We start from the raw sequence: 57,671 nt of genomic DNA, 5'->3' as shown, positions 1-57,671 counted from the left end.
GCTCGTGGCCAGTACCTGACGCTTTTTACTACCAGGCTGTTCAAGAATAACTTCACCTGAAAGGTTACACAGAGCAATCACATCCTGCTCCGATTCAGTAGTAGCAATAAATAATGTTGGACTCTGTTTTAAGCGGCGCTTCATCACCAGATGGCCAATCAGATTCTCCTGCAAGCGGGTAAAGTCTGATTCGCTCCACACCTGTAACAAAGTAACCGGCTGCTGTTGAAAGGTCGCGGTCATATCACCGGCAAATTGCGAGGTGTAAAAGGCATTGATATCAGAGTGCAGCTGAATTTCCAGCGCTCGCTCGACGGCTTCCAGGGTCGCTGGCAAGGTAAACGGCTGTGGTTGCCACAGAACACGATCATCCAGCGTGCTGACAACACAGGGGGATGGCACACCCAGCAGATCCTCACTGGCGGGCAGATGTCCTGCCTGCTGCTGCCAATGTTGCACATAACGGGCGGTAAACTCACGCAGGGCATCTGCGGTTTGCTGCATCATTCATCTTCTCGCTTGTGATCGGTTACACTTAGCCACTTTGATGGAATTTAGTGGTAACCGATATGTCTTCTGAAAACCGCGATCAGGCGTTAAGCGGCCTGACGTTAGGTAAGCCCACGGCTTATGTTGATCACTACGATAACACGCTGCTGCAATCGGTGCCGCGCAGCCTGAATCGTGAACCGCTTGGGCTTTACCCAGATAACCTGCCGTTTCAGGGCGCAGATATCTGGACGCTGTACGAACTCTCCTGGCTAAACAGCAAAGGCGTGCCGCAAGTGGCGGTGGGCGAAGTGGTGCTGCGCGCGGACAGCGAAAACCTGATCGAGTCCAAGAGCTTTAAGCTCTATCTTAACAGTTTTAACCAGACGCGTTTCGCTGACTGGGGCGAAGTGCGACAGACACTCGAGCGTGATCTACGCGCCTGCGCCAATGGCGAGGTCAGCGTGGCGCTGTTCCGTCTGGGCGAAGTGGAAGGCCAGCCGATCGGCCATTTCAACGGCGATGTCATCGACGAACAGGATATCGAGATCCACGACTATGCTTTCAATGCCGATTATTTAGCGCAGGCTGCGGGCAGTGAAGTGGTTGAAGAAACGCTGGTGAGCCATTTGCTGAAATCCAACTGTCTGATCACTCATCAGCCCGATTGGGGTTCAGTGATGATTCGCTATAAAGGCCCGCGTATCGATCGCGAAGCCCTGCTGCGTTATCTGATCTCCTTCCGCCAGCACAATGAATTCCACGAACAGTGCGTTGAGCGTATTTTCAACGACATCCAACGCTTTTGCCAACCAGAGTCCCTGACCGTCTATGCACGCTATACGCGCCGTGGTGGGCTGGATATCAACCCGTGGCGCAGCAACGTTCCCTTCTCTCCAGGATTTTCCCGTCTGGTACGTCAGTAACAGATTGCGAGACGCCTCGCAGGCCGCAGCACGGATGCGCGGTTCCACTTGAGCATTCACTGCGGACAACGTTACTCTGTCAAAGGCGCTAAGGTTTAGACCTGCGTCCCGAAGGATTTTCGTCACTGCGTTCAGCAGGTTAAGCGCAGCGTCACCCGTCACGCATTTGCGTGTAAAGGAGTTCTCTTGATTACACATATCAGCCCGCTTGGCTCAATGGATCTGCTCTCCCAGTTGGAAGTCGACATGCTGAAGCAAACGGCCAGCAGCGACCTTTACCAGCTTTTTCGCAACTGCTCATTAGCGGTGCTCAACTCCGGCAGCCAGACCGACAGTAGTCAGGAACTGCTCTCCCGCTTTGAAAGCTTTGATATCAACGTGCTGCGCCGTGAGCGTGGCGTAAAGCTCGAACTGATTAATCCGCCTGAAGAAGCCTTTGTAGATGGCCGTATCATCCGCTCATTGCAGGCCAACCTGTTTGCCGTGCTGCGCGATATCCTGTTTGTGAATGGCCAGCTTGAGCGCAGCGATCAGCAGAACGCTGATGATTCCGCGCACATTACCAATCAGGTGTTCTCAATCCTGCGTAACGCGCGTGCGCTGCACATCGGCGAATATCCCAACACCGTGGTGTGCTGGGGTGGCCACTCGATTAACGCCGTGGAATATCAGTATTGCCGTAATGTCGGCACGCAAATGGGCCTGCGCGAGCTTAACATCTGTACTGGCTGCGGGCCTGGCGTAATGGAAGCGCCGATGAAAGGTGCAGCGGTGGGCCATGCTCAGCAGCGCTATCATGACAGCCGTTTCATTGGTCTGACTGAGCCGTCCATCATCGCGGCTGAGCCACCTAATCCGCTGGTGAATGAACTGATCATCATGCCGGATATCGAAAAACGCCTCGAAGCCTTTGTACGCATCGCCCATGGTATTGTGATTTTCCCTGGCGGCGTCGGCACGGCAGAAGAGTTGCTGTATTTGCTGGGCATTCTGATGAATCCGCACAACAGCGATCAGGTATTGCCGCTGATTCTGACCGGACCCAAAGAGAGTGCCGACTACTTCCGCGTACTGGATGATTTCATCGTCAACACGCTGGGCGAAACTGCACGTAAGCACTACAAAATCATCATTGATGATGCGGCTGAAGTGGCGCGTCTGATGAAGAAAGCGATGCCGCAGGTGAAAGAGTATCGTCGTGAAACTGGCGATGCCTACAGCTTTAACTGGTCGATTCGTATCGCGCCAGAGTTGCAGGTTCCCTTCCTGCCCACGCACGAAAATATGGCCAATCTGAAACTGTTCCCCAACCAGCCTGCGGAGAAACTGGCGGCAGATTTGCGTCGCGCCTTCTCTGGTATCGTTGCTGGAAACGTCAAGGAAGTGGGTATCCGCGAAATTCGTGAGAAAGGCCCCTACCAGCTTCAGGGTGACGCGGACATCATGCATCGCATGGATGAGCTACTGCAGGGCTTCGTCGCACAACAGCGTATGAAGCTGCCGGGCAGCGCCTACATCCCCTGCTACGAAATCATTAAATAACCCACCAGGAAGGCAGCCTGCGGGCTGCCGCTATCACTATGTCGTTTCATCTTCTGATTATTGATGCGCTGAACCTGATCCGCCGTTTGCATGCCGTTCAAGGCACACCCTGCCGCGAAGCCTGCGTCGCCGCGCTGCATCAGCTATTAGGCCACACGCAACCGACGCACGTCGTGGCGGTATTCGATAGCCACGATCGTCACCCTGGCTGGCGACATCAGCTACTGCCCGATTACAAAGCGGGCCGCCCACCAATGCCGGATGATTTGCAAATGGAGATGCCCGTTATCCAGCAGGCCTTTGAGGCTATCGGCGTGCCTTGCTGGGTCGCTGATTTGGATGAAGCCGACGATCTTGCCGCCACGCTGGCAGTGAAAATGGCCGATGCCGGACATCAGGCGACGATCGTCTCCACCGACAAAGGCTATTGCCAGTTGCTGGCACCCAATATCCGCATCCGCGATTATTTCCAGAAACGCTGGCTGGACGTGCCCTTTATTGAGCATGAATTTGGCGTCACGCCCGCACAATTACCCGATTACTGGGGGCTGTGCGGCATTAGCAGCAGCAAAATCCCCGGTGTTACCGGCATCGGCCCCAAAAGCGCCCGCGATTTACTCACGCAGTTCGGCACCCTGGAAGCCCTGTATCAGCAGTTCGACCAGGTCCCGGAAAAGTGGCAAAAGAAACTGCGCGATCACCAGCAGATAGCTGAGATTTGCCGCCAGGTCTCAACGTTAAAACGCGATTTGGTCCTGCAGGGGAATTTAAATACGTTGCGGTATAAGCCGTGAATGGCAGGTGCAGCACCCTCTGCCACATAAACACGCGAATATCTTGATAGGTGGTAGGTGCAAAAAATTGTTCTGCTATGAGTATAACTCGAGAGATCCTGCGAAATAATTTGTGCTACAGCAAGGCGGCAAGCGCGAGAGTCCCCGGGAGCATACGTCAGTATGTGACCGGGGCGAACAAGCGCAGCCAACGCTGCTGTAGTGCAAAGTATGAAGCAGGATCGGCAAGTGCGTGAGTCCCCGGGACCATACGTCAGTATGTGACCGGGGCGAACAAGCGCAGCCAACGCTGCTGTAGTGCAAAGTATGAAGCAGGATCGGCAAGTGCGTGAGTCCCCGGGACCATACATCAGTATGTGACCGGGGCGAGCAAGCGCAGCCAACGCGGCTGTAGTGCAAAGTATGAAGCAGGATTAGCGTTCGTCGCGACGGCCGCCCACAGCCGCCCAAAGCCGGCGCACATGCACGGTAATCTCTTCCCGGTCGTGATACAGCTGGCGTGCCTGGATCTGGGCATTGATGCCCTTTTCTTTCAACGCCTCATCGATCATAGCCAGATTTTGCGTCACTTCTTCATAACGCTTTTTCATTGGCAGTTTGAGGTTGAAGATCGCCTCACGGCACCAGCCGTTAACCAGCCACTCCGTCATCAAACTGGCCACACGCACCGGTTTTTCCACCATGTCACACACCAGCCAGCTGATGTTACTGCGCGACGGGCGGTATTTGAAACCGTCTTCACGACAGTGCGTGACTTGCCCGGTATCCATCAGGCTTGGCGCCATCGGACCGTTATCTACGGCGAACACCCACATGCTGCGCTTGACCAGCTGATAGGTCCAGCCGCCAGGGCAGGCTCCCAGATCCACGGCATACATGCCGCTGCCCAAACGTTCATCCCACTCATCAGCCGGGATGAAGACGTGAAACGCCTCTTCCAGCTTCAGCGTTGAACGGCTTGGCGCATCCGACGGGAACTTGAGGCGCGGGATACCCATATAGAACGGTGAGTTGTTCTCTGGCAACGAATAACCAACATAGCAGGTACCGGGTGCAATAAAGAACACATGCACCACCGGACGTTTCGGTGATTCGTAGTTGAGCAGAATTTTGCTCTCACGCAGGCTGGCACGCAGCGGCACGGTTAACTTACGGCAGAACTTGGTCAGTTCTTTCGCTTCATTGGTATCCGGCACTTCAACACGCAGCTCACCGCCCTTCTCCACCACACCGGTTAACATGCCGACAATCGGGGTAATACGATCTTCTGGCGGCAAGTCGCGCAGCAGTTCACCCACCACCAGCATCTGACGTGCAAAGATCAGCTCGGCAAACGGCAGCGTTTGAATCAGCTTTTCAGCATCTTCCTGCTGATAGCACTCATAAAGCACGTAGCCGGAATCATCTTTAACGCGCGCAAAACCGTAAACCTCACGCTCTGCGGCTTTGGCACTGATTTCTGCCGCGCACTCTTTCTCGAAGCCAGGACGGCAATAGAGCAAAACTTTATTCATGGCGATCCGCCTTTCGTTTAAGACGCAATGCGCCAATCAACATCAAGAACCAGCCAATCAGGAAGAACAATCCTCCTACTGGCGTAACAAAAACCCAAAACTTTAAGTGCGACAGCGCTAAGCAATATAGGCTGCCACTGAACAACACGGTGCCGAGCGCCAGCGCGGCGCTGCTCCAGTAAAACCAGATATTGGCGCGACGCAGCATCGCCGCACCCAGACCAATCACCGCCAATGTGTGATAGGCCTGATATTCCAGACCGGTATGGATCCACGCCATTTCGGCCGGGCCGAGCGATTTGCTCAGCACATGTGCTCCAAAAGCACCAAATGCCACCAGCAGGAATCCGCTAATGGCGGCAAACACAAACATGGCACGACTGGACATTCTTTCTTCCTCAAGATGAAACTGTACATCACTGTGCAGCATTCAACGCATTAGTGATCGTAGCGAAAGCGGAATTTTTCTTGTTCAGCTGCGGCTTTTTCCAGGATCCACTGACGAAAGGCGGCTATTTTACCCAGTTCTGCCTGGCTGTCATGACAAACCAGATAAAAAGCGTTTTTACTGACTAACACGTCATTAAATGGACAGACCAGCCGTCCGGCTTCAATTTCACTCTGCGCCATCACATTATTGGCCAGCGCCACGCCCTGTCCGTGAATCGCCGCCTGCAGCACCATCGCGCTGTGGCTGAAAATCGGCCCCTGCTGCACATTTATGTGCTGCAATCCTAACTGACGAATATAGGATTGCCAGTCGCGGCGCGAAGCATCATGCAGCAGCGTAAAGTGCGCAAGATCGGCTGGTGTCTTGAGCGGATTGTCGCCAGTCAGGCACATTGGCGAGCAGACCGGCAGCAAATATTCGGCGTACAGTTTCTCAACGCGCAAACCTGGCCAGTTGCCGCGACCATAGAAAATCGCCACGTCGACATCATCGGCCAGTTTCTCTTCATCACGGTCGACCGCCTGGATGCGCACATCAATGCCCGGATAAGCCATATTAAAGCTGGATAGACGTGGCACCAGCCACTGAATGGCAAAACTGGGCAGCAGGCTGACGGTTAAAGCACCCTTCGCGCTGCGCGCCTGGAGTTTACGCGTTGCATCATTGATAGCAGAGAAGATCTCTTTGATATCCAGATAGTAGCTTTGACCTTCTTCTGTCAGTAAAAGCGAACGATTCCTCCGTCGAAATAGCTTAAGACCGAGGAAATCTTCCAGAGATTTAATCTGGTGGCTAACAGCTGCCTGGGTGACAAACAGCTCTTCAGCGGCTTTAGTAAAGCTTAAATGGCGGGCTGCAGCATCGAAGACGCGTAAAGCATTAAGCGGTGGAAGGCGTTTTGACATGGTTTTCCATCTGCGGATTCACAAGGTAACAGTCCAACTTATACAAGGTCGTTACGTATTAGTTATTTTAATCCGAGACATTATAATTTGTCCGTTGAGGAAGCTCCAGCAAATACCTATAGTTGCCGCACTTCCTGAGCCGGAACGAAAAGATTTCTGGAAACGTGCGAGAGATCGCAGACTTTTGGAGAGCTTTTGGCTTGTGGTCGTGATGTTGTGTTTGCATTTTGATCTGACGATTGCAGATCAAGCTTTTAATTCCTGTAGATTTACCCTGTCTGTCCAAGTGATTTTAAGTAGCACCGCAAATTGCGGTGCTTTTTTTTGCTTGCTGCTTACTGACCCATCTCAACCATCTCTTTCACATCCGTACGATTGATCTGCTGCTCGTTGCCATTGGCATCTTTATAGCTGATCATACCGGTTTCATCGTCAACTTTCGGTTTCCCGTCCGCTACAATGGTGCGACCATCATTGGTATGCATGACATAATTGCTGGAACAAGCAGCCAGGGTAAAGGCCATGGTACAGACGGCCAGCACTGCGGCGAGTTTTTTCATCTTCTATCTCCTTGCAGATTGATTGCATTAAACCACCCGCAACGCTGACCAGAGGCAGCAAAAAGTGAAATCGACTGGTTAAGGTCGATTCGTTATGCGGGTTTCGGTTCAAACCTTGCAATAATTAGCATAACGCGCTTTTCCAGCTTTGCCAGCCAACCGGCCGGGTTTCAGCCTGGTCCTAAAATTGAATACAGTGGGTTTCGTATGACCATCTTCTCCCCAACTGCCTTCCGTGCGCAGTTTCCTGCGTTAAGCGATGCGGGCGTATATCTCGATAGCGCAGCCACTACGCTGAAGCCTCAGGCGGTGATTGATGCTACGGCGCAGTTTTACAGCTTGAGTGCAGGAACCGTGCATCGCAGCCAGTTCAAAGCGGCACGCGCGCTGACGGAGCAGTATGAGCAGGCGCGTGGCCGGGTTGCTGGATGGCTTCATGCCGGCGATGACCGTCAGATTGTCTGGACGCGTGGAACCACAGAAGCCATCAATCTGGTGGCTAACAGCTGGCTGGCTCCTCGCCTACAACCCGGCGATGAAATCGTGGTGAGCGAAGCCGAGCATCACGCCAATCTGGTGCCGTGGTTGATGGTGGCGAAAGCCGCAGGTGCGAAAGTAGTGAAATGGCCGATTGGCGCGGATCGTCTGCCCGATATGCGTTTACTGCCTGATTTACTCAACGCACGCACTAAGTTGCTCGCAATTGGGCAGATGTCGAATGTCACCGGTGGCTGTCCGGATCTGGCGCAGGCGATTGCACTGGCACACCATGTTGGCGCAAAGGTAATGGTAGATGGCGCACAAGGTGTGGTGCATGCGCCTCCCAATGTTCAGGCGCTGGATATCGACTTTTACGCCTTCTCCGCACACAAGCTGTATGGCCCGATGGGCATCGGCGCGCTGTATGGTAAAGCCGAGCTGCTGGAAGAGATGGATGCGTGGCAAGGCGGCGGCAAGATGTTATCGCACGTCGACTTTGATGGCTACACGCAGCAGGCAGTGCCGTGGCGATTTGAAGCCGGCACGCCTAATGTTGCGGGCGTGGTGGGCCTGGGCGCCGCGCTGGAGTGGCTATCGCATCATCACGCAGAAAAAGCCGAGATGTGGAGCCAGCAACTGGCCAGCCTGGCCGAAGAGCAATTAAGCGAAATTCCTGGCTTCCGCAGTTTTCGTTGTGGCAATGCCAGTCTGCTGGCGTTTGATATCGCGGGTATTCACCACAGCGATATTGTCACGCTGCTGGCAGAACAAGACATCGCACTGCGCGCCGGACAGCATTGTGCCCAGCCATTAATGGCGGCACTGGGTGTCAGCGGCACCTTGCGTGTGTCGTTCGCCCCCTATAATAATTTGCAGGACGTGGATGCGCTGGTGCGCGCCATGCATCATGCCGTAGACCTGTTGAGTGAATAACCCTATGACCACCCTGATCGGCCCGCATCCGTTTGGCGATGTGATTACTGAAGCCAGCCTGACCGAAAAATTTACTCATTTTCATCAGTGGGAGGATCGTTATCGCCAGCTGATCCAACTCAGCCGCCAGCTGCCTGCTCTGGAAGATGAGGTGAAGACGGCAGAGATCGAGCTGAGCGGTTGCGAGAATCGTGTCTGGCTGAGCAGCCAGCTGCTGCCAAATGGCACGCTGCACTTTTACGGTGACAGCGAAGGCCGCATCGTGCGCGGTTTGCTGGCAGTGCTGCTGACGGCGGTGGAAAGCAAAACGCCAGCCGATCTGTTAGCACAAGATCCGCTGGCGTTGTTTGATACCTTAGGCCTGCGTGCGCAGCTTAGCGCCTCACGCAGCAGTGGCTTAAAAGCGTTGGCAGATGCAGTGCAACGTGCGGCACAGGCGCATCAAGCAGCCTGACGCGCCGCGCGTGCGAGGAATTTCTTCAATGCATGCGACACCGCGATAAAACCAAAGGTGGCGGTCACCATGGTGGCCGCCCCGAAGCCCGCCGCACAATCCATACGTTTCGGGCCTTCAGCGGTGCTTTTGGACGTACAAACACTGCCATCCAGCTGCGGATACACCAGCGCCTCGGTGGAAAACACGCAATCAATCCCTAACTTGCCTTTGCTGTTCTTGATGACACCAAAATCACTCTTCAGGCGCTCACGCAGTTTTGCCGCCAGCGGATCCTGAATAGTTTTGGCTAAATCGCTGACCTGAATCTGCGTCGGATCGATTTGCCCGCCCGCGCCGCCGGTGGTGATCAGCGGGATCTTGTTACGACGACACCACGCAATCAGCGACGCTTTAGGACGCACACTGTCAATCGCATCAATCACGTAATCAAAACCGGCTGACAGCATTTCAGCGGTGTTATCCGGCGTGATGAAATCATCAATGCAGATCACTTCGCACTCCGGATTGATAGCGCGAATACGCTCCGCCATCACCTCGGTTTTCGCCTGTCCCACTTTGCCTTGCAGGGCATGGATCTGGCGATTGGTATTGGTAATACAGACGTCGTCCATATCGATCAGCGTGATTTTGCCAATCCCGGTGCGCGCTAACGCTTCAGCGGACCACGAACCGACGCCGCCAATACCAATCACACAAAAATGGGCGTCGGCAAAACGTTGCAGTGCCTCTTCCCCATACAGACGTGCCGTACCGCCAAAACGTTGCCGCCAGGCATCGCTGACTACTTTCATATCAAACCTTTTGATGCGGTGCGCATAAATGCGCACCCTACAGAAACAGTGATGGACGTATTGGATCGCGATGACTGGCGACCCATGGCAAATCAGCTGAATCATCCGGCTGATTTACCGCAGGGAAGAATATCAATTCGCCCCGATAATCAGTGAACCATTATTGCCATTTTGCGGATTACTGAACAGCGGCTGCCCAGCACCCGGCGCGGCTTTCAGCACCCAAACACGGCCATAGTGGTTATAGAATCCGGCCAGGTGCGCGGCATCGGGCCCCACACCTTGATAGATGTCGAAGTGCTGGCCTTTAATCGCGCCGCCAACATCCAGCGCTACCATCAGGCGCATCTCATACTTGCCGTTAAATTTGCCCTTCTCGTTCAACTGTGGCACTTCGGCTAACAGCGCCGTGCCTGCGGGAATCAATGAACGATCGGATGCGACAGACGCCTTGGCAATCAAAGGCACCGCGCTGGCACCGCGCACCGGCACATACTCTTCCGGCTTAAAGAACACGAAGGATTGGTTGGTCTCCAGTACATTACGTACCTGCTCCGGCGAATGCTCCTGCGCCCACTGACGGATCGCCTGCATCGACATATCTTCGCGCTTCACTTCGCCACGATCGATCAGTTCTTTACCAATACTGTGGTAGGCCCAGCCATTCTTGCCGCCGTAACCAAAGAAGCGCATCGGGCGGCCGTCACCGAAATCAACGTAGCCGCTGCCCTGCACGTCCATCATAAAGTTGTCGATCAACGAGTTGCTCCAGGCAATCACGTAACGATCGTCGAGTCCGCCACTATATATAGAAGCACGGCTCGGCAGTTTCTGACCGCGCGTGCGCGGCGGCATGCGGTAAATCGGATACTGGAACTCGCCCTGGCGGGTATAGCGAGCTTCCACCACGGGTGTGTAATAGCCGGTAAACTGCACGTTACCGTAATTATCGGTGCCTTCCATCTGATAAGCGTTAAGGCCGAACTGACTCAGCTGACGAGTATCGGCACCGGAGAGTAGCCAGTTCTGGATGGCGCTGTAAGTCCCGGTGTTGCGGCTATACAATCCGGATGAAGCACCCTGAATCTGTTGCACCTGCACGCCAAAATCGCGGCCGTTAACGGGACGCCCTTTAGCATTCGGTTCATTGACCAGCCCGAGCGGTTGCTCAAGCTTGCCATCTATATATTGCTGACCTCGGTCAGTCGGTTTCGAACTACAACCCGCTAACAGCGCGAGAAACGCGCCAGTAAGTGCATACTTCGCCCAATATCCTTTCATCACTTTCTCTTTTTCTCGGTTGTTTGCACCGCGACGATAGCAAAGGGGCAGAGAGAATGAAATCCGCCTCGGGCTACCGCGCTCACATCTGTACAATTAATCGCCCAATGGCACTATTATTCACCAACTGGCTGTAAATTTAAGGCTTTAACACAAAAAGGGGTTGCATCGCAGCGCGTCCAGAGTATAGTGCGCATCCACGGACGCGGGGTGGAGCAGCCTGGTAGCTCGTCGGGCTCATAACCCGAAGGTCGTCGGTTCGAATCCGGCCCCCGCAACCAATTCTTCTTAAGTGAAGAGACAATTTGAAAGTCGTGTAACGCGTCAGACGGACGCGGGGTGGAGCAGCCTGGTAGCTCGTCGGGCTCATAACCCGAAGGTCGTCGGTTCGAATCCGGCCCCCGCAACCAATTGTCTTAAGAAGAATACAATGTGAAAAGTCGCTTAATGCGGCAGACGGACGCGGGGTGGAGCAGCCTGGTAGCTCGTCGGGCTCATAACCCGAAGGTCGTCGGTTCGAATCCGGCCCCCGCAACCAATTACAGATAAGCACCTTAACGGGTGTTTTTTTGTTTTTTGCCTCCAGTAAAATAAAGCGGCACTGTGGCCGCCCTCCTCTTAGCGACGCGCCAGCACCGCACCTTTATCGAAATACGCTTTAATCCCATGCAGAATCGCCTCAGCCACCTGATGCTGATAACGCGGCGTGCGCAGCTTACGCTCCTCCTCCACATTACTGATAAACGCCGTTTCCACCAGAATCGATGGAATATCCGGGGCTTTTAGCACCGCAAAACCCGCCTGGTCCACCGTACGTTTATGCAGGTGATTGATGTGGCCCATGCGCGATAACACTTCTTTGCCAAATTTCAGGCTGTCGCTGATGGTCTGCCGCTGCACCATGTCGAACATGGTGTGATCCAGATAGCGGTCGCCACTCATGCTGACGCCTCCAATCAAATCCGATTCGTTCTGAGTCTGCGCCAGGAAGCGAGCTGCGGTTGAGGTTGCGCCGCTGGTCGAGAGCGCAAACACCGACGAACCGCGCGCCGCACGGCTGGTAAAGGCATCGGCGTGAATCGAGACAAACAGATCGGCACGCTGCTTACGCGCTTTTGCCACCCGCACGCGCAGCGGGATAAACACATCCTCGTTGCGCGTCATATAGGCTTTCATGTTGCGCTCTTTGTCGATCAGCGCCTTCAGGTAGCGGCCAATCTTCAACACGATGTCCTTCTCTCGCGTCTTATATTTACCGTGTGCACCGGGATCTTCGCCGCCGTGACCAGGATCGATCATGATGATAATCGGGCGATCGCGCCCCGCTTTGCCCGGTAAAGGGGCTTGCGCCGGTTGATCGCGCTCCAGGTCGCCCTGGTTGTAATCGTTCAGTAACGCCAGTAGCGGATCCTCTTCCCGCGAGGGCTGGCTCGGATAGAGATCGACCACTAAGCGATGTTTGATGCCCGCCACGGGTGCCAGTGTGAAGATCTTCGGCGCGACGTTGCGCTTCAGTTCCAGTACCACGCGCACCGTATTGGCATCAAACTGGCCAACACGCGCAGTTTTAATAAAGGGATCGTCAACGCGTACCTGCTTATCCACCCCTTTCAGGACCGGATTGATATGCAGGTTCTCAATATCGATCACCAGGCGGTCGGGGTTGCTCAGGGCGAACTGTTTATATTTGAGGGGAACATTCGACTCCAGCGTTACGCGGGAGTAAGTCGATGAGGGCCAGATGCGCACCGCCACAATATGCTGGCTGGCTGCCAGTCCGGTTCGCGTTACGCTCAGGAGGACTAACGCACCCGCACCCTGTAATAATCGTCGTCGTGTAAAAGCTTCGGACATGCCGCTCCAACTGCTGTGTAATGTCTAAAATATCGTCAATCGACGAGTGGAAGGCGAAAACTTTGCTTAGCAAGCCGTATCGTGTTTTGCCAGAAAAACCAGATAATGCAGGCTGTTAGCGAGGGTTGCATCAGGAAAATCGTAAAGTAACGTCAGGCCCGGCGCTTGCAATAGCGGCCAAAAGAGCATAAAAATACACAAATTACGAATAAACATTCACAGAGGGTTTGCCGTGAAGGAACGTAGTACTGAACTGGTTCAGGGTTTTCGCCATACCGTTCCCTATATAAATGCCCACCGTGACAAGACCTTTGTCATCATGCTGGGCGGTGAAGCCATCGAGCATGAGAACTTCTCCAGCATCGTTAATGACATCGGATTGTTGCATAGTCTTGGCATTCGCCTGGTGGTTGTTTACGGCGCCCGTCCGCAGATCGATGCCAGCATGGCCCAGCAACAGCTGGAACCGATTTACCATAAACATACGCGCGTTACCGATGCCCAATCACTGGAACTGGTGAAGCAGGCCGCCGGCCGTTTGCAGCTGGATATCACCGCACGTCTGTCGATGAGCCTGAATAACACCCCGCTGCAGGGCGCGCACATCAACGTGGTGAGCGGCAACTTTATTATTGCCCAACCGCTGGGCGTCGACGATGGTGTGGACTACTGCCACAGCGGCCGTATTCGTCGCATAGATGAAGAAGCGATCCATCGTCAGCTGGATAATGATGCCATTGTGCTGCTCGGCCCGGTCGCGGTGTCAGTGACCGGTGAAAGTTTTAACCTGACGTCAGAAGAAGTGGCCACGCAGTTGGCGATCAAGCTGAAAGCCGAGAAAATGATTGGCTTCTGCTCCGAACAAGGTGTCACCAACCGCGAAGGCACCATTATCTCTGAGCTGTTCCCCAACGAAGCGCAGACGCGTATCGATGAGATGGAAAACGACGGCGATTTCCTGTCGGGCACCGTGCGTTTCCTGCGTGGTGCGGTGAAAGCCTGCCGCAGCGGCGTGCGTCGTAGCCACCTGATTAGCTATCAGGAAGATGGCGCGCTGATTCAGGAGCTGTTCTCGCGTGACGGTATTGGTACCCAGATCGTGATGGAGTCCGCTGAGCAGATTCGTCGCGCCACCATCAACGATATTGGCGGCATTCTCGAACTGATTCGCCCGCTGGAGCAGCAAGGCATTCTGGTGCGTCGTTCACGTGAGCAGCTGGAAATGGAGATCGACAAATTCACCATTATTCAGCGTGATAGCCTGACCATCGCCTGTGCAGCCCTCTATCCTTTCCCGGATGAGCAGATTGGGGAAATGGCCTGCGTGGCGGTGCATCCTGACTACCGCAGTTCCTCACGCGGCGAGTTGCTGCTGGAGCGCGTGGCGCTGCAGGCACGCCAAATGGGGCTGAAGAAGCTGTTCGTACTGACCACCCGCAGCATTCACTGGTTCCAGGAACGTGGCTTTACGCCGGTGGATATTGAGTCACTGCCGGAGAGTAAGAAGCAGATGTATAACTATCAGCGCCGTTCTAAAGTGCTGATGGCGGATTTGCGCTAACGGCGGTGAATGCGGCAGAAGAGCAGCGAATGTCAGGCCGCGCTAAATGGCCTGGAATTGCCCAACGTATTTGACTGATAACGTTGTTAGGATGCGCATCCACGCGCATCCAATAAAACATCTGCATTGACCTGAGGTCGGTTTCTTTACCGACCTCAACTCTCGCTCAGAATGACTTCCCCGCCCAACCGATCCAGCAATCCACTGCGGCGCTGCGTGCGTAATTGCACCGCACGGCGAAAAACGCCTTCATCGCTGTACAGGGTTAATTGTTTTCGCGCTCGCGTAATGGCGGTGTAAATCAGTTCGCGGGTAAGCACCGGTAAAAACTGTGCCGGCATCACCAGCGCCGTATGATCGAACTCCGATCCCTGCGATTTATGCACCGTCATCGCCCATGCCGTATCATGCGCCGGTAGCCGGCTCGGCTGTACGGCTTTGATGCTGCCATCTGGCAACGGGAAGAAAACTTTCAGCAGCCCTTCGTCATCAAACAAAGTAATGCCGATATCGCCGTTAAATAGCCCGAGCGCGCTGTCATTGCGTGTCACCATCACCGGGCGGCCCTGATACCAGCGGCTGCCGCCCTGCGGACGACGTATCAGCTGCAGCTGCATCAGTTTTTGCTCAATACGCTGATTTAATCCCTGCACGCCGAACGGCCCTTCGCGCAATGCACACAGCAACTGATAACGCCCAAAGGCAGCAAGGATCTCTGCAGGCTGTGCACGCTGGTTCACCAGCCGTAGAAACGGACGATAGCCTTCTGCGATCTCAGTCAGCATTGCCTGATACGCCTCGCCATCATTGAGTGGCTGGCGAGAAATATCACTAAAGCCCGCGTTAAATGCCGCCTCGACTGCCTTTGGCTCGCCTGCATTGACCGCAGCCGCCAGCTTGCCGATGCCCGAGTTTGCATCGAAGCGGTAACTCTTGCGCAGTAAGCAAATGGCATCGCGCACGGCAGGCGCGCTGGCATCATCATGGCCTTTAACCTGGCAACCGGTTAATGCACTCAACTGTGCTGCACGCGCGACGCTGTATCCCGCTTCTGCGCAGCGACAAATATCGCCCAGTACCGCACCGGCTTCTACTGAGGCCAGTTGATCGCGGTCACCGAGAAAAATCACGCGCGCCTGAGGCGGCAATGCGGCGATCAGGTTGGCCATCATGCCGAGATCGACCATTGAGGCTTCATCCACCACCAGCACATCCAGGTGCAGTAAGTTACCGGCGTGGTAGCGCAGGCGCTGGGTTTCTGGCTGTGCACCGAGCAAACGGTGCAGCGTGGTGGCCTCCGCCGGGAAACGCTGGCGTTCAGTGTCGCTGACCGGCAGTTTTTGTAGCGCCTTGCCGAGCGATTCGGTTAAACGCGCCGCCGCTTTGCCGGTCGGTGCTGCCAGCTGAATGCGCAGCGTGCCATGACTCAGGCGAATCAAGGCCGCCAATAGTTTTGCCACCGTGGTGGTTTTCCCGGTGCCTGGACCGCCGGAAATGACTGCTGTTTTCTGCGTTAGCGCCACCGCCGCCGCGATTTTTTGCCAGTTATCCGGTTCAGTACCAAATAGGTTATCCAGCACTTCGCGCACTGTTTCACTGGCAAATTGCTGAGTTGCAGACTGCGCCTGAAAGAAATGTGCCACCTGCCCTTCATTGTGCCAGAGACGATGCAGATAAAGACGCCCATCGCTAAGAACTATCGGTGCTACCTTCTCGCTGCTGTTGCTGTTGCTGTTAATCAGAGCAGGCCAGCCAGCCATCACGTGCATCCAGTCCTGCGGTTCACCCGCCGCCAGCCAGATAGCCTGCGCCAGTTCAGGATAGCGGCCATTGAATAACCCTTCACGGCTCAGCTGTGACAGCGGTAAACAGACGTGCCCTTCACCCGCTTCCGCGCTGAGAAAAGCAGCTGCAAGGAGGCGCGCAGGCTGCGTGTCATCCGCCAGCAACAGGGCGAACTGAACATCCAATGAGCGCAGCAAACGCAGCTCAACCGCCTGTTGTAGTAGCGCTGTAATGCCACTCATGCCGAGGCTCCCTGCCCGCGAAACAGGCTATCCAGTTGTGAAACAAATTCCAGAGTGGGCCGTGTGTGGAACACACCGTTGGCCGGTGAAGTGCCATCCATGCCACGCAGGAACAGATAAAACACGCCACCGAAGTGCTGCTCGTAATCATAATCTGTCAGGCGATGTTGCAGATAGCGATGCAGCGCCAGGGTGTAGAGCTGATATTGCAGATCATAGCGGTGGTCGATCATCGCCTGTTTCATCGCCGCTGGCGTATAAGCTTCGTGGCTGTCACCGAGCCAGTTGGATTTATAATCCAGCAGGTAATATTTGCCCTGCCAGCGGAACACCAAATCGATAAAGCCTTTTAGCATGCCCTGCACCTGACGGAAATCGAGCGGCGGCGCATCGGACGATAAAGCATCCTGACGGATCAGCGCATCCAGAGCATTGGCGGTCAGCAAGCCGTCAATCGGCAAATAGAAGCCCATCTCCACCAGTCGATCGCTGGCCTGCACTTTACCCAGCTGTATCCCCTGATCGTTGAGCGGCGTGCTCACCACGCGTGCAATCCAATCCGTCAGCATCGGCTGCCAGTGCAACGGATAGCCATTCTGCTGCAGATGTTGCTCCAGCAATGCCCCCGTGGGGGGCTGAGGGAAATCGAGAGATTCGAACAGTTCATGCAGAAACGTTCCCGGCGCGGCACCGCGCGGGAAATGGTGCGGCGTGAGTGCGGCTTCAGCGAACTCTTCCTGCTGTTCTTCGCCCGCAGCTTCCAGGTCAAAACTCGGCATCACATCCAGCAGCCGCTGGCTGCCGTGTTGCTGCAAACCGGAGTAGCTGGTGACACGCCAGGGCTCGACCAGCGTGCGGCTCACGGTGCGGGCAGCCAGCGCGTCATGAGGCGCATCAGGCGCTTGCCAGCGTTCGGCATCCAGATCCTGTACGCGCATCACTTCGGTACCCGCAACAGTGACCTGATTGAGCAAAGCCGCCAGCTGTTCCGCTGTCGCCGGTTCCCCGCGCTGCAGAAGATGGCCCAGAGCGCTTTTATGCAGATCGCTCTCGCCCTCTTTTTTGCGCGTGCCGCGAAACAGCGGTGCCACACCTACGCTGCAGTGATACACCGAACGAGTGAGCGCCACGTACAGCAGGCGTAAATCTTCGGCTAAACGCTCCTGCTCGGCCATCGCCAGACTCGCGTCATCGGCCTGCAGATCCAGCACCGCCTCAAAGTTGTCACGATCGTGATACAGCGCCGTATCCGCCTCGCGGAATCCGGCAGCGAACGGCAGCCATACCAGTGGATATTGCAGCCCTTTGGACTTGTGGATGGTGACGATTTGCACCAAATGGCGATCGCTTTCCAGACGCAACTGTTGGCTGGACGACTGACTATCCGGGCTGGCAATCTGCTGCGCCAGATAGCGCACCAGCGCGTGCGGGCTGTCGAGCTGCGCCGCCGCTTCCTGCATCAGTTCACCCAGATGCAGCAAATCGGTCAGGCGGCGTTCCCCATTTTCTGAGGCGAGCAGGTTTTCCGCCAGTTGGCGTTCCTGAATCAGCTGGCGCAGCATCGGTAATACACCTCGCTGCTGCCACAATAATTGCCAGCGGGCAAAGGTGTCTACCAGCTCATCCCAGCCGCGTGCATCCTGATCCAGAGCATCCAGCTGTGCCGCATCAAAGGCAAACAGCGAGGTAGCCAGCGCCGTACGCAGCATGCGCTCCTGCTCAGGTGCCAGTACCGCTTGCAATAACCACAGCAACTCGCGCGCTTCTGGCGTGGTGTAGACGCTGTCGCGGTTCGATAAATAAACCGAGGGAATGCCAAGCTGGTTAAGTGCTTCACGGATCAGATTGGCTTCGTTACGGCTACGCACCAGCACCGTGATATCCGATGCCTGCACCGGGCGTTGCGCGGCCGCTCTACCCAGCAGCGCACGCTGTTGCTGACCCGCCTGTAACCAGTGGCTGATATCAGCGGCACACTGTCGCGCTAACGCCTGCTGATAATCGCCGACGCTGCACCCGTCGCCCGGCAGCAGCCAGAAACGTAATGCCGCCTGCTCCTGCTGATCGAGGGTGAGAGACAACGTCTGATTCGGCTCAGCGAAGTGCACCGGCAAGAAAGGGATGGCATCAAAGACAAAAGGTGCATCGAGCCGACTAAACAGCTGATTGACACTCTCCACCATCGCTGGCGAAGAGCGCCAGTTGGTATCGAGGGTGTAATGCGCACTCACTTCATTGCGCGCGCGGATATAGGTAAAAATGTCAGCGCCACGAAAGGCGTAGATCGCCTGCTTGGGATCGCCAATCAACAGCAATGCATGGTCAGGCTGATTGCCGTAGAGCGTGCGGAAAATTCGGTATTGCTGCGGATCGGTATCCTGGAACTCATCGATTAACGCCACCGGGAAACGCTGACGAATCGCCTGCGCCAGCATTTCCCCTGCAGGCTGCTGCAGGGCATCGTCCAGTCGGCTCAGGAGATCATCAAAACCCAGCAGCGCCTGCTGGCGTTTCTCTTTACGCACGGCAGCACGAACGTCCACCAGCGCGCGCGCAATCACCAAATCGCGCAGTGAAATCGGCTGAGCCAGGAACGAGTCAATGGCCGCAAACAGGGCATGGTGCGGAGGATTCCCTTTTTTGGTTTTCTCTTCCAGCACCTGTTGACCAAAACGCGCCAGCTCTGCGGGAACCTGATAATCCTGAGTTTCACTCTGTGCCCAAAGACTGACCTTATTCACCCACACCGGGAGGTTTTTACTGCTGTAGCTACGTTTGTCCACGTCGGACTGACCTACCAGCGTCAGCACCTCTTCACCCACTGCGCACCATTCGGCTTTGATCGCGTTGATACGCGCCAGGTTTTCGTTGTGGCGCGTCGTCAGTGTTTCGTCGTCAGCGGGCGGCAAACGCAGGTTGGGGGATTCACCCTGCAGCCACGGCCGCAGGGTGGCCAGCAACTGCTCTGGTCCACTCCACTCGCTGACAATCACGCGGGCGATGTCCAGCGAGAGGGGATAACAGTGACGACGCCAAAAATCAGCGGTCGCCTGACGCAGCAACTGATGTTCATCTTCAATCAGTTGCTGTTCAAATAGCATGCCTGATTCAAAGGCGTTGAGATTGAGCATGCGCTGACAGAAGCCGTGGATGGTAAAGATCGCCGCTTCATCCATCTGTCGCTCTGCCGCCAGCAGCAGCGATGCCGCCTCACCAGGATGCGGCATCTCCTGTAGCAATTGCTTCAGCATGGGATTGCGGCTGGTGCCGCGAATGCAGGCCAGCCGCAGCTCATGAATATTGGCGCGGATACGTCCGCGCAGCTCTGCGGTGGCTGCCTCGGTAAAGGTCACCACCAGAATTTCTTCGACTGAAAGTGGCCGGGTATAAGCATGTTGCCCGCCCAGCCCCAATAACAGCCGCAGATAAAGCAGACCAATGGTGAAGGTTTTGCCGGTTCCGGCAGACGCCTCAATCAGCCGCTCTCCACGCAACGGCAACGTGAGCGGATTGAGCGGTTCTGGCGGCTGGATCAGACTCATTGCGCGTCGCTCTTAACCGACAGGGATTGCTGTAGCTTCTCCACCTGATCCCAGGTCGTGAAGCCAGGCAGAGGCGCGTAATCATCTTTGGTAGCGCCATCGTGGCTGCCGCCAATCTGGGAAATCATCGCCATCCCCTGCTGTTCCAGCACCGCTTTATGGAAGAAATCGGCCAGCCCCTGCGGCGTGAGTTTCTGAATCTGCTCGATGGCCTTTTCACGGGTATCGAATGCAAAATTCTGTCGGTTGAAGTCACGGCTATAGCGATTCGCTTCTTCATCCAGGGTTTGCGGGCGCTGTTTTAAATCGTTGATCAGCGCCTGCTGATACTGGGCAAAATCTTCCGGCTTCATGTCACGCAGGCGTTGCTCAGCCTGCGGATAGAACGCCTCAAAGCGCTGCATCAGATACGCCGGCTGCTTGCTGTTACTTTGCAGCAGGAAACCAATTCCCCACTGGCGGCCAATCGGCATCTGATACGAGAACACCGCATAGCCCAGCTGTTCCTGGGTGCGCAGTTGGTTATAAAACCAGGGTTGGACGATCTGGCTCAACATGGTGCTGTTGGCCATGCTTTGATACTCGTCGTAACCCAGTGGCACGTACAGCGCTGCCAGTGCAGAATCGGTGCTGCTTCCTGCAGTTTGCAGGTTGGCCTTCATGGCTTTATCGATTACCACGTAATCGCTATGCCAGTAACTGTGACCATCGCTGTGCAACTGCTGCTGCAAATCTGTGCTCAGCTGTTTAACGCGATCGGCAGAGAGGTTGCCCACCACCATCATTTCCGGCGTGGCATTGCGCAATAGCGCATCACGGTAATCCGTCACGTCTTTCAGCGTCAGGTCTTTCACCAACTTACGACGTGTTTCACGCTGGGTGTATGGCAGTTGCGATAACATCTGCATCGGCTGAATTGCCTGCTCAAAAGCTTTGCCCTTCTCGGCCGCTTCCAGTCGATCCAGATACCAGGATTTTGCCTGTTCCAGTTGCTGTGCATCCGGTTGGAAGCTGGCATAGCCCTCAACCAGTTTTTTCAGCAGTTCCGGCAGACGCTGGGTAAAACCACTGGCGCTGAACACGATGCCGTCATCCTCACCGGTGGAGAAACTGATGCCGCCCACCGATGCCTGCGAGTTCAACTCATCCAGCGCCACGCTGGAGAGATAATCATTCAGACCAAACAGCACCTGCTGACGCGCATCATTGATGGCTGCTTTATTACGCAGCGCCAGGGTGATGGCGGCTTTAGGTTCGCTGGCGTAGAACTGGCTCGGCATCCAGTAAATGCGCATGCTGTCGCCACCGGTCAGCTCCACCGGATGCGTATAGGTTTTACCATCACCCGGGATAATGGAGAAATCGGAAGGGATATACGGATTCAGCGTCGGCATTGACAGGTGAATCTGTGTGCCTCGCTGCTGCCAGTCACTGAACTGCGCATCACTGATCTTATCAACCTGGTAAGGCGCATTCACAAAGTAGGCTTCTTTGTTGTGCGGCTCATTCGGGCTGATATACCAGATGCGGGCATTTTGCGGCGTCATCTCATCCAGACGAGATTTGATCGCCGCGGGATCGAAGTTATCCGCGAGGTACGGTGCATCCAATGTGTGATCCACCGGCACGCGCAGCATGGTATCCACTAACCATTCAATGTAATCCATGTCGCGGGTGATCGACGGATAGCGGAAATCCAGCGCCAGCACATGCGAAACCTCATCGAAATAGCCCTTATCGATGCCTTTATTACGCAGCATATCGAGATAGCTAAAGATCGCCGCCACCACTTCATCACGCTGAGCCAAACCTTTGTCAGTTAGCGAGACCGTGATGGCAAACACGCCGCTGTTGCGGTCCGTCATTGGGTCGGCACCGGCATTCACGCCATCGGCCAGCCCCTGCTTTTGCAGCCAGTCATTAAGGGTATTTTTACTGCGGTTGCCCAGGATGTAGCTGATTAACGTGTCGGTTTTGCTGCGGAACTGGTCGCTGTTGTTGGCGATGCGGAATTCAACTTTAAGCTGTTTACGCGGCTGGGCCGGTACGTAGTGAATGATGATGCCTTTTTGTGCATCGGTCACCACCGGCACTTCAATTTTCGGCACCATAGCCTGATGGTTAGCCACTCGTCCAAAAGTCTGGACCGCAATGTCGGCCATTTCCGGCAGCGATTTGTTGCTGTAAATCACCGCTTTCATCAGATTGGCGGAGTAGTGGCTGTGATAAAAATCGGTCAGCGCCTGATGCAGATTGCTGTCGGGCTTATCGCGCAGCGTATCGAGGTTGCCGCCCGAGTAGCGGGAAGCCGGATGCGCGGGATTCAGGGTCTCAGCCCCGACCTGCGCCATACGCAGCCCATCACGCGAACGCGCCATGGTCAGTTCGGCATTAACCGCATGACGTTCACGATCGGCATTGACCGGATCGAGTAAAGGCTCAGCAATGGCATCGGCCAGGCGATCCACCGCCGGTTGCAGCGCATCATTCTCCACTTCCAGATAGAAAGCGGTGCGATAAGACGCGGTGCTGGCATTGTGACTGCCACCGTGCTTTTTCAGAAACTCGGCCAGGTTATCCGGCTGCGGATAACGTTTTGAGCCCATCAACACCATATGTTCGGTGTAGTGTGCCAGCCCAAGCTGTTGATTGGGATCGTCCAGTGAGCCAATGGGCAACGTCAGTGCGGCCAGTGATTTCGGTGCTTCCTTATCAGACACCAATAACACCGTCATACCGTTGTTAAGCGTGATGGCCTGATAACTGCGCGGATCGTGATCGCTTTTTCGAATCGTTTCATTAATGGGCTGCCAGCCGCGATCGCTATCGGCAAAGGCATTCAGCGCCAGCATGCTCAGCAGCAGCGCTCCCATCCAGCGTGCGTAAATCCGCATTTAAACCCCTTTCTTTACCCTTTACCGCTGGCTGTGTGCCCAGCGGCGCAAAAACTTTTTATGTTTTTGGGAACATCCGCAAAGGCGGCGTTACCCGATGGCTATTCATCATCTTGATGCGCGAGGCGCACCGGTAAATACCACTGGCGAGCGGCGGCAATAATTAACTCTACCGCCTCATCATCCAGCGTACGACTCAGGCGTTGCAGATAAGGATCGCTGCCTTCGCCCTCCACCTGAAAACCACCCTGCCAGGCTTGCAGCAATTTGTTAAATGCCTTTTTCTGCGTGGCTTCATCGTCCAGCAGCTGGCGGGATTTGCGATCAAAACTGGCATCCAGCCAGGCGCCACCCGATTTGTTCAGCAACATCAACGGTTCCGCCATCCCAACCTGATAAGCCGTCACGTATTCGTTTAACAGTGTCAACGCGGGCTCGGCGTCGATGGCTTTAAAACGCCAGTGGCTCTGTTTGCGCCCATACATACGGCTTTCCCCCTTGCCGCCCCGCGCGCAATACACCAGATGCTCCAGCCACAATAGCAGGCCATCGTTCATATTCAGCACGCCCGGACGCCAGCGTAATAACCCATCAGCTTGTACCTGGGGCAACCAGCCGGTCAACTGCACCCCGTTAAGCGGCAGATTGATCTCCCAGCTCTCTGCGGACTGGCGCTGTCCACTCACTTCCGCGGCCACTTCCTGCATCTCTTCGGTCTGGCTCTGCCAGAAAAGTTCCCCAAAAGCACCATAGGGCAGATTGCCTGCAGCACGATGACGCGCATAAAGCTGTACGGGATCCTCACCGTTCACCAGGGTATTCAGTAGCTGCGCATTGATTTGATAACGTTCCAGACTATCCGGGGCAAAGGGCTCGCTGTCCGGCAGTTCGCTCTCTTCCATCCAGAAGGCAACGCCCAGCCGCTGCTGGAACCAGGCACGAACAGGATGGCGCCAGAAGCGCAGCAGTTGTTCAAGCGAGAGCGTCTCCAGCGGCAGCTCAGGCAGCCGTTGCACAAAATCTGGCTGCGCCATGCCGCTGCCGGTGGCGGCAGGCAACCACTCTGCGGCGAAGCTCTGGCCATAAGCATCAGGGCGGAAATTTTCTGCCGCAAACGGCATGCGGCTGTGCAGCTTCTGTAAATGCTCACGTACGCGCTGCTCGCTAACATCGGGTTCGCACACTTCGTCGCCCGGCAGGCAAAAACTTTGACCAAGATAATCCACCAATTCCGTCACCAGCACCGAGGGATAACGCTCGGTGTTGTCCTGGATCGCGCGGCCGATATAGCTGATATAGAGTTGATGCTGCGCCGAAATCAGTGCTTCAAGGAACAGATAGCGGTCATCATCACGGCGGCTGCGGTCGCCTTTGCGCGCCTGCTGCTGCATCAGGTCAAAGCCGAGCGGTGCCAGCGTGCGTGGATAGACGCCATCGTTCATCCCCAGCAAACAGACCACTTTGAACGGAATCGAACGCATGGGCATCAGGGTGCAGAAGTTTATCGGCCCGGCGAGGAAACGCTGACTGATACGCTGCTGATCGAGGCGTGAGCGTAGTTCATCACGCAGTAAGGTAACGGGAATCGGCTGTTGATAATCCGCCTGCATACCCTGCTCAATAATCTGTTTCCACTGCGTTTCAACCAGCAGTAACGCCGCGTCACTTTCGGCATCGCCCTTGAAGAAGCTGTCGATCAGCTCGCGGCACAGCGGCAGCCAATCCGGCAGCGTACGCTCGCCGGCCAGGCGGGTACGCCATGCTTCGAGACGAGAGAGTAATTCGGCCAGATGACCGGCCAGTTCGGCAATTAATCCGCTGGATTCGTCGTAGGGCAGAATGCCCTGCCAGTCACCATTGCGGCTTTCCAGCGCATAGCCCAATAGCATGCGCTGCAGGCCGAAGCGCCAGGTGTGTTGGCCGGTAGCGGGCAGCGCCAATGCTTCGACGCTGGCATCATCCAGCCCCCAGCGAATGCCGGATTCCATCACCCAGCGGCGCAGCAGGCGCAGACCGCTTTCATCCACCGAGAAGCGCTGCGCCAGCGCAGGCACCTCCAGCAGTGCCAGCACCTCCTCGGAAGCAAAGCGGCTCTCGGGCAATGCCAGCAAGCTCAACAGAGCCAGAATCGCCGGATGGGCCTGACTGGCGCGGCGATCCGAGATGGCAAACGGCAGATAACGATCCGCAGGCGCACTGGCGAACGCCGCCTGAATGAAAGGCGCGTAGCTGTCGATATCCGCCACCATCACGATGATGTCGCGCGGCTTCAGGTCGGGATCGGCCTCCATCAGCGCCAGCAGATGATCCTGTAACACTTCCACTTCACGCTGAGCGCTATGACACACCTGCAGCGTGATCGTGCGGTCGTCGGGATCGAGCAGACGCTTCTTGCTGCTGTTGCCCAATTCATCGGCGTGCAAACCGATCACTGCGTTGTCATCAAGGTTGAGAAGATCGGCTTGCAGGCTGTGCAGCAAGGTGTCCTGCGGCATTTCAACAAAAGCATCAATGTCGTTGGCGGCGGATTCCATCTGACTGAGAAGAAACAGGTTATCGCGCCCAAGTTTGCCCCAGGAGGCCAATAATGGATTGGTGAGTTGCTGCTCGCCGAGTTCGTTGAACAGTGCAGGGGCCGCTTCAGGATCGCGAAACAACGGCTGTGTCTCTTCAGACTGAATGCGGCGACGCTTGCGGCTCTGCAATTTGGCGAGGAAAGCGTAATCCTGGATATCGCCCCAATAGTGGCGGCAGGGATTGGTAAACAGCAGATGAATATCGATGTGACGACCGAGCGCTTCCAGCGCCTGCAAATACACGGGCGGCAGCGCGGAGATACCACAAATAAACACGCGCTGTGGCAATCCCGCCGGTGGCGTTTCGGCCTGCTCCAGCGCATGGATAAAGCGCGCATAGAGGTTGGCGCGGTGCCACATCGGCTGGCCCAATTGCTCGGTGAACGCGACCAGATCGCGCCACAGCGGCGCCTGCCACTGCTGGGCATCGCTCAGGCCGTCAATGAGTTCTCCGCGCTCCCAGCTGTTGAGCCAGTCAGATCGATACACCAGATACTGGTCAAACAGATCGGCAACACGTGCACTGAGCTGATAGAGCTTACGCTTGTCATCGTCATCATTGAGGTAATGACGCAATGGCTGAAACGCATCCTGCTCCAGCAAAGTGGGCAAGCGATGCATCAATTTCCAGCTCATGCTGGCTTTGGTGAAAGCGCTCTCCTCTGGAATACCGGGCAGCACTTTGACAAACATGTTCCAGATAAAGGTCGCAGGCAGTGGAAAGTCGATATTCGCTGCGATACCAAAACTGTTTGCCAGTTCCATCTGTAGCCACTGCGCCATACCGGGGCTCTGCACCAGCACCTGTTCGGCCGCGAGTGCATCGTTGAGCGGCTGGTTTTCAATCAGAATGCCTGCCAGATTTTTCAACAGATCGAGCTGATTGGAGTGGTAAACCCGGAACATAAATCTCCTTGAGAGGGAAAACAGCGCAGCCTGGTCACTCTACCCTGTATCGTTAACGATGCCTATCACCGAGGTCACCTTAGTGACAATTGAGCTGGACCAGACTGGCGCTGCGCTGTTGCGAGCCCGTCACCGTGACGCGCTCCAGCCTGCACCCTATGCCTACACTCTGTTGCTGGCGCTCAATCTGCCAGCCCGCCACCTCGCGTCCGAGTAATACCTGTCCTGCAACCTGCCACGCCTGGCGTTGCTGCCACTGTTGACTAAATCCCAGGGCCAGAGCCCGATGATATTGCAACAGCGTGCTGATGGTCATCGCCAGCAGCAGCATTGCCACCAGCGTTTCTGCCAGGCTAAAACCCTGTTGATTCCTCATGCGGCTGGCAGTGCTCCGGTTTTGCCAGCGGACAGTAGTCAATCCAGCCGTGCGCCTCGGGTTGCAGCCGCTGGCTACGTGGTGAGACCCATTGCCAGAGGCGGAGATCACTCTTTTCATCCTGACCCGATAACAGCGCATCGCCCTCCTCCATCTGCAGTAAGCAGCTTAACCACCGGTGCGCGGGCATTGGCTGACATTGCCAGCCGGACGCGGCCGGCCAACTCTGCATCAGCCCCCATTGCAGCGCAGCCTGTGCCTGCGCAAAATCTTTATGATGCTGCTGCGTATCGGACACCAGCACCATGCCCTGTGATAACTGCGTGCGCGTGGCATGCAGCGTCAGGCTACCGAGCAGCAGTAGCATCAACACCATGCCTAGCGTGCTGTTGCCGTGCTGGCTCATAAGTTCCGTCCTTCAATCCAGTGCTCAACCTGCAGGCTTTGTGCACCCGATCGCCCCGTCAGATGGAGCATTAACCGGGTGCCCTGCCGCACCACGCTAAAATTCTCGATGGTGAGGAAAGCGGGATCGGTAAGGCGTTCCCAACCGTTGCCATTGCAGTTATCCACCGCGCGCTGCATTTCCAGCTGCCCGCTGCGCAACCGATAACCGTAAAAGTCGCTGTCACTGCTACCCACGCCTTCCCAGCGCCCATTGCTGTTTTCATCCCAGCGCAGCAGCACACAACTGCCACTCGCAGCCAGAGTCAGCGCGGGGCCAGTACATTTCCCACGACAGTACCCCGCGCGCTGTAACGCCTTTTGCAGCGTATGGGAAAGCTGCTGTAGCTCCTGTTGCAACTGCACGCGCTGCTGCAAGCGCAGGTTTTGCTCCAGCAGCAGCGGCAAAAATCGCCCCACGCTGACCATTAATATCGCCCCCACCGCCAGCGCAATCAGCATTTCCAGCAGGCTAAAACCCGCCTCCGCTACTCGCACCCTTTGTCTCCCGTCTGGCAGGCGCGAATGCGTGCTCGCGCAGAGATAATCACTCGCCATCGACCGGCCGCGCTTTCAACCTCAATACTGCCAGGGCGCGCCACGTCACGCCGTCCAAAGAAACCCGGCTCGCCGATGATGGCACTGAAGCGCACCCCGGCATGCGGCGGTGCTAACCACCAACGTGAAGGCAGTTCACAGCCCTCCGCCGGCTTGACGCCCACTCCCAGGCAGCCGCGTTCGCCGGGAATCAGCCACAGATTGAGATCGCTGTTATGCCAGTTCGCATGGGCGCGCAGCCGTGACAGAAACCCCTGCAGCTGCTGCACGCTATCGCGCAGTTGTTGATGCTGCTGCCAGCGCTGCCAACTGTGCAGGGCGCCGAGGCTAAGTATGCCAGCGATTACCATCACCAATAGCAGCTCCGGCAAGGTGAAACCGAGGTTTGCGTGTTTGTTCATGGCAGCCAATGTGCGCTTCAAGCGAACAGGCAACAAGGTATCAAGCGGTGGGATGGAAAGCGTCGCGCAGGGTATTTTTGCGCGCTACAGCCCGATACAGATTTTTGCGAAGCGGATTCAGAAATAACGGGGATAAAAAAGAGATTTAAAAAAGCCCCGCACAGTGGCGGGGCTTCAGCGTTATGACGAGTGCGTTTACACTGCCACCGGCGCTTTAATGGCTGGGTGCGGGTCGTAGCCTTCAATCTCAAAATCTTCGAAGTTGTAATCGAAGATAGAAGCAGGCTTACGTTTGATCACCAGTTTCGGCAGCGGGCGCGGCTCGCGCGTCAGCTGCAGCTGTGCCTGTTCCAGGTGGTTGCTGTACAGATGCGTGTCGCCACCGGTCCAGACAAAATCACCCACTTCCAGATCGCACTGCTGCGCCACCATATGCACCAGCAATGCATAGCTGGCGATATTGAACGGCAGGCCAAGGAAGATATCGCACGAGCGCTGATAGAGCTGGCAAGAGAGCTTGCCGTTTGCCACGTAGAACTGGAAGAAGGCATGGCAAGGTGCCAGCGCCATCTGATCCAGCTCGCCCACGTTCCATGCCGATACAATGATGCGGCGTGAATCGGGATCGCGCTTCAACTGCTCAATCACTTTGCTAATCTGGTCGATCTCTTCGCCTGAGGCACTGCCCCAGCTGCGCCACTGCTTACCGTAGACCGGGCCTAAATCACCATTCTCATCCGCCCACTCGTCCCAAATCGTCACCTTGTTATCTTTCAGGTAGCTGATATTGGTTTCGCCTTTCAGGAACCACAGCAGCTCATGAATGATCGAGCGCAGGTGCACTTTCTTGGTGGTGACCAGCGGAAAACCGTCCTGCAAATTGAAACGCATCTGGTGGCCGAAAATGGACAGGGTGCCGGTGCCAGTTCGGTCGGCTTTCTCTGCGCCTTCGTTCAGCACATGTTGCATTAAATCCAGATACTGTTTCATTTTACCTCACGAGTTTGCTGCTGCGGACGACGACGAAACGCCCAGATCATCATAATCACACCGGCCAGAATCATCGGGATCGAGAGAATCTGCCCCATGCTGATGCCGCCTTCAAACAGGCCAAGTTGGGCATCCGGCTGACGGAAGAACTCCACGATGATGCGGAAAGCGCCATAGCCAATCAGGAACAGGCCAGAGACGCTGCCCATCGGACGCGGCTTACGAATAAACAGGTTGAGGATGATGAACAGCACGATACCTTCGAGGAACAGTTCATACAGCTGCGAAGGATGACGCGGCAACACACCGTAAGTGCTCAGCAGCTGCTGATACTGCGGGTTGTTCGCCGCCAGCGCGATATCTTCACTGCGCGAACCCGGGAACAGCATCGCGAATTTGAAGTTAGGATCGACACGGCCCCACAGCTCGCCGTTGATGAAGTTGCCGAGACGACCGGCTCCCAAACCAAACGGAATCAGCGGTGCAATGAAATCAGAGACCTGGAAGAACGTGCGTTTGGTACGGCGCGCAAACACCAGCATCACCACGATCACCCCGATCAAGCCACCGTGGAACGACATACCGCCATCCCAGACTTTGAACAGATAGAGCGGATTATCGAGGAACAGCGGCAAGTTATAGAACAGCACGTAGCCGATACGGCCACCGAGGAACACGCCGAGGAAGCCCGCATACAGCAGGTTTTCCACTTCTTCTTTTTTCCAGCCGCTGCCGGGTTTGTTGGCACGGCGTACCGCCAGCCACATGGCAAATACAAAGCCCACCAGATACATCAAACCGTACCAGTGAAGCGAAATCGGTCCGATGGAGAAAATTACCGGATCGAATTGGGGAAACGAAATGTAGCCGTTAGTCATCTTTCACCATCGTTTTTTCTGCCCTGAAACGGGTCTGGCTAAGGGGTCATGCCATAAAAGGCTGCGCATGATAGCACAGCCGCTTTTCACAATTGCCGTGGAAATGTAAACGCCGTTAACGGCCGCCGCGAATCAAACCGCCCAGGCCACGTCGCTCCATAAACGCGGACACCAGATGGCGCACTTCAGACGCGGTATGTGCCGCTGCGCCATGTTCACTGAGCTTCTGCGTTTCCTCGTGATCGAGGTGACGCAACAGATACTTCACGCGCGGAATGTTTTTGCCGTTCATGCTGAGGTGGTGATAACCCATGCCCACCAGCAGCGCCACGCACATTGGATCGCCCGCCATTTCACCACACAGGCAGAGTTCCAGTTTGGCCAGGCGGGCTTCATGAGCAATGCTTTGCAGCGCACGCAGCATCGCCGGATGCAGCGGATCGTACAGATTCGCGACTCGCGTGTTGTTGCGGTCTACCGCCAGCAGATACTGCGTCAGATCGTTGGTGCCCACCGAAATAAAGTCCACACGTTCCGCCAGATGCGGAATCATAAACAGCATGGAAGGCACTTCGATCATGACACCAATCCGCGGTTTCGGGATCACATAGCCCAGCATCTCCTCCACTTCACGACCGGCGCGATCGATCAGGCGACGTGCATCGTCGATCTCATCAATGTGGCTGATCATTGGCAGCAGAATACTGAGATTGCCGGAGGCTACGTTGGCGCGCAGCATGGCGCGCACCTGCACCAGGAAGATTTCTGGCTGGTCGAGCGTCAAACGGATGCCGCGCCAGCCGAGGCAAGGATTCTCTTCACTGATCGGCATATAAGGCAGCTGTTTATCGGCCCCGACATCCAGCGTACGGAGCGTCACCGGCTTGTTATAGAACAGTTGCAGCATGCCCTGATATTGCGCCACCTGCTCCTCTTCCGACGGGAAGCCGTTGTGTAGCATAAACGGGATTTCGGTGCGATACAGGCCAATGCCATCCACCCAGTTATCCAGCTTCTGTTCATGCTCAGGGCTCAGGCCCGCATTCAGCATCACCTGCACCCGTTCGCCGCTTTTCAGCTCACCGGGTTGCTCGACCACGCCTTCCGCCATTTTGCTCAGCGCGTTCTCTTCGGTGATTAAGCGTTGATACTCCTGCACCAGCACCGGTTCAGGATCGATCAGCACTTCACCGCGATAGCCATCGACAATCAGCAGGCGTTTGTTGAGCTGCGCAGGAATGATATCCGCACCCATGACGGTAGGAATGCCCATCGCGCGGGTCAGAATGGCAGCATGGGAATTGGCCGCACCGTCGCGTACCACCACACCGGCTAAACGCTCCGGTGGCAGCTCTGCCAGCGTGGTGGCGGTGAGTTCATCAGCCACCAGCACGAAGCGCTCGGGCCAGGCATTGGTGCCGACCAGCGTATCGTCGAGGTGAAACAGCAGACGTTGTCCGAGCACGCGCAAATCACCCGCGCGCTCGCGTAAATATTGATCCTGCAGACTGGCAAACTGTTCGGCGAACTTCTCGATCACCGTTTTCACCGCCCACTCAGCAACCGATCCGCGATCGATCTCGGCAAACAGATCTTTTTTCAGGCGGGCATCGGTTAACAGGTGCGAGTAAAGATCGAAGATCGCCGCACTCTCTTTTTGCACGCTGGCGGTAAAGCGTTTGCTGAAGCGGCGAAATTCATTGCCCGCCTCGCCCATCGCCAGCACCAGACGCTCGCGTTCACGCTGCACATCCAGCGTCGAGGCCGCAGAGACCTGATCCAGCAAGGGCTGCGTTTCATCGACCCAACCGGGCGCGACCGCCACGCCAGGCGCCGCCGCAATGGCTTTCACCCGCGTCTGACGGAACTGGCCAAACAGTTGACCGAGCTGCGACTGTGACAGCAAGCCCGCCATCTGCGTAGCAAGCGTCACCAGGAAAGATTCTTCGCTTTCGTCGAATTGACGATGTTCGCGCTGTTGTACCACCAGCACGCCAAGCAGTTGGCGACGGCTGATGATCGGCACGCCGAGGAAGGAGCGATAGCGCTCTTCTTTTACTGAGGGAATGTATTTGAAGCTGGGATGGCTTTGCGCGTCGGCAAGGTTGATCGGCTCGGCTAAACGTCCGACGAGCCCGACAATACCTTCATCAAATGCCAGCGTGACAGTACGACCGCGCGGCTTTTTCAGCCCGCGCGTCGCCATCAGGTAGTAGCAACGACGATCGTGATCTGCGAGATAAACCGAGCAGACCTCGGTATCCATCGCAAGGCAAATTTCGTTTACCAGAATGTCGAGTGCTTCATTCAGACGCGGAGCACTCGCCACTTTCTCTACTATTTCGCGCAACTGAGTGAGCATAAAGGGCGTGGCCTATCCTCTTTTACGTCGATGAGCGGCATTGTTATTACGCTGCCCCGCACTCTCCTGCATAGACATCACCACGCCAGCGAATTCTTTCATCACGCGGCGATAGACATCGCGCTTAAAAGAGACGACCTGACGTACCGGATACCAAAAGCTGACCCAGCGCCAACCATCAAATTCTGGCGTGCTGCTGTGTTGCACATTGATCTCCGCGTCACTACACATCAACTGCAGAAGAAACCACTTTTGTTTCTGGCCGATACACACCGGCTTTGTGTCCCAACGCACCAAACGTTTTGGCAATTTGTAACGTAACCAGTTACGGGTTGAAGCAAGTATTCGAACATCTTTGCGGTGTAAACCCACTTCTTCGAACAGTTCGCGATACATCGCCTGTTCAGCGGTTTCACCCGGATTGATGCCTCCCTGAGGAAATTGCCAGGAGTGCTGTCCAAAGCGCCTGGCCCATAACACTTGTCCTTGCCTGTTACAGATTACGATACCAACATTCGGGCGGTAGCCATCATCATCGATCACTGGACTACCTCAAAGCTAAATTTGAATAGCCTGATTGTTTCACACTCCTTACAGGCGGTAAACCACTGGATATAGGGGGTGATAGCAGAATAAAAACAGGATAACTCACAGAGAATACCCAAGTTATAAACAGCAGAGCGGTTTTCAGGACGATCTTATTCACCTTTTCTGTGGATAGCTTTGTGAAGAACACGGGAATGAGTTGAATAACCCCTTCAGAAAATTCTCATACACCTAACAATAAATGGCAATAAAAACACTATCTTTCATGATGATAGCGAAAAATGACAGTACTATTTCAGTGCGGATCATTTTATCAATATCCTGAAGTTTGATTATCTGCTCAAAGATCCACCACCGTCGCTTTTATCCACAGAGAATGCCCTAAACCTGGTCAAAGAAAGGAAAAAAAGCGTTCAAATCACTAAAGTCAAGGCTGTAAATGGAAACAGGGGTGCTCTGCAAGGGGGGTTATCCCACCTTTCTGTGGATAAGTAGGCTTGAGATCCTGTTCATTGTCGATAACAAACTGGGATAACCTTGCCATAGCATCCACAGGTGCCAGACAATGCGCATAAAAAAGCACGTTTAATCATGCTATTATCATTGTTATTCACGCCGTTTGCATGTGGAAAACTCGCATGCGCCCGTGCTGTACAACCTTTAACCAATATGAGCTTTACCATGAATTCCCCCGTTTTATTGCCGACACCGCCACATGATGAAGCGGAATTGCTGCAGCGTGCACAACAACTGGCAGGCCAGACTTTTGCGGCACTGGCAGCGCAGCTGGGCTTGCCGGTGCCTGCCGATTTACGACGGGATAAAGGCTGGGTTGGCATGCTGATTGAGCTGCACCTTGGCGCCAGCGCAGGCAGCAAGGCGGAGCAGGATTTCGCCCATCTCGGTATCGAACTCAAAACCATTCCCGTTGATGCCCAGGGCAAACCGCTGGAAACCACCTTCGTTTGTGTCGCACCCTTAACCGGTAACAGCGGCGTGACCTGGGAATCCAGCCATGTGCGCCATAAGCTGGCCCGCGTGTTGTGGATCCCGATTGAAGGCGATCGTGCCCTGCCGCTCGCGGATCGTCGTGTGGGATCACCGCTGTTATGGCAGCCCAGCGAGGAAGAAGATCGGCAACTGCGTGAAGATTGGGAAGAGTTGATGGATATGATCGTGCTGGGTCAGGTAGAACGCATCACTGCCCGTCACGGCGCCTGGCTGCAGATCCGCCCGAAAGCCGCCAACAGTAAAGCCCTGACCGAAGCCATCGGTGAGCATGGAGCGCCTATAATGACCTTACCGCGCGGTTTCTATCTCAAGAAAAGCTTCACCGGACCGCTGCTGGCACGCCATTTCTTACTGTAAATGACTGGACTCGTGACACGCTTAGCCCGGCTCCCTTATTCGGGCCGACGTTTGGTGCAGCAAGGCGGCAAGCACGCTCATCCTCCAGCCGCTGGCCCAAGTCAGTGGCTGAGGTAAATGAACGTGGCCAACGTACCTGAAACTTGACGCATCACGTGTATAATCGTCGTTTAATTTTCGTTTAGGATTGAATGATTCATGTTTGACTGGATTGCTGATCCCAATGCCTGGCTGGCACTGGGAACATTGACCATTCTGGAAGTGGTTTTGGGTATCGACAACATCATCTTCCTGTCGCTGGTTGTCGCTAAGTTGCCGAAACACCAACAAAACAAAGCACGCCGCCTCGGTTTAATGGGCGCTATGCTGATGCGACTGGGCCTGCTGGCGTCTATCGCCTGGGTTGTACGCCTCACAAATCCGCTGTTTACCCTAATGGATCACAGCTTCTCTGCGCGCGATCTGATTCTGCTGTTTGGTGGTCTGTTCTTGTTGTGGAAATCCAGCATGGAGATTCATGAAACCATTGAAGGCGCCGAAGGTGAGCACAAAACCAACGTCCACTCCTTCTTTGGCGCGATCGTGCAGATCATGTTGCTGGACATTATTTTCAGCCTCGATTCGGTGATCACCGCCGTCGGCTTGTCCGATCATCTGTTCATCATGATGGCAGCCGTGGTCATTGCGGTGCTGATGATGATGTTTGCTGCACGCGCCATTGGTGAGTTTGTTGAGCGTCATCCTTCGGTGAAAATGCTGGCATTGGCGTTCCTGATTCTGGTCGGCTTTACCCTGATTCTGGAGAGTTTCGGCATCCATGTACCAAAAGGTTACATTTATTTTGCCATGTTCTTCTCGATGGCGGTGGAGTGCCTGAACCTCATGCGCGGCAAGAAAAGCGCGGCTTAACGATGTCAAGGGCGAGCGCATCTCGCCCTTTAATTTTAGGAATGATGCGATTACGTCAGCCAGCAAAAGCATTTATTACTACACTTTTGCAGTTGAAGTAGGTTGAGGGAGATAAGAATGAAAGGGTTAGTGAGTGTCGTAGGTATTATGCTGGTCGCGCTGACGTTGAGCGGTTGCAGCAGTAATTATGTAATGGCGACCAAAGATGGCCGCATGATTCAGACGGATGGCAAACCGTCCATCGATAAAGAAACCGGTTTGGTGCAGTACACCGATGGCAAAGGTCATGTGATGCAGATCAATGGTGACGAGGTCTCCACCATCATTGAGCGTTAAGTGCCAAATTCGATTGCCTGCACGATTTTTTCCCCGGTGCAGGCGATTTCCCGAACTTTCCCCCCTTCCTTCCGCGCCGCTTCACAGGCTATAGTCCCAGAGGACACAACATTCCCTTTCATAATGAAAAAAGGAAGCCGGCAATGCATTATCACCGCATCCCCCACAGTACGCTGGAAGTCAGCCAACTGGGGTTAGGAACTATGACGTTTGGTGAGCAAAACAGCGAAGCCGACGCCCACGCGCAACTCGATTACGCGATTAGCAGTGGCATCAACCTGATTGATACCGCTGAAATGTATCCGGTGCCACCGCGCCCGGAAACCCAGGGATTAACCGAACAGTACATTGGCAGCTGGCTCAAAAAGCGCGGCAGCCGTGACAAGATCATTCTGGCCAGCAAAATTGCCGGCCCGGTGCGCGGCGCAGACGCGTCGATTCGTCCTCACCAGGCGCTGGATCGCAAAAACATTCGTGAAGCGCTGGATGCCAGCCTGAAGCGTCTGAATACCGATTATCTCGATCTCTATCAGCTGCACTGGCCGCAGCGTCAGACCAACTACTTTGGCAAACTCGGCTACCAGTACAGCGAAACCACCGCCAACGTGACGCTGCTGGAGACGCTGGAAGCGCTGAATGAGCAGGTGCGTGCAGGTAAGATTCGCTACATCGGCGTCTCGAATGAAACCGCCTGGGGCGTGATGCGCTATCTGCAGCTGGCTGAAAAGCACGAGCTGCCGCGTATTGTGACCATTCAGAACCCGTACAGCCTGCTGAACCGCAGCTTTGAAGTCGGCTTAGCCGAGATTAGCCAGCACGAAGGCGTTGAACTGCTGGCTTACTCCAGCCTGGCGTTTGGTACGCTGAGCGGCAAATATCTGAATGGCGCGAAACCCGCTGGTGCGCGTAACACGCTGTTCAGCCGCTTCACCCGCTACAGCGGTGAGCAGTCGAATCAGGCGATTGCCGCTTACGTGGATTTGGCGAAGAAGCACAATCTGGATCCGTCGCAGATGGCACTGGCTTACGTGCGTCAGCAGCCGTTTGTTGCCAGTACCCTGCTGGGCGCAACGACGATGGAACAGCTGAAGACAAACGTGGAGAGTTTCAACCTGACGCTGAATGCCGATGTGCTAGAAGAACTGGAAGCGATTCACCGTCAGTACACGTATCCAGCACCGTAATTGACCCATGCGGTTTTTATCCAGGTGCGCATAAATGCGCACCCTACAGATGTATGACGCGGTTTTTGTCCAGGTGCACATGAATGCGCACTTTACCGATGTAGGGTCGCCATTTATGGCGACCTGGTTTATCAACGCACAAACTTAACGACGCGATTTCCACCACAGCACCGCAATCGCCACGGCGAAAATCCCACCGAACCCGATACCCGTTGCCACTGCAGGCGCACCCAATCTAACGGCAAGGGTGTACAGCCCCAACATCACCAACATCGCGATGTTTTCACCGAAGTTCTGCACGGCAATCGCATTACCCGCGCCCACCGAATCCTTGCCACGCTCCTGCAGCAGCGCATTGAGCGGCACCACGAAGAAGCCGCCGAGTGCACCCAACACCATCAGCACCAGATAGGCATTCAGCAAGCTGGTTTGTAGGGAGAACACCACCACCATCACGCCAATCAAAATACCCGCTGGCATGCAACGGCGCACGGTTTGCAGCGTCACCAGTTTTGCCGCCGCCGCCGCACCTATCACAATGCCGATCGCCACCATGGCATTCAGCGTGGTCGGCGTTTTATTGTCAGTGATGCCGAGCGCCACGGGCACCCACAGCACCAGCAGGAAACGCAGCGTCACGCCCGCGCCCCAGAACATGCTGGTGCCGAGCAGGGAAAAACGCGTCTCGCCGTTACGCCACAACAGCAAAGCGGAATCTTTGAAACTGCGGAACATGGCGCCAAACTGCCAGCTTTGACCCGGTCGCGCCGCCAGCAGCTTAGGAATAAAGATATTCGCCACCACCGCCAGCGCGTAAGTCAGTGCACACACAATCAGCGCAGCCAGCAGATTCCAGTCTGCCAGAATGCCGCCCGCCACCGAGCCCAATAAAATCGCAGCAATAGTAGAGGATTCCATCAGACCGTTGGCCTTCACCAGTCGTTCACCGCTGGTGATCTCAGTAAGGATGCCGTACTTGGCCGGTGAATAGGATGCCGCGCCAATACCCACCAGCGTATAGCCGAGGAATGGATTGAAGCCAAAGCAGATAACCAGTGCGCCCAGCAGTTTTAGGCTGTTGGCAAACATCATCACCCGGCCTTTGGCAAAGCTGTCGGCCATCTGCCCGACAAACGGCGCCAGTAAGATGTAAGTGGCCACAAACATCATCTGCAGAATCGGCTGGCTCCAGTCGGGATAGAGCTGGTTTTTCAGCACCGCGAGGGTAGCAAACAGCAGCGCATTGTCGCCAAAGGCGGAGAAAAACTGCGCCACAATCACCGCCATCATATTGCGTGACATTAACGGTGCATCGGGATTAACCGTCTGACTCATGCCTGCTCCTCTTCGGCCAGCTGTTTCAGGCTGACGTAGTCTGGTTTACCGCTACCCAACAGCGGCAGTTGTTTCATCATGCGGATGTCACGCGGCACCGCCAGTTCTGGTGCACCGATTTCGCGCGCGGCTTTTTGCAACCGGTCACGGCTCAGTTCGCTGTCAGTAGTGAACAACACTAAAGCTTCACCACGATTACCGTCAGGGCGCAGTGACGCGGCATGCTGCTTCTCGCCCGAAGCTTTCAGCGCAATCTGCTCCACAATCTCCAGCGAGACCATCTCACCGGCGATTTTGGCGAATCGTTTGGCACGGCCCTGAATCTGACAGAAGCCCCCCTCATCGAAGCTGACGATATCACCGGTGTCGTACCAACCGGCTTCCATTTCGCCCTCGCCGTTATCGGCTACCGGCTTCTCCAGCACGCCGGGATTCTCAACGCGCAGGTAGCCGTTCATTACGTTCGGACCACGCAGTTGCAGACGACCGCCCTGCTCGATGCCTGGCACCGAAATCAGACGTGAATCCATGCCAGGCAGAATACGGCCCACCGTGTGGGTTTTCGCGGCCATCGGCACGTTGATCGCCACCACTGGCGCGCACTCTGTCACGCCGTAGCCTTCAAGAATACGGATGCCGTACTTCTCGGCGTAAATTTGACGCGTGCCTTCCTGTAATTTCTCCGCGCCCGCGACCACGTAACGCAGACGTGCGAAATCATACGGGCTGGCAAAGCGCGCGTAGTTACCAAGGAAGGTCGAGGTGCCAAACAGCACGGTGCAGTTACGGTCATACACCAGTTCCGGCACAATGCGGTAATGCAGCGGGCTCGGATAGAGGAAGACCTGCGCCCCGGTCAGCAGCGGCGTAAACAGGCCGACCGTCAGACCGAAAGCGTGGAACAGCGGCAGCGCCGACATAAAACGATCGCGCGGAGTGAAATCCGCCACGGTACGAATCTGCTCGACGTTCGCCAACAGGCTTTTATGCGAGTGCACCACGCCTTTCGGATTGCCTTCCGAACCGGAAGTGAACAGCACCATCGCGGCATCTTCCGGCTGCTGCATCACCTGGGCGCGACGCGGCATCAGCATGTGCGCCACAATCCACAGTTTGTCTTTGAGCGTGACGGTATCTTTCAGGTCTTCAAGATAGATCCACTGCACCTCGGTTAAACCCTGCGGCAAGTGCCACAGATTGCCCTTTTCCAGGAACTGGCGTGAGGTGAAAACGGTTTTGACCTGCGAAGCGGTAAGCGCCGCACGCATGCCGTTGACACCCGCGGTGTAGTTAAGCATCGCCGGGATACGACCGCGCAGTGAAGCACCAAGGATCGCCGCCGCCGTGACGGTGGCATTCGGCAGCAGCAGGCCAACGTATTCGCCCTGCTGGCTGTAGCGCTCAAGAATACGGCCCACGCCGAGTGATTTTTTCAGCAGCCCGGTGTAGCTGTCCGGCTTGAAGTTGATGTCTTCGATGCAAGGTTTGGTGATGCCATAACGCTGGCGTGCATTAAGGAAGGCTTCAAACAGGGTTTCACGCGGACGCACCGCCATACGCGCTTCCATCATCACATGATGTAAGTGCTCACCCGCCAGAATGCGGCGATCGCGCGCACGTTTGGCTTCCGGCATCGGAATAACGGTAGCCGGTAAGACACTTAAGGTGATGCGCGGGAACAGGCGGCGTTTGAACACGCCCGCCAGACGACCAAACGGCGTATATTCCGCCCCTTCGATGCGCATCGGGACCACGGTCGCACCCGATTTCGCCGCGACAAAACCCGCCCCGCTGTAAATCTTCATCAAGGATCCGGTGACGGTGATACGCCCTTCCGGGAAGATCACCACCGGGCGGCCCTGGTTGATCATGCGCACCAGATGTTTGATCGACATCGGTTTAGTGGGATCGAGCGGCACGAAATCGATGATCGGCTTCAGGAGCCGCATATACCATTGATCGCTAATCGAGGAATAAACAGCGAACACCGGTTTGATCGGCAGAAACAGCGCCACCAAAATGCCATCAAGGAATGACATATGGTTAGGGGTGATCAGCACTTTTTCTTTGTGCAGGGCGGTGAGATCGCCACGCAGTTCCACCCGCCATAACAGGCGAAACAGGAAACGCAGAACAGTGAATAGCATGCCAGCTCCTTAGCAGCGGTAAAATATGGCGCTTACCTTGCAGGATCTGGCGATTTTCGACAAGTGGCGTGGTGATTTATCGTGATGGATCTTGATGCGCATAAATGCGCACCCTACAAAAACGTGAGGTTGCCATTAATGGCAACCTCTCAGATTTAAAACATCACCCCTGCCAGCCCCCACCTAGCGCCGCAATCAACTCAACGCTGCTCACCCACTGCGTGCTTTGCAATGACAGCAAGCTTTGTTGCTCGCTCAGGCTGCTGTTTTCCGTGGTCGCCACATCGAGATAATCAATCATCCCGGCGTCATACTGGTTACGCGTCACCCGCGCTGACTCCTGCGCGGCACTGGTCGCCAGTTGCTGTGAAGCAATCTCGCCCTTCAGCGTATTCAGCTGCACCAGATAATCTTCCACTTCACCCATCGCCGTCAGCACCGACTGGCGATAATCCGCCACGCTGGCGTCATAGGCGGCGCGGGCCTGCTCCACTTTGGCTGAGGTGGCACCGAAATCCAGCAGCGTGCCGCTCAGCTCCGGCCCTAATGACCAGACGCGATTCGGCAGTGAGAACAGGCTGTTGATGGCCGATGAACTCACGCCGCCCGTGGCGCTTAACGTCAGATCGGGATAATAACCGGCAATCGCCACACCCACCGCCGCATTGGCCGATGCCACGTTACGTTCGGCATAAGCGATATCCGGACGGCGCTGCAGCAACGCAGAAGGCAGACTGTTGGGAATCGCGGGTAACGTGGCATCCAGCTTCGCCACTGGCAGCGAGAAATCAGCCGGTGCACGGCCCATCAGCAAGGCTATCGCGTGTTCCGACTGCGCGCGCTGCCACTGATAATCCTGCGCGGAGGCGCGTGCACTCTCCAGCTGCATTTGTGCCTGTGCCAGCGTGGCGCGAGATTCGCTGCCCGCCGAGTACTTGTTCTGAATCACCGTCATATAGCGCTGATAAGCATCAATACTGCGCTGATACAGAGCAATTTTCTCGTCGAGGATGCGTAGCTGGAAGTAATCCTGCGCCAGCTCCGATTGGGCACTTAGCGTAATGTTCGCCAGCTCGGCTTTACTCGCCTGCGCACTGGCCTTGTTCTCTTCCAGCGTGTGGCGCAGTTTGCCCCACAAATCCAGCTCCCAGCTGGCGCTGAGATCGGCGGCATGCGCATTGCTGACGCTACGCTGGCCAGTGGTGCTGGCGCGACTGCCGCTGCGCGTGCTGCTGGCGTCGTAGCTCACTGACGGGAACAATGCCGCGCGTGACTGCGAGGTCAGCGCCTGCGCTTCACGATACTGTGCGGCATAGCTCGCCACGTTCTGGTTGGAGATGCTTACCTGACGCAACAGGCTATCCAGCGTGGCATCGTGATACACCGACCACCAGTCGCCTTTGCTCTGCTCATCCTGCGGCGTGGCCTGCTGCCAGCCTTTGGCTTCTTTAAAATGGGTCGGCATCGCCATGGTCGGGCGCTGATAATCAGGACCCACTGCACAACCCGCCAGCAACAGTGCCACCACCATCGGGGTAAATTTCAGAATATTTTTCATCGATCAGGATTCCACATGACGCATGCGCTGCCACTGACGTTTGGTGGCGCGGCTTAAACTATCGAGCCAGAGATATACAACCGGCGTGGTAAACAGGGTTAACAACTGGCTGAGCGCCAGACCACCAGCAATCGCGATGCCGAGCGGACTACGCAAGTCCGCATCGCCGCCGCTGCCCAATGCCAGCGGCAAGGCACCGAAGAAGGCCGCCAGCGTGGTCATCATGATCGGACGGAAACGCATCAGACAGGCCTGCGTAATCGCCTGTTTCGGCGACATGCCCTGCGTGCGTTCGGCGTGAATGGCGAAATCGATCATCATGATGGCGTTCTTCTTCACGATGCCGATCAGCAAAATAATGCCGATCAAGGCGATCACCGTCAGCTGCGTATTGGTGAGCAGCAGCAGCAGTAGCGCGCCCACCCCCGCCGATGGCAGCGTGGAGAGAATGGTGATGGGATGGATATAACTCTCATACAGCACGCCCAGCACGATATACACCGCTGCCAGCGCGGCAATAATCAGCCACGGCATGGTGGCGGTGAGCTGCGCGAAGGCGGCTGCGGTACCGGCAAATCCGGCCTGAATAGTGGACGGCAAGCCGAGTTGCGCCATTGCTTGCTTGATCAGCGCCTGTGCCTGCTCCAGCGACACGCCATCATTCAGGTTAAACGCGACAGTGCTGGTGGCCGACTGCCCCTGATGCGCCACCGACAGCGGCGCATTACCGCCTTTGAAGCTGGCGAAAGCCGCCAGCGGCACACGATCGCCGCTGTCGTTGATCACATACAGCTCTTTGAGGATCTCAGGATCGCGGGTGTAGCTATCCTGCAACGACATCACCACGTGATACTGATTGAGCGTATGATACAGCGTCGCCACCTGGCGCTGGCTAAAGGCGTTATTCAGCATGGTATCCAGCATCTGCACGTTAACGCCGAGCCGTTGGGCGCGATCGCGATCGATATTGATCACCACTTCCTGGCCGCCGGTTTGTGAATCAGAGTCCACGCTGTTGAGCTGTGGGATCGCCGCCAGCGCCGCCTGCACTTTTGGCGTCCACTCGCGCAGCACATCCAGATCGTCCGCCTGCAAACTGTATTGATAGGTGGCGTTGGCGCTGCGCCCACCAATGTGCAGATCCTGCGCCGCCATCAGGAACATCTGCGCCCCGGCGATATGGCTGGTCTTCAGGCTCAGGCGGTTAGCCACTTCGGTAGCCGTGGCATCGCGGTCGCTGAAATCCTTCAGGCGCACAAAGAAGTTGGCGCTGTTACGCGAGCCAAACATGCCGCTGCCCATCGATGACATCACGCTGTCCACCGCCGGATCCGACTGGATGATCTTAGTGAACTCCAGCATCTTCGGCTTCATCGCCTGGAACGAGATGTTCTGGTCAGCACGCAGTGCGCCCATCAGCAGGCCGGTGTCCTGATTGGGGAAGAAGCCTTTCTGCACCACGGTGAACAGAAACAGATTGAGCAGCACCGTCAGCACCAGGCTGAACATGGTGATCTTCTGGTGCGCCATCACCCACGTCAGCCCACGCGAATAGGCTGCCAGCAAGCCATTCAGCTGATTTTCAATAAACTGATACAGCGGATGGGGGCGCTTGCTGACTTTCGGTTTCGGCTTCAACAGGCGAGCGCACAGCATCGGCGTCAGGCTGAGTGAAACAAACATCGAGATCAGCAGCGAGACGGTGAGCGTCACCGCAAACTCGCGGAACAAACGCCCGACAATGCTACCCATCAGCAGGATCGGGATAAACACCGCGATCAGTGACATGGTCATCGACAGCACGGTGAAACTCACTTCCTGCGCGCCTTTCAGCGCCGCGCGCAGCGGACTTAATCCCTCTTCGATATGGCGCGTGATGTTCTCCAGCACCACGATGGCATCATCGACGACAAATCCCGTGGCGATAATCAGCGCCATCAGCGACAGGTTATCGAGGCTGTAGCCCAGCAGATACATCACCGCACAGGTACCAATCAGTGACACCGGCAGCGCCAACGCCGGGATCACCACTGCCTGCACGTTGCGCAGGAAAACAAACACCACCGCGATCACCAGCAACATGGCGATCAGCAGCGTCTCTTCGGTGTCGTAAAGGGATTCACGCACTGTCGGCGAACGGTCCACCACCACTTTCAGCTGGGTATCCGCGGGCAGATCTTTTTCCAGAGCCGGCAGCTGCGCTTTGATAGCATCAATGGTGTCGAGCATATTGGCCCCGGCCTGGCGCTTAATGCCCACCATCACCGACGGCTGCGAATTGAGGAAACCGGCCTGGTACTGATCTTCTACCGAATCGTACACGGTAGCGACGTCATGCAGCCGCACCGCTTTGCCCTCTTTATAGCTGACGATCAGATCCTGATACTGCGCCGCTTTATCCAACTGCCCATTGCTGTCCACCACCCATGATTGCTGGCTACCCTGCAGAATGCCTTTGGGTTTGTTGGTGGTGCTATTGGCGATGGCTTCACGTACCTTATCCAGCGAGATGCCGTACTGCGCCAGCTTGAGCGGTTGCAGATCGATACGCACCGCTGGCAGCGCACTGCCCATCAGCGACACTTCACCGACACCTTTAACCTGCCCCATCGCCTGCTCGATTTTGCTCTCGGCGAGGTCGTAGAGTTCACCCGGCGTGCGCGTGGCGGAGGTCAGCGCCAGCATCACAATCGGCGCATCGGACGGGTTAGCTTTGCGATAGGTCGGCAGCGACTCCATGGCGCTCGGCAGCAGACTGCGCGCGGCATTGATCGCCGCCTGCACATCACGCGCCGCCCCGTTGATGTCGCGGTCGAGATCAAACTGCAAAATGACGCTGGTGGAGCCCTGCGAGCTGGTCGAGGTCATTTCGGTGACGCCCGCGATCTGCCCCAGCGAGCGCTCCAGCGGTGTCGCCACCGTGGCCGCCATGGTTTCCGGGCTGGCACCGGCTAAGCTGGCGCTGACCATGATGGTCGGGAAATCCACCTGCGGCAGCGGGGCCACCGGCAGCAGCCGATAACCCAGCAAACCCAGCAGCATGATCGACAACGTTAACAACAACGTGGTGACCGGACGGAAGATAAACAGCCTGGTTAAGTTCATTCCTCGCTCCGCGCCTGCTGCTGTTTACGCTGCATATAGCGCTTGCCGCGCTGCGCGATGCCATCAAACCACAGGTAAATCACCGGCGTGGAGAACAGCGTCAGCACCTGGCTGAAAATCAAGCCGCCAACGATCACCAGACCGAGCGGCTGACGCAGTTCCGCACCCGAACCCGACGCCAGCATCAGCGGCAGCGCACCGAGCAGCGCCGCCATGGTGGTCATCAGAATCGGACGGAAGCGCAGTAAACAAGCCTGATGAATCGCATCACGCGGGCTCATCCCCTGCTTGTTTTCGGCTTCCAGCGCGAAGTCGATCATCATAATGGCGTTCTTCTTCACGATGCCGATCAGCAGGATCACCCCGATCAGCGCAATCAAGCTGAACTCAGTGCCCGCCAGCAGCAGCGTCAGCAGTGCGCCCACCGCCGCCGATGGCAGCGTCGAGAGAATGGTCACCGGATGAATAAAGCTCTCATACAGGATGCCCAGCACCACATACATGGTGACCAGCGCCGCCAGAATCAGCCACAACGTGTTGCCGGTGGCGCTCTGGAACGCTGAGGTTTCCCCCTGATAGCGCAGCGTTATGCTGGACGGCAGATTCAGCTGTTGCGTCACTTCGGCAATCGCTTTCTGCCCATCCTCCAGCGAGTAACCGCTGTTGAGGTTGAACGACACCATCACCGCCGGGAACTGATTCAGACGCATATGCATCAGTGAACCGGTGCGCTGGTGAATGGTGGCAATCGAGGTCAGTTTCACCATGCCCGTGGTGGTGGTGTCGCTGTCCGAGCTGGTGGTCGAGCTGCTACCTGAGCTACTGGATGTGGTGCTCGAACTGCCGCTGGTTGAGGTGCTGGAACTGCTGCTCACCGGCAGATAGACATCATCAAACGACGCTGGAGACTGCTGATACTGCGGCGCGACTTCCAGCACCACGCGATACTGGTTGGCCTGGGTAAAGATGGTGGAAACCAGACGCTGGCCGAAACTGTTGTACAGCGCCGTATCCACATCCGATGCGGTGATACCGTAACGCGCGGCTTTGTCGCGGTTCAGTTCAACGTAAGCGACACGGCCCTGATCCTGCAGGTTACTCACCACACCGTTAAATTCCGGGCGTTGCTGCAAGGCGGCCACCATCTTCGGCGTCCAGCTCACCAGGTTTTCACTGTCAGCATCATCAAGCGTGAACTGATACTGGCTCGGCGTGACCTGATCGTTGACCGTCAAATCCTGCGCCGGCTGCAAGTAGAGCTGAATACCCGCTACCTGTGCCGCCGCCTGCTGCAACTGCTTGATCACCACATCGGCTTTGTCATCGCGCTCATCAAACGACTTAAGGTTGATTTGGATGCGACCACTGTTGAGGCTGGTGTTGCTGCCGTCGATACCAATGGTGGATGACAAGCTGTCCACTGACGGGTTCTGCAGAATCACTTTCGCCAGCGCTTGCTGACGCTTCGACATCTCGCTAAACGACACATCCTGCGACGCCACGGTAACGCCCTGAATCAGACCGGTATCCTGCGTCGGGAAGAAGCCTTTCGGGATAGCAATATACAGCAGCGCCGTCAGCGCGAAGGTCGCCAGCGCCACCAGCAGCGTCAGCTTCTGATGGTTCAGCACCACGGTCAGAAGACGGTCATAGCCACGCACCAGCTTATCGAATATTTGTCCGCCTTTACGCGAGAAGCGCGACTGCTTCTCTTCCGGGATATGCTGCAACAGATAGCCACACAGCATCGGCGTCAGCGTCAGTGACACCACCATCGACACCAGAATCGACACCGCCAGCGTGATGGCAAATTCGCGGAACAAGCGCCCCACGACATCGCCCATAAACAGCAGCGGGATCAGCACCGCAATCAGTGAAAACGTCAGCGAGATGATGGTGAAGCCGATCTGCTGCGACCCTTTCAGCGCCGCCTGCATCGGGGTTTCGCCCTCTTCCAGCCGACGTGAAATGTTCTCCACCACCACAATCGCATCATCGATGACGAAGCCAGTGGCGATGGTCAGCGCCATCAGCGACAGGTTGTTGAGGCTGAAATCGGCCAGATACATCACGCCAAAAGTGCCAATCAGCGACAGCGGCACCGCCACGCTCGGGATCAGCGTGGCCGCGACGTTGCGCAGGAACAAGAAGGTGACCATCACCACCAGCGCCACCGACAGCATCAGCTCAAACTGCACGTCGCTGATGGATGCACGGATGGTTTGGGTGCGATCCGACAAGATGCTCATCTTCACGCCATCGGGCAGCGCGGCCTGCAGGGTGGGCAACTGCGCCTTGATGCTGTCCACCACCTGAATCACGTTGGCACCGGGCTGGCGCTGTACGCTGATAACAATCGCCGGGCTGTTATTGGCCCACGCCGACTGGAAGCTGTTCTCCGGCCCCTGTTCAATGTGCGCGATATCTTTCAGACGCAGCGCGGCACCGTTCTGATAGGTGATGATCAGGTTGCCGTACTCATCGGCGGTGCGCAGCTGATCGTTGGCATCGATGGTGACCGAATGGTATTTGCCGTCGAAGCCACCTTTAGAGCCATTCACGTTGTTGTTGCTGATCAGCGTATTCACGTCTTCCAGCGACAGCTTGTGTGCCGCCAGCGCTTTCGGGTCCATCTGCACGCGGATAGCCGGCTGATGACCGCCCGCCAGCGTCACCATACCGACGCCGTTGATCTGCGACAGCTTCAGCGCCACGCGCGTATTCACTAGATCCTGCACCTGGGTCAGCGGCAGGTTGTCGGAACTGGCGGCCAGCGTAATCACCGCCGTGTCCGCCGGGTTGACCTTTTTATAGGTTGGCGGATTCGGCAGATCGCTCGGCAGCAGGTTGTTTGCGGCGTTGATCGCCGCCTGCACTTCCTGCTCGGCGACATCCAGCGACAGATCGAGGCTGAACTTCAGCGTGATGATCGACGAGCCACCGGAGCTGGTGGAGGTCATCTGGCTCAAACCGGCCATCTGTCCCAACTGGCGCTCCAGCGGAGAGGTCACTGACGACGCCATCACATCCGGACTGGCGCCGGGATACAGGGTGGTGACCTGAATGGTCGGGTAATCCACCTGCGGCAGCGCCGAGGTGGAAAGGAACTTGTAGGCAAAGATCCCGGAAATCAGCACGCCGACCATCAGCAGGATGGTGGCGACGGGACGCTGGATAAACAGACGAGACGGATTCATTTTTTGGCCGCTGTGGCAGTTTTGCTGTCATCGGCCAGAGAGACTTTACTGCCGTTGGTCAGACGATCGATACCCTCAGTGACCAGACGCTCGCCCGGCTCGACGCCTTTCAGGATCGACTGCTGATCTTCACCAAATGCCGGGCCGGTGGTCACGGCTTTGCGCGTCACCGTATTGTCTTTATTGATCACAAACACAAAGCTGCCGTCGCTGCTGAGTTGCAGCGCCTGCGCCGGGATCACCGTGGCGTTATTCAGGATGTTAGTTTGCAAACGCAGATTCACAAACTGATTGGCAAACAGTGATTCATCTTCATTCGGGAAGGTAGCTTTCAGCTCGATGGTGCCGGTAGTGGTATCGATCTGGTTGCTGATGAACTGCACCTTACCCTGAGCCAGTTGGGTGCTGTTGTCCTGATCAAAGGCCACGGCAGGCAAACTCTGCCCGCTGTGCAGCGCTTTCGTCAGCTGTGAGATGTTGCTCTGCGGCACGCTGAAGGTGACAGCAGCAGGCTGCATTTGCGTCACCACCACAATGCCGGTGGTATCGGTGGTTTGCACCATGTTGCCCGGATCGACCAGACGCAGGCCGACACGACCGCTGACTGGCGAAGTGATGCGCGCGTACTCAATGTCCAGCTTCGCGCTGGCGATCTGCGCCTGGTCGGCCGCCACGGCGCCTTTATACTGCCCAACGGTGGCGGTTTGCGTGTCGAGATCCTGGCGTGACAGCGAGTCCTGCGCCGCCAGCTTTTTGTAGCGAGCCAGCGTCAGTTCGGCGCTTTTCAGCAACGCCTGGTTCTGATTGAGATCGCCCTGATACTGCGCCAGCGTGGCCTGATAGCTGCGCGGATCGATTTGCGCCAGCAACTGACCGGCTGCCACTTTTTGCCCTTCGGTAAAGAACACTTTTTCCAGTTGGCCCGCTACGCGGCTGGTGACGGTAACACTGGCATTGGGGATCACCGTGCCCAGCGCATTGAGATACACCGGCACATTGGCTGTTGAAGCTATGCCGCTGTGCACCAGCGTGGCACTGCCGCCCGCCATCGCCATGCCCGGAGGTCCACCTGCGCCACCGCGATGACCGCCCTTTCCTCCACCTGGCGGCATGCCACCCGGCGCCCCGCCATGTCCGCCCACCACGCGCCAAATCACGCCAGCCACAATCAATACGACAAGTAAAATGAGTAGCCATTTCAGCCAGTGGAAACGCGATCTGCGAGGAGAATTAATTGTCATCGGACTCTTCAGATAAACAGGAAAAAGGAAAATCCCCTGCAATGGCAGGGGATTATTTCAAAGGAAATCATCACTGCTTGTATTATCAGCTGAAGTGCCATGGAATTTCCATGGAGAAACCGTAAGGGTAACGTTAAGGCAATCAGGCCTTCCAACCGCCTCCTAAGGCTTTATACAAGGTGATTTTTTCGCTCAACTGGCCCAGATGCGCACTGATCAGCGACTGCTGCGAACTGTAAAGCGATCGCTGGGCCACTAATACATTGAGATAATTGTCTACGCCTTGCTTAAAGCGCATTTCGGAATAGTCGTAATCGCGCTGATTGGCACCGACCTCCTGTTGCAGCGCTGTCAGCTGATCCTGCCAGGTATCCTGACCGGCCAGCGCATCATTCACCTCTTTGAACGCGGTTTGAATCGCTTTCTCATAGTCAGCAATTTCAATGCGTTTCTCGATATGCGCGATGTTGAGATTAGCCTCGTTTTTACCACCGTCAAAGATCGGCAGATTTATCGATGGTACGAACGACCAGGCACCGGTGCCGCCGCCCAGCAAACTGCCGAGCGAGCTGCTGGTCGATCCGCCGGAAGCCGTCAGCGTGATGCTCGGGAAGAACGCCGCACGCGCTGCGCCAATATTGGCATTCGCCGCTTTCAGCGTATGTTCCGCCGCCATGATATCCGGACGGCGCGTCAGCAGATCTGACGGCAAGCCCGCCGGCGTGGCCGGGAACTGCCAGTTAGCATCCAGCGTGGCGTGAGACAGCAAGGTGGCGGGCAGATCGGTGCCCACCAGCAGCCGCAGCGCATCCACATCCTGACGCACCTGACGCGTATAGCTCGCCACATCCGCCTGAGCGGCACGTACCGTGCTCTCTGCCTGTGCCAGATCCTGATCGCTGCTGGCGCCGCCGTTGTAGCTGAGTTGCGTCAGACGGTACGACTCTTGCTGGCTCTTAGCCGTGTTTTGCGCCAGGTGCAGCAGATCGTTATCCGAACTCAAGGTCAGCCAGGCGGTTGCCACTTCAGAAATCAGCGAGATGCGCGTGGCGCGTTCAGTGGCCGCCGTGGACAGGTAAGTCTCCTGCGCCTCATCACGCAGGCTCTGTAAGCGACCAAAGAAATCCAGCTCCCACGAGGTGACGCCCAGTCCGGCGTTGAGCTCGTGATAGCTCACCGCACCAGTGGTTTTGGTGTTGTAGAGATTGGCCGGCTCATGGGCCGAGGTCTGGCTGGCGGTGGCGTTAATCGACGGCATTAACGCGGCGCGCTGCACCGTGACGCTCTGCTGCGCTTCCTGCACATTCAATGCCGCGACGCGCAGGTCACGGTTATTGTCGAGCGACAGCTGAATCAGGTTGCGCATCGTGGCGTCGCTAAAGAAGTTCTGCCACGGCAGATCGGCCACGTTGCCCACTGGTGTGGGCTGATCGTATTTTGCGTCTACCGGCATCGCGGGGCGCTGATAGTGCGGTGCCAGCGTACAACCCGCCAGCGCCATGGCCAGCGGCAGCAGCGCCACACGGAAAATTTTAGTGTTCATGTTTATTCTCTGCGGTAATCGGCAAGGTGCGCATAAATGCGCACCCTACATGTAGGGTCGCCATTTATGGCGACCTATCAGCGACTTACGGTTTCTCTTCGGCGACTATCGCGCTTTTCTTCTTCCGCGCGAAAAACTGCGACACCACCACATAGAACATCGGGACGAAGAAGATGGCGAGGAAGGTGGCGGTGATCATACCGCCCGCCACCGCCGTACCAATCGAGTGCTGGCTACCCGCACCTGCGCCGTTGGAGATGGTGAGCGGCAGCACGCCGAGGATAAACGCCATCGAGGTCATGATAATCGGGCGGATACGCAGCCTCGCCGCTTCCACCGCCGCCTCGACCAGCGTTTTGCCTTCACGCTCGTGCAGCTCTTTGGCGAACTCGACGATCAGGATGGCGTTTTTCGCCGCCAGCCCGACCGTGGTGAGTAAGCCCACCTGGAAGAACACATCGTTCTGCAGGCCACGCAGCAATACCGCGCTGATAGTGCCGAGGATGCCGAGCGGCACCACCATGATCACCGAGAACGGAATTGACCAGCTCTCATACAGCGCCGCCAGACACAGGAACACCACCAGAATCGAGATCAGATACAGCTGGGTGGTCTGGTTGCCGGATGCCTGCTCTTCATACGAAATGCCGTACCACTGCACGCGGAAGCCTTTTGGCAACTGCTTCGCCAGCTGTTCCACCGCTTTCATCGCTTCACCGGTGCTCTGCCCTGCCGCTGGCGATCCGAGGATCTCTTCGGAAGTCAGGCCGTTGAAGCGTTCGAAGTGTGGCGAGCCGTAAACCCACTTGCCCGAGGCAAAGGCGGAGAATGGCACCATGGTGCCACTGGTGTTACGGAAGTACCACTTATCGAGATCGGACGGCGTGACGCGTGAATCGGCTTTCCCCATCAGGTACACCTCTTTCACACGGCCGTTATACATAAACTGATCGATATAGCTGGAACCCCACGCCACCGACAGCGTGTTGTTAATGTCGGTCATGCTCAGGCCCAAAGCGCTGGCCTTCTCGTCATTGATCTCCAGCTGGTACTGCGGCTCATCCTCCAGTCCGTTCATGCGCACCTGCGCCAGATGCGGGTCTTTGTTGGCCAGATCGATTAACTGGTGCGTGGCAGCCATCATCTGCTGATGGGTGTGCGCGCCCGTGTCTTGCAGATAGAGGTCGAAACCGGTGGCGTTACCCAACTCCATCACCGCTGGCGGCACCATGGCGAAAATTTTGGCGTTTTGGTAGTTAGCAAAGTGCGCCATCACCCGGTTCGCCAGATCCTGCACGCTCTGTCCGCTGTGAGTACGATCGCCCCAATCTTTCAGACGCACAAAGGCCATAGCGTTACTCTGGCCGCGACCGGCAAAGTTAAAGCCCGCTACGCCAAAGGTAGTGGTGACCACCGAGGCTTCGTTCTTCTGCAGATAGGCATTCAGGTCGTTGATCACCTGCTGGGTACGCTGTGATGAGGAGTTAACCGGCAGCGTCATCTGCACCATCATCAAGCCCTGATCTTCAGCGGGCAGGAAGGTGGTCGGGACTCGCGTGAACAAAAAGCCCGTCACGCCGACGATCACCAGGTAGATCACCAGGAACAGGCCGCGACGGGAAATGACTTTGCTGACGCCGCGCGTGTAGTGCATCGCGCCGCTATCAAACTTACGGTTAAACCAACCGGCAAAACCGGTGGTCTTGTGCTCCGCCGCGGCAGGTTTGAGCAGGGTGGCGCAGAGTGCAGGGGTGAAAATCAGCGCCATGATCACCGACAGCGCCATCGCCGAAACGATGGTGATCGAGAACTGGCGGTATATCACCCCGGTCGAGCCGGAGAAGAACGCCATGGGCAGCAGCACCGCCGACAGCACCAGCGCGATACCAAACAGTGCGCCCTGAATTTGCTGCATCGACTTAATGGTGGCGGTTTTCGGATCGAGATGTTCTTCGTGCATCACACGCTCGACGTTCTCCACCACCACAATGGCGTCATCCACCAATAGCCCTATCGCCAGCACCATGCCGAACATCGTCAGGGTATTGATGCTGTAACCGAAGGCCGACAGGATGCCGAACGTCCCGAGTAGCACCACCGGCACCACCAGCGTGGTAATCAAGGTGGCGCGCAGGTTTTGCAGGAAGATCAGCATCACAAAGAACACCAGCACTACCGCTTCAATCAGCGTTTTTACCACTTCTTCAATCGAAGCACTGACCACCGGTGAGGTGTCATACGGATACTGAATTTCGACGTTATCCGGCAGCGAATCTTTGAGATCGGCAATGGTCTGGCGCACCGCTTTGGCGGTATCCAGTTCGTTAGCGCCGGTGGCCAGACGCAGCGCGATACCTGCCGCCGGTTGACCATTCATGGTGGCGTCAATGCCATAGCTCTGCGGACCGAGCGCCACGCTGGCGACGTCTTTCAGGCGGATCTGGGAGCCGTCGCTGTTCACCTTGAGCAGCACATTCTCAAACTGCTGCACGGTGGTGAAACGCGTTTTCCCCAGCACCGTAGCCTGAGTTTTTGCGCCCTGAATAGTCGGTAACCCCCCGAGTGAACCGGATGACACCTGCACGTTCTGATTATCAATCGCGGTGGTGACATCGCTTGGCATCAGGTTGTACTTGTAGAGCTTGGCGGGATCGAGCCAGATGCGCATGGCATATTCCGAACCCAGCACCATGAAGTCACCAACGCCCGGCGTACGAGAAATCGGGTCTTCCAGTTTCGACACCAGCATGTCGGCCAGATCGCCGTTGGTCAGCTTGCCGTCTTTAGAGATCAGCCCGATGACCATCATGAAGTTCTTCTGGTACTTACGGATGCGGATACCTTGTTGCGTCACATCGGTCGGTAATTGCGACTCCGCCAGCGACACGCGGTCCTGCACCTGCACCTGAGCGATATCCGGATTGATGCCCTGGTTAAAGGTGGCGATGATCTGCGCACTGCCGTCCGAGGCGCTGCTCGACTCCAGATAGCGCAAACCATCCAGGCCGTTCAGCTGTTGCTCAATCACCTGCACCACGGTGTTCTGAGTGGTTTCGGCGCTGGCTCCTGGATAGGTGACTGAGATCGACACCGCCGGTGGAGAGATATTGGGATACTGATTAACGGGCAAGCTGATAGCGGCAATCCCGCCGACCAGCATCACGATAATCGCGATAACCCATGCAAAGATGGGACGTTCAATAAAAAACTTCGACATGCCGCCCCCTATTGCGCCGCTGCATCAGTCATCGACAGACTGACCGCGCTCGCTGATGGCGTGTCATGGGTATTCGCGGCGGTGGTGGTGACTTTCGCCCCATTGCGCACGCTTTGCAGATTGTTCACCACCACGTTTTCACCTTCGCTCAAGCCGGAGGTCACCAGCCACTCGCCTTTGATCATCTCGCCGGTGTGAATGCTGCGCTGCTCAATAGTGTTGTCAGTTTTCACCACATAGACATACGGCTGGCCTTTTGAGTCATGCATGATCGACTCCTGCGGCACCAGAATCCCCTGCTGCTGAATGCCCTGCGGGAAGCTGGCGTGCACATACATGCCCGGCAGCAGTTCGTCATGGGGATTTGGGAACACCGCTCGCAGTACCACGGTGCCGGTGGCGGTATCGACGTTCACTTCCGAAAACGCCAGTTTGCCCTGCTGGCCATACTGGCTGTTGTCTTCCAGAGAGAGCCCGACCGCAGCGGTGTTGTCATCCACTTTGGCGATCTTGCCGTCGGCCAGCGCACGGCGCAGACGCAGCAGATCGGTGGAGGATTCACTGACATCGACATAAATCGGATCGAGCTGGGTAATGGTGGCGAGATAGTCGGTCTGGCCGTTGGTCACCAGCGCACCAGCGGTATAGATTGAGCGGCTGATATGGCCAGAGATAGGCGCTTTGACCAGCGTGTAATCCAGATTGACCCTGGCGGTTTCCACATCGGCTTGCGCTTCGCGTTCTGCGGCCACGGCATCGTCATAGGTTTGCTGGCTGATGGCATGCGCGGATGCCAGCGGCTGATAGCGCTTCGCTACCATCGCATCGTTTTGCCAGGTGGCCATGGCTTTATCATAAGCGGCTTTATAGGTCGCCGGATCGATCTGATACAGCGGCTGGCCCGCTTTCACTTCGCCACCCTCGGTAAACAGAATTTTCTCGATCACGCCGCTGACCTGCGGACGCACCTGCGCGGTACGTACTGCCGTGGTGCGGCCGGGCAACTGCGTCACCAGCGTAACGGGCTCAGATTTTAGGGCGATGACACCCACCTGGGGTGTGGCGGATGCAGCGGGCTTGGCTCCACCCTGGTCACAGGCTGCCAGTAAAAACACCACGCTGGCAGAAAGAAGTTTCAGGCGCATAATTTTTCTCTGGATAGAAGGAGGGATAGTCACGGATGTGATGACACTCAAAAAATCATTGTAGGGAGGGAGTTATGTGGCGGTTGTTAAGGTTGCGTAAAATATATTTTCCAAAGGAAAATGGTAAACCTTTCGTGCCATAAATGGCTGTGAAATTTAGCTTTTTGCGGGTTTTTATCGATGGTGCACATCAAAGCGCACCCAACAAAAACGCAGGGTCGCCCTTTTATGGCGACAGGATTATCCTTTCGGTTCGATTCCCCGGCGACGCAGTTCGCGACGCGCCAGATCTTTCAGCCAGCAGGATAAGGTGATGTTTTCATCCTCGGTCACTTCACGCAGTTGATCGTGCAGCTCCGGATGAATACGCAACTGAAATGCCGAGGAGCGGCCCTCGCCTTTTGGCGTTCGGTCTTTGGTTTTTGGCATCGGGACAAACCTCAACGAAGGACAATAAAAAACGCCCCAAAGCCGCGCTACCAACACGGCAAGGGGCTGGCGAACCGAAATGGAATGCGGCATCGCGGTGCGTTACATACAGGTTACACGGCAAGATATTTTTATGTTGGCGGGGAAGTGTTAAGACTCAGACAAGAGGTGTGAGCGAGTTCGCTGAGAGCTGAATTTCAGGCAAAAAAAACCCACGCATCTGCGTGGGTCGGTGCAACCGAACAGGGTGAATACCTGAGAACAGGTATCGCTGCCGCAGCAGCCGATCTTCACACCAATCAATACCTCTGGGACTTTTATCCTCGCCGAAAGCCCGGCGAGAAAACAGCCGCAAATCGCAACGGAGTTCGGCGAAATGCAACGAGGTGTGAAAAGCACGACTGCACAGTTACATCCTGATTTTACTAAGATTTATCCGAAGGTGGCTTCGTGTAAATGGCGTCCGGCGCGATGTTCATATGCTTCAGCACCGGCCCCATGATATTACCGAATATCGGTGCCGCCACCGTACCCCCGAAGTGGTCGCCCGCGGTGGGATGGTTAACCAGCACCACCAGCGCCACTTCCGGGTGGCTGGCAGGCGCAACACCGGCGGTGTAGTTCACATAGCCGCCATCATATTTGCCGGTTGGCCCCATCTTTTCAGCGGTACCGGTTTTGGTGGCCAGACGGTAGCCCGGCACGTTGGCACGCAAGCCAGATCCCCCCGGCAGTACGTCACTCTCCATCATATGGACCACGGTTTCAGCTGTCACCGGATTCGCCACCTGGGTGCCCACCACCGGCGGTGTCACTTTGGTGATGGAGAGCGGACGGTAAACACCGAAGCTGCCCAATGTGGCGTATTCACGGGCGATCTGCAGCGGCGTCACACGCAAACCGTAGCCAAAGGCAAACGTCGCACGTTCAATATCCGCCCAGCGTTGACGGTGCAGCGGGAAATACCCCACGCTTTCACCGGTCAGCCCCAGTCCGGTCGGTTTGCCGAGGCCAAAAGCCTGATAGGTTTTCACCAGCGCATCGGCGGGCATGGCTAACGCAATGTGTGAAGCACCGGTATCACTCGATTTTTGCAGGATGCCGGTGACGGTCAGGCGCGGCCAGTGACCCACGTCGCGAATCAAATGACCATTAACCGTATAAGGCGAGGTATCCAGCACCGAGTCAGGACGGATCAAATGACGCTCCAATCCTTCCAGCACCACCAGCGGTTTAACGGTTGAGCCGGGTTCGTAGCTGTCATTGATCGCCGTGTTACGCATCTGGGCGGGTGTGGCGTTTTCGTAATTGTTCGGGTTGAACGAGGGATAAGACGCCATCGCCAAAATTTCACCAGTATCGATCTTGATCAGAACTGCCGCACCGGAATCCGCTTTATTCAGCAGTACGCCATCACGCAGCTTACTGTAGAGCGTGAATTGATCGAATTTATCGATACTTAACTGCACCGTTGGCGGCTGCTTCGGCGGATCGTAATCCAGCATCGCTACGATGTTGCCCTCTTTGTCCTGGCGGTAAACCTCTTTGCCCGGCTCGCCTTGCAGCACATGATCAAAACCTTTTTCCAGCCCGTTCAGACCATTGCTGTCCGCACCCACAATGCCGATCAACGGCGCAGCGGCTTCACTCATGGGGTAGAAGCGGCTGTCGTTGTACACCGAACTCACGCCCTTGAGGTGCAGTTCAGCAATGTCTTTGGCGATGCCCAGCTCGATTTTGCGCCCAAGGTAGAGGAAGCGTTTCTTCGGATTGGCAGTGATCTGCGCGCGCAGATCTTCCGGGCGCATATTCAGCGCCGAAGCGAGGTAAGTCCATTTCGCGTTAGTAAAGTCGGGATTGGCTTCCAGCACGCGCATTGGGTCCGCAATGATATCGCGCGCCGGTACGCTGAGCGCCAG

At 56.2% G+C, this 57,671-nt stretch carries 41 protein-coding genes and 3 tRNA genes (2 of these 44 running past the window's edge); 13 read left to right on the top strand and 31 right to left on the bottom strand.

The genetic code is table 11. The annotated features are described in order from the left end of the window. Positions 1 to 507 carry the 5' portion of a SecY-interacting protein gene (gene syd, locus LBW88_RS17760; RefSeq protein ID WP_224933409.1) on the bottom strand. The gene continues 42 nt to the left of window position 1, outside the view, so only the first 507 of its 549 coding nucleotides appear in the window; the start codon lies at positions 505 to 507; its stop codon lies beyond the left edge, outside the window. Positions 508 to 569: 62 nt separating this feature from the next. On the opposite strand from syd, the gene queF reads away from it, so the two are divergent. The 3 genes from queF to xni all read left to right on the top strand — a co-directional run bounded on the left by queF (position 570) and on the right by xni (position 3,751). After that, the gene (gene queF / locus LBW88_RS17755; RefSeq protein ID WP_224933410.1) at positions 570 to 1,415 is read left to right on the top strand and encodes an NADPH-dependent 7-cyano-7-deazaguanine reductase QueF; all 846 of its coding nucleotides are present in this window, start codon (positions 570 to 572) and stop codon (positions 1,413 to 1,415) included. A gap of 186 nt (positions 1,416 to 1,601) precedes the next feature. Then, complete coding sequence (gene ppnN / locus LBW88_RS17750; RefSeq protein WP_224933411.1) at positions 1,602 to 2,957, top strand: nucleotide 5'-monophosphate nucleosidase PpnN; 1,356 nt, start codon at positions 1,602 to 1,604, stop codon at positions 2,955 to 2,957. 38 nt (positions 2,958 to 2,995) lie between these two features. After that, positions 2,996 to 3,751: a flap endonuclease Xni gene (xni, locus tag LBW88_RS17745; protein ID WP_224933412.1), complete on the top strand. Its 756-nt coding sequence runs from the start codon at positions 2,996 to 2,998 to the stop codon at positions 3,749 to 3,751. Between the two features lie 413 nt (positions 3,752 to 4,164). Here xni and rlmM read toward each other — a convergent pair whose 3' ends face one another. From rlmM to LBW88_RS17725, 4 genes are all read right to left on the bottom strand, one after another. Next, entirely contained in the window at positions 4,165 to 5,265 is a 1,101-nt protein-coding gene (rlmM, locus tag LBW88_RS17740; protein ID WP_224933413.1) for a 23S rRNA (cytidine(2498)-2'-O)-methyltransferase RlmM, read from the bottom strand. After that, the gene (locus tag LBW88_RS17735; protein WP_034823080.1) at positions 5,258 to 5,653 is read right to left on the bottom strand and encodes a DUF423 domain-containing protein; all 396 of its coding nucleotides are present in this window, start codon (positions 5,651 to 5,653) and stop codon (positions 5,258 to 5,260) included. The genes rlmM and LBW88_RS17735 overlap by 8 nt, the downstream gene beginning before the upstream one ends. Before the next feature lie 50 nt (positions 5,654 to 5,703). Beyond that, positions 5,704 to 6,621: a transcriptional regulator GcvA gene (locus LBW88_RS17730; protein WP_224933414.1), complete on the bottom strand. Its 918-nt coding sequence runs from the start codon at positions 6,619 to 6,621 to the stop codon at positions 5,704 to 5,706. Positions 6,622 to 6,956: 335 nt separating this feature from the next. After that, positions 6,957 to 7,181, bottom strand: a complete 225-nt coding sequence (locus LBW88_RS17725) for a YgdI/YgdR family lipoprotein (protein ID WP_034823084.1) — start codon at positions 7,179 to 7,181, stop codon at positions 6,957 to 6,959. 207 nt (positions 7,182 to 7,388) lie between these two features. Here LBW88_RS17725 and csdA point away from each other — a divergent pair, with 207 nt between their 5' ends. Then, entirely contained in the window at positions 7,389 to 8,594 is a 1,206-nt protein-coding gene (gene csdA / locus LBW88_RS17720) for a cysteine desulfurase CsdA (protein ID WP_224933415.1), read from the top strand. Positions 8,595 to 8,598: 4 nt separating this feature from the next. After that, positions 8,599 to 9,048: a cysteine desulfurase sulfur acceptor subunit CsdE gene (gene csdE / locus LBW88_RS17715; RefSeq protein WP_224933416.1), complete on the top strand. Its 450-nt coding sequence runs from the start codon at positions 8,599 to 8,601 to the stop codon at positions 9,046 to 9,048. Here csdE and tcdA read toward each other — a convergent pair. Both tcdA and mltA read right to left on the bottom strand, forming a co-directional pair. Next, positions 9,036 to 9,842 carry a tRNA cyclic N6-threonylcarbamoyladenosine(37) synthase TcdA gene (gene tcdA, locus LBW88_RS17710; protein WP_224933417.1) on the bottom strand — a complete coding sequence of 269 codons (807 nt, stop codon included), beginning with the start codon at positions 9,840 to 9,842 and terminating at the stop codon, positions 9,036 to 9,038. The genes csdE and tcdA overlap by 13 nt on opposite strands. Positions 9,843 to 9,974: 132 nt before the next feature. Continuing rightward, positions 9,975 to 11,123 carry a murein transglycosylase A gene (gene mltA, locus LBW88_RS17705; RefSeq protein ID WP_224933418.1) on the bottom strand — a complete coding sequence of 383 codons (1,149 nt, stop codon included), beginning with the start codon at positions 11,121 to 11,123 and terminating at the stop codon, positions 9,975 to 9,977. Positions 11,124 to 11,327: 204 nt separating this feature from the next. Here mltA and LBW88_RS17700 point away from each other — a divergent pair. The 3 genes from LBW88_RS17700 (at position 11,328) to LBW88_RS17690 (ending at position 11,661) form a co-directional block, all read left to right on the top strand. Continuing rightward, a tRNA-Met gene (locus tag LBW88_RS17700) sits at positions 11,328 to 11,404 on the top strand. Positions 11,405 to 11,456: 52 nt separating this feature from the next. Further along, a tRNA-Met gene (locus LBW88_RS17695) sits at positions 11,457 to 11,533 on the top strand. A 51-nt stretch (positions 11,534 to 11,584) separates the two neighbouring features. Next, positions 11,585 to 11,661 (top strand) — tRNA-Met (locus tag LBW88_RS17690). Positions 11,662 to 11,741: 80 nt separating this feature from the next. Here LBW88_RS17690 and amiC read toward each other — a convergent pair. After that, complete coding sequence (gene amiC / locus LBW88_RS17685) at positions 11,742 to 12,977, bottom strand: N-acetylmuramoyl-L-alanine amidase AmiC (RefSeq protein ID WP_224933419.1); 1,236 nt, start codon at positions 12,975 to 12,977, stop codon at positions 11,742 to 11,744. A 232-nt stretch (positions 12,978 to 13,209) separates the two neighbouring features. Here amiC and argA point away from each other — a divergent pair, with 232 nt between their 5' ends. Beyond that, on the top strand, positions 13,210 to 14,538 hold the full coding sequence (gene argA, locus LBW88_RS17680) for an amino-acid N-acetyltransferase (RefSeq protein WP_224933420.1): 1,329 nt from the start codon (positions 13,210 to 13,212) through the stop codon (positions 14,536 to 14,538). 155 nt (positions 14,539 to 14,693) lie between these two features. Here the strand turns inward: argA and recD are convergent, their stop codons facing one another. From recD to rppH, 12 genes are all read right to left on the bottom strand, one after another. Beyond that, positions 14,694 to 16,565 (bottom strand): exodeoxyribonuclease V subunit alpha, encoded by a 1,872-nt coding sequence (gene recD, locus LBW88_RS17675; RefSeq protein ID WP_224933421.1) that lies wholly within the window; start codon positions 16,563 to 16,565, stop codon positions 14,694 to 14,696. Beyond that, complete coding sequence (gene recB / locus LBW88_RS17670) at positions 16,562 to 20,107, bottom strand: exodeoxyribonuclease V subunit beta (protein ID WP_224933422.1); 3,546 nt, start codon at positions 20,105 to 20,107, stop codon at positions 16,562 to 16,564. Before recB ends, recD begins: the two co-directional genes overlap by 4 nt. Next, on the bottom strand, positions 20,104 to 23,001 hold the full coding sequence (gene ptrA / locus LBW88_RS17665) for a pitrilysin (RefSeq protein ID WP_224933423.1): 2,898 nt from the start codon (positions 22,999 to 23,001) through the stop codon (positions 20,104 to 20,106). The genes recB and ptrA overlap by 4 nt, the downstream gene beginning before the upstream one ends. A gap of 101 nt (positions 23,002 to 23,102) precedes the next feature. After that, positions 23,103 to 26,483, bottom strand: a complete 3,381-nt coding sequence (gene recC / locus LBW88_RS17660; protein ID WP_224933424.1) for an exodeoxyribonuclease V subunit gamma — start codon at positions 26,481 to 26,483, stop codon at positions 23,103 to 23,105. A gap of 79 nt (positions 26,484 to 26,562) precedes the next feature. Further along, complete coding sequence (locus LBW88_RS17655; protein WP_224933425.1) at positions 26,563 to 26,859, bottom strand: prepilin-type N-terminal cleavage/methylation domain-containing protein; 297 nt, start codon at positions 26,857 to 26,859, stop codon at positions 26,563 to 26,565. After that, on the bottom strand, positions 26,837 to 27,265 hold the full coding sequence (locus LBW88_RS17650; protein ID WP_224933426.1) for a DUF2509 family protein: 429 nt from the start codon (positions 27,263 to 27,265) through the stop codon (positions 26,837 to 26,839). The genes LBW88_RS17655 and LBW88_RS17650 overlap by 23 nt, the downstream gene beginning before the upstream one ends. After that, positions 27,262 to 27,801: a prepilin peptidase-dependent protein gene (locus tag LBW88_RS17645; protein ID WP_224933427.1), complete on the bottom strand. Its 540-nt coding sequence runs from the start codon at positions 27,799 to 27,801 to the stop codon at positions 27,262 to 27,264. Before LBW88_RS17645 ends, LBW88_RS17650 begins: the two co-directional genes overlap by 4 nt. Beyond that, positions 27,792 to 28,262 (bottom strand): prepilin-type N-terminal cleavage/methylation domain-containing protein, encoded by a 471-nt coding sequence (locus tag LBW88_RS17640; RefSeq protein ID WP_224933428.1) that lies wholly within the window; start codon positions 28,260 to 28,262, stop codon positions 27,792 to 27,794. The genes LBW88_RS17645 and LBW88_RS17640 overlap by 10 nt, the downstream gene beginning before the upstream one ends. Positions 28,263 to 28,457: 195 nt before the next feature. Further along, entirely contained in the window at positions 28,458 to 29,252 is a 795-nt protein-coding gene (thyA, locus tag LBW88_RS17635; protein ID WP_045816400.1) for a thymidylate synthase, read from the bottom strand. Beyond that, positions 29,249 to 30,130: a prolipoprotein diacylglyceryl transferase gene (gene lgt / locus LBW88_RS17630; protein WP_034823111.1), complete on the bottom strand. Its 882-nt coding sequence runs from the start codon at positions 30,128 to 30,130 to the stop codon at positions 29,249 to 29,251. The genes thyA and lgt overlap by 4 nt, the downstream gene beginning before the upstream one ends. A 115-nt stretch (positions 30,131 to 30,245) precedes the next feature. Beyond that, a complete protein-coding gene (ptsP, locus tag LBW88_RS17625) occupies positions 30,246 to 32,492 on the bottom strand; it encodes a phosphoenolpyruvate--protein phosphotransferase (RefSeq protein ID WP_224933429.1) in 2,247 nt (748 codons plus the stop codon). A gap of 12 nt (positions 32,493 to 32,504) precedes the next feature. After that, positions 32,505 to 33,035 (bottom strand): RNA pyrophosphohydrolase, encoded by a 531-nt coding sequence (gene rppH / locus LBW88_RS17620; RefSeq protein ID WP_034823115.1) that lies wholly within the window; start codon positions 33,033 to 33,035, stop codon positions 32,505 to 32,507. A 684-nt stretch (positions 33,036 to 33,719) separates the two neighbouring features. Between rppH and mutH the strand changes: the two genes are divergently transcribed. From mutH to LBW88_RS17600, 4 genes are all read left to right on the top strand, one after another. Next, complete coding sequence (gene mutH, locus LBW88_RS17615; protein ID WP_224933430.1) at positions 33,720 to 34,406, top strand: DNA mismatch repair endonuclease MutH; 687 nt, start codon at positions 33,720 to 33,722, stop codon at positions 34,404 to 34,406. A gap of 198 nt (positions 34,407 to 34,604) precedes the next feature. After that, on the top strand, positions 34,605 to 35,315 hold the full coding sequence (locus tag LBW88_RS17610; protein WP_224933431.1) for a TerC family protein: 711 nt from the start codon (positions 34,605 to 34,607) through the stop codon (positions 35,313 to 35,315). A 117-nt stretch (positions 35,316 to 35,432) separates the two neighbouring features. Next, complete coding sequence (locus tag LBW88_RS17605) at positions 35,433 to 35,651, top strand: YgdI/YgdR family lipoprotein (RefSeq protein ID WP_224933432.1); 219 nt, start codon at positions 35,433 to 35,435, stop codon at positions 35,649 to 35,651. A 143-nt stretch (positions 35,652 to 35,794) separates the two neighbouring features. Next, positions 35,795 to 36,835, top strand: coding sequence for an NADP(H)-dependent aldo-keto reductase (locus LBW88_RS17600; protein WP_224933433.1), 1,041 nt, complete (start codon positions 35,795 to 35,797; stop codon positions 36,833 to 36,835). 144 nt (positions 36,836 to 36,979) lie between these two features. On the opposite strand, the gene lplT is transcribed toward LBW88_RS17600, so the two are convergent. The 11 genes from lplT to LBW88_RS17545 form a co-directional block, all read right to left on the bottom strand. Continuing rightward, the gene (gene lplT / locus LBW88_RS17595) at positions 36,980 to 38,170 is read right to left on the bottom strand and encodes a lysophospholipid transporter LplT (protein WP_224933434.1); all 1,191 of its coding nucleotides are present in this window, start codon (positions 38,168 to 38,170) and stop codon (positions 36,980 to 36,982) included. After that, a complete protein-coding gene (aas, locus tag LBW88_RS17590) occupies positions 38,167 to 40,317 on the bottom strand; it encodes a bifunctional acyl-ACP--phospholipid O-acyltransferase/long-chain-fatty-acid--ACP ligase (protein WP_224933435.1) in 2,151 nt (716 codons plus the stop codon). The genes lplT and aas overlap by 4 nt, the downstream gene beginning before the upstream one ends. Before the next feature lie 163 nt (positions 40,318 to 40,480). Then, on the bottom strand, positions 40,481 to 41,875 hold the full coding sequence (locus LBW88_RS17585) for an efflux transporter outer membrane subunit (protein ID WP_224933436.1): 1,395 nt from the start codon (positions 41,873 to 41,875) through the stop codon (positions 40,481 to 40,483). A 3-nt stretch (positions 41,876 to 41,878) separates the two neighbouring features. Then, positions 41,879 to 44,980, bottom strand: coding sequence for an efflux RND transporter permease subunit (locus LBW88_RS17580; protein WP_224933437.1), 3,102 nt, complete (start codon positions 44,978 to 44,980; stop codon positions 41,879 to 41,881). Further along, complete coding sequence (locus LBW88_RS17575; RefSeq protein WP_224933438.1) at positions 44,977 to 48,177, bottom strand: efflux RND transporter permease subunit; 3,201 nt, start codon at positions 48,175 to 48,177, stop codon at positions 44,977 to 44,979. The genes LBW88_RS17580 and LBW88_RS17575 overlap by 4 nt, the downstream gene beginning before the upstream one ends. Next, complete coding sequence (locus LBW88_RS17570) at positions 48,174 to 49,418, bottom strand: MdtA/MuxA family multidrug efflux RND transporter periplasmic adaptor subunit (protein ID WP_224933439.1); 1,245 nt, start codon at positions 49,416 to 49,418, stop codon at positions 48,174 to 48,176. The genes LBW88_RS17575 and LBW88_RS17570 overlap by 4 nt, the downstream gene beginning before the upstream one ends. A gap of 142 nt (positions 49,419 to 49,560) precedes the next feature. Further along, the gene (locus LBW88_RS17565) at positions 49,561 to 50,961 is read right to left on the bottom strand and encodes an efflux transporter outer membrane subunit (protein WP_224933440.1); all 1,401 of its coding nucleotides are present in this window, start codon (positions 50,959 to 50,961) and stop codon (positions 49,561 to 49,563) included. Between the two features lie 85 nt (positions 50,962 to 51,046). Further along, complete coding sequence (locus LBW88_RS17560) at positions 51,047 to 54,178, bottom strand: efflux RND transporter permease subunit (RefSeq protein ID WP_224933441.1); 3,132 nt, start codon at positions 54,176 to 54,178, stop codon at positions 51,047 to 51,049. Positions 54,179 to 54,186: 8 nt separating this feature from the next. Further along, on the bottom strand, positions 54,187 to 55,323 hold the full coding sequence (locus LBW88_RS17555; protein ID WP_224933442.1) for an efflux RND transporter periplasmic adaptor subunit: 1,137 nt from the start codon (positions 55,321 to 55,323) through the stop codon (positions 54,187 to 54,189). Positions 55,324 to 55,563: 240 nt separating this feature from the next. Further along, positions 55,564 to 55,752, bottom strand: a complete 189-nt coding sequence (locus LBW88_RS17550) for a hypothetical protein (RefSeq protein WP_038645063.1) — start codon at positions 55,750 to 55,752, stop codon at positions 55,564 to 55,566. A gap of 425 nt (positions 55,753 to 56,177) precedes the next feature. Next, positions 56,178 to 57,671 carry the 3' portion of a penicillin-binding transpeptidase domain-containing protein gene (locus LBW88_RS17545; RefSeq protein ID WP_224933443.1) on the bottom strand. It continues 237 nt past the right edge of the window, so the window shows 1,494 of its 1,731 coding nt (coding positions 238–1,731); its start codon lies off the right edge, out of view; it ends in the stop codon at positions 56,178 to 56,180.

This window comes from Pantoea sp. alder81, assembly GCF_020179835.1.
In the GTDB taxonomy this organism is placed as follows: domain Bacteria; phylum Pseudomonadota; class Gammaproteobacteria; order Enterobacterales; family Enterobacteriaceae; genus Pantoea.
The sequence above is the reverse complement of the archived record's forward strand: the minus strand, read 5'-3'. Positions and strand labels throughout refer to the sequence as shown.

Excerpts from the sequence above, each read along its gene's own strand:
- queF (WP_224933410.1), top strand. The coding sequence starts at position 570 with ATGTCTTCTGAAAACCGCGATCAGGCGTTAAGCGGCCTGACGTTAGGT.
- xni (WP_224933412.1), top strand. The coding sequence starts at position 2,996 with ATGTCGTTTCATCTTCTGATTATTGATGCGCTGAACCTGATCCGCCGT.
- rlmM (WP_224933413.1), bottom strand. The coding sequence starts at position 5,265 with ATGAATAAAGTTTTGCTCTATTGCCGTCCTGGCTTCGAGAAAGAGTGC.
- LBW88_RS17735 (WP_034823080.1), bottom strand. The coding sequence starts at position 5,653 with ATGTCCAGTCGTGCCATGTTTGTGTTTGCCGCCATTAGCGGATTCCTG.
- LBW88_RS17730 (WP_224933414.1), bottom strand. The coding sequence starts at position 6,621 with ATGTCAAAACGCCTTCCACCGCTTAATGCTTTACGCGTCTTCGATGCT.
- LBW88_RS17725 (WP_034823084.1), bottom strand. The coding sequence starts at position 7,181 with ATGAAAAAACTCGCCGCAGTGCTGGCCGTCTGTACCATGGCCTTTACC.
- csdA (WP_224933415.1), top strand. The coding sequence starts at position 7,389 with ATGACCATCTTCTCCCCAACTGCCTTCCGTGCGCAGTTTCCTGCGTTA.
- csdE (WP_224933416.1), top strand. The coding sequence starts at position 8,599 with ATGACCACCCTGATCGGCCCGCATCCGTTTGGCGATGTGATTACTGAA.
- tcdA (WP_224933417.1), bottom strand. The coding sequence starts at position 9,842 with ATGAAAGTAGTCAGCGATGCCTGGCGGCAACGTTTTGGCGGTACGGCA.
- mltA (WP_224933418.1), bottom strand. The coding sequence starts at position 11,123 with ATGAAAGGATATTGGGCGAAGTATGCACTTACTGGCGCGTTTCTCGCG.
- amiC (WP_224933419.1), bottom strand. The coding sequence starts at position 12,977 with ATGTCCGAAGCTTTTACACGACGACGATTATTACAGGGTGCGGGTGCG.
- recD (WP_224933421.1), bottom strand. The coding sequence starts at position 16,565 with ATGAGTGGCATTACAGCGCTACTACAACAGGCGGTTGAGCTGCGTTTG.
- recB (WP_224933422.1), bottom strand. The coding sequence starts at position 20,107 with ATGAGTCTGATCCAGCCGCCAGAACCGCTCAATCCGCTCACGTTGCCG.
- ptrA (WP_224933423.1), bottom strand. The coding sequence starts at position 23,001 with ATGCGGATTTACGCACGCTGGATGGGAGCGCTGCTGCTGAGCATGCTG.
- recC (WP_224933424.1), bottom strand. The coding sequence starts at position 26,483 with ATGTTCCGGGTTTACCACTCCAATCAGCTCGATCTGTTGAAAAATCTG.
- LBW88_RS17655 (WP_224933425.1), bottom strand. The coding sequence starts at position 26,859 with ATGAGGAATCAACAGGGTTTTAGCCTGGCAGAAACGCTGGTGGCAATG.
- LBW88_RS17650 (WP_224933426.1), bottom strand. The coding sequence starts at position 27,265 with ATGAGCCAGCACGGCAACAGCACGCTAGGCATGGTGTTGATGCTACTG.
- LBW88_RS17640 (WP_224933428.1), bottom strand. The coding sequence starts at position 28,262 with ATGAACAAACACGCAAACCTCGGTTTCACCTTGCCGGAGCTGCTATTG.
- thyA (WP_045816400.1), bottom strand. The coding sequence starts at position 29,252 with ATGAAACAGTATCTGGATTTAATGCAACATGTGCTGAACGAAGGCGCA.
- lgt (WP_034823111.1), bottom strand. The coding sequence starts at position 30,130 with ATGACTAACGGCTACATTTCGTTTCCCCAATTCGATCCGGTAATTTTC.
- ptsP (WP_224933429.1), bottom strand. The coding sequence starts at position 32,492 with ATGCTCACTCAGTTGCGCGAAATAGTAGAGAAAGTGGCGAGTGCTCCG.
- mutH (WP_224933430.1), top strand. The coding sequence starts at position 33,720 with ATGAATTCCCCCGTTTTATTGCCGACACCGCCACATGATGAAGCGGAA.
- LBW88_RS17610 (WP_224933431.1), top strand. The coding sequence starts at position 34,605 with ATGTTTGACTGGATTGCTGATCCCAATGCCTGGCTGGCACTGGGAACA.
- LBW88_RS17605 (WP_224933432.1), top strand. The coding sequence starts at position 35,433 with ATGAAAGGGTTAGTGAGTGTCGTAGGTATTATGCTGGTCGCGCTGACG.
- LBW88_RS17600 (WP_224933433.1), top strand. The coding sequence starts at position 35,795 with ATGCATTATCACCGCATCCCCCACAGTACGCTGGAAGTCAGCCAACTG.
- lplT (WP_224933434.1), bottom strand. The coding sequence starts at position 38,170 with ATGAGTCAGACGGTTAATCCCGATGCACCGTTAATGTCACGCAATATG.
- aas (WP_224933435.1), bottom strand. The coding sequence starts at position 40,317 with ATGCTATTCACTGTTCTGCGTTTCCTGTTTCGCCTGTTATGGCGGGTG.
- LBW88_RS17585 (WP_224933436.1), bottom strand. The coding sequence starts at position 41,875 with ATGAAAAATATTCTGAAATTTACCCCGATGGTGGTGGCACTGTTGCTG.
- LBW88_RS17580 (WP_224933437.1), bottom strand. The coding sequence starts at position 44,980 with ATGAACTTAACCAGGCTGTTTATCTTCCGTCCGGTCACCACGTTGTTG.
- LBW88_RS17575 (WP_224933438.1), bottom strand. The coding sequence starts at position 48,177 with ATGAATCCGTCTCGTCTGTTTATCCAGCGTCCCGTCGCCACCATCCTG.
- LBW88_RS17570 (WP_224933439.1), bottom strand. The coding sequence starts at position 49,418 with ATGACAATTAATTCTCCTCGCAGATCGCGTTTCCACTGGCTGAAATGG.
- LBW88_RS17565 (WP_224933440.1), bottom strand. The coding sequence starts at position 50,961 with ATGAACACTAAAATTTTCCGTGTGGCGCTGCTGCCGCTGGCCATGGCG.
- LBW88_RS17560 (WP_224933441.1), bottom strand. The coding sequence starts at position 54,178 with ATGTCGAAGTTTTTTATTGAACGTCCCATCTTTGCATGGGTTATCGCG.
- LBW88_RS17555 (WP_224933442.1), bottom strand. The coding sequence starts at position 55,323 with ATGCGCCTGAAACTTCTTTCTGCCAGCGTGGTGTTTTTACTGGCAGCC.
- LBW88_RS17550 (WP_038645063.1), bottom strand. The coding sequence starts at position 55,752 with ATGCCAAAAACCAAAGACCGAACGCCAAAAGGCGAGGGCCGCTCCTCG.